55 protein-coding genes and 5 pseudogenes (2 of these 60 only partly in view) are annotated in these 56,632 nt (G+C 56.5%); 31 read left to right on the plus strand and 29 right to left on the minus strand.

Annotated elements, in window-relative coordinates; genetic code table 11:
• From JNB88_RS13500 to JNB88_RS13510, 3 genes are all read left to right on the plus strand, one after another.
• Positions 1-16, plus strand: partial view of an RNA polymerase sigma factor gene (locus JNB88_RS13500; RefSeq protein WP_220355891.1) — the 3' portion only. The gene continues 689 nt to the left of window position 1, outside the view; 16 of the gene's 705 nt are visible here — the last part of the coding sequence; its start codon lies off the left edge, out of view; it ends in the stop codon at positions 14-16.
• A gap of 71 nt (positions 17-87) precedes the next feature.
• Positions 88-609 (plus strand): DUF4142 domain-containing protein, encoded by a 522-nt coding sequence (locus JNB88_RS13505; protein ID WP_220355892.1) that lies wholly within the window; start codon positions 88-90, stop codon positions 607-609.
• A complete protein-coding gene (locus JNB88_RS13510; RefSeq protein WP_220355893.1) occupies positions 606-938 on the plus strand; it encodes a cupredoxin domain-containing protein in 333 nt (110 codons plus the stop codon). The genes JNB88_RS13505 and JNB88_RS13510 overlap by 4 nt, the downstream gene beginning before the upstream one ends.
• 52 nt (positions 939-990) lie before the next feature.
• Here JNB88_RS13510 and JNB88_RS13515 read toward each other — a convergent pair whose 3' ends face one another.
• Positions 991-1,671 carry an iron-containing redox enzyme family protein gene (locus tag JNB88_RS13515; RefSeq protein WP_220355894.1) on the minus strand — a complete coding sequence of 227 codons (681 nt, stop codon included), beginning with the start codon at positions 1,669-1,671 and terminating at the stop codon, positions 991-993.
• Positions 1,672-2,200: 529 nt separating this feature from the next.
• On the opposite strand from JNB88_RS13515, the gene JNB88_RS13520 reads away from it, so the two are divergent.
• The 5 genes from JNB88_RS13520 (at position 2,201) to JNB88_RS13540 (ending at position 8,174) form a co-directional block, all read left to right on the plus strand.
• A complete protein-coding gene (locus JNB88_RS13520) occupies positions 2,201-3,346 on the plus strand; it encodes a YcaO-like family protein (RefSeq protein ID WP_338110990.1) in 1,146 nt (381 codons plus the stop codon).
• A complete protein-coding gene (locus JNB88_RS13525; RefSeq protein WP_223217183.1) occupies positions 3,319-4,536 on the plus strand; it encodes a TfuA-like protein in 1,218 nt (405 codons plus the stop codon). Before JNB88_RS13520 ends, JNB88_RS13525 begins: the two co-directional genes overlap by 28 nt.
• Positions 4,521-7,172, plus strand: a complete 2,652-nt coding sequence (locus JNB88_RS13530) for an ATP-binding protein (protein WP_220355895.1) — start codon at positions 4,521-4,523, stop codon at positions 7,170-7,172. The genes JNB88_RS13525 and JNB88_RS13530 overlap by 16 nt, the downstream gene beginning before the upstream one ends.
• A gap of 340 nt (positions 7,173-7,512) precedes the next feature.
• Positions 7,513-7,767 (plus strand): hypothetical protein, encoded by a 255-nt coding sequence (locus tag JNB88_RS13535; protein ID WP_220355896.1) that lies wholly within the window; start codon positions 7,513-7,515, stop codon positions 7,765-7,767.
• A 113-nt stretch (positions 7,768-7,880) separates the two neighbouring features.
• Entirely contained in the window at positions 7,881-8,174 is a 294-nt protein-coding gene (locus tag JNB88_RS13540; protein ID WP_222858019.1) for a hypothetical protein, read from the plus strand.
• A gap of 528 nt (positions 8,175-8,702) precedes the next feature.
• On the opposite strand, the gene JNB88_RS13545 is transcribed toward JNB88_RS13540, so the two are convergent.
• The 5 genes and pseudogenes from JNB88_RS13545 to JNB88_RS13565 all read right to left on the minus strand — a co-directional run bounded on the left by JNB88_RS13545 (position 8,703) and on the right by JNB88_RS13565 (position 13,617).
• Positions 8,703-9,428 carry an ABC transporter permease gene (locus JNB88_RS13545; protein WP_220356081.1) on the minus strand — a complete coding sequence of 242 codons (726 nt, stop codon included), beginning with the start codon at positions 9,426-9,428 and terminating at the stop codon, positions 8,703-8,705.
• A 45-nt stretch (positions 9,429-9,473) separates the two neighbouring features.
• Positions 9,474-10,250 carry an ABC transporter permease gene (locus JNB88_RS13550; protein WP_223217208.1) on the minus strand — a complete coding sequence of 259 codons (777 nt, stop codon included), beginning with the start codon at positions 10,248-10,250 and terminating at the stop codon, positions 9,474-9,476.
• A gap of 67 nt (positions 10,251-10,317) precedes the next feature.
• Positions 10,318-11,394: an ABC transporter substrate-binding protein gene (locus JNB88_RS13555; RefSeq protein ID WP_220355898.1), complete on the minus strand. Its 1,077-nt coding sequence runs from the start codon at positions 11,392-11,394 to the stop codon at positions 10,318-10,320.
• A 22-nt stretch (positions 11,395-11,416) separates the two neighbouring features.
• Positions 11,417-12,252, minus strand: a pseudogene (locus JNB88_RS13560) (ABC transporter ATP-binding protein).
• A 9-nt stretch (positions 12,253-12,261) separates the two neighbouring features.
• Positions 12,262-13,617 (minus strand): LLM class flavin-dependent oxidoreductase, encoded by a 1,356-nt coding sequence (locus JNB88_RS13565; protein WP_220355899.1) that lies wholly within the window; start codon positions 13,615-13,617, stop codon positions 12,262-12,264.
• A gap of 336 nt (positions 13,618-13,953) precedes the next feature.
• Between JNB88_RS13565 and JNB88_RS13570 the strand changes: the two genes are divergently transcribed.
• Positions 13,954-15,024, plus strand: a complete 1,071-nt coding sequence (locus JNB88_RS13570) for an LLM class flavin-dependent oxidoreductase (RefSeq protein ID WP_220355900.1) — start codon at positions 13,954-13,956, stop codon at positions 15,022-15,024.
• Positions 15,025-15,048: 24 nt separating this feature from the next.
• On the opposite strand, the gene JNB88_RS13575 is transcribed toward JNB88_RS13570, so the two are convergent.
• The 5 genes from JNB88_RS13575 to JNB88_RS13595 all read right to left on the minus strand — a co-directional run bounded on the left by JNB88_RS13575 (position 15,049) and on the right by JNB88_RS13595 (position 20,337).
• Entirely contained in the window at positions 15,049-16,068 is a 1,020-nt protein-coding gene (locus JNB88_RS13575; protein ID WP_220355901.1) for a sulfate/molybdate ABC transporter ATP-binding protein, read from the minus strand.
• Positions 16,065-16,949 (minus strand): sulfate ABC transporter permease subunit CysW, encoded by an 885-nt coding sequence (gene cysW / locus JNB88_RS13580; protein WP_220355902.1) that lies wholly within the window; start codon positions 16,947-16,949, stop codon positions 16,065-16,067. Before cysW ends, JNB88_RS13575 begins: the two co-directional genes overlap by 4 nt.
• Positions 16,950-16,951: 2 nt before the next feature.
• Positions 16,952-17,773, minus strand: a complete 822-nt coding sequence (cysT, locus tag JNB88_RS13585) for a sulfate ABC transporter permease subunit CysT (protein WP_220355903.1) — start codon at positions 17,771-17,773, stop codon at positions 16,952-16,954.
• An 81-nt stretch (positions 17,774-17,854) separates the two neighbouring features.
• Positions 17,855-18,841, minus strand: coding sequence for a sulfate ABC transporter substrate-binding protein (locus JNB88_RS13590; protein ID WP_220355904.1), 987 nt, complete (start codon positions 18,839-18,841; stop codon positions 17,855-17,857).
• A gap of 164 nt (positions 18,842-19,005) precedes the next feature.
• Positions 19,006-20,337, minus strand: a complete 1,332-nt coding sequence (locus JNB88_RS13595) for an LLM class flavin-dependent oxidoreductase (RefSeq protein WP_220355905.1) — start codon at positions 20,335-20,337, stop codon at positions 19,006-19,008.
• Positions 20,338-20,616: 279 nt separating this feature from the next.
• Here JNB88_RS13595 and JNB88_RS13600 point away from each other — a divergent pair, with 279 nt between their 5' ends.
• From JNB88_RS13600 to JNB88_RS13615, 4 genes and pseudogenes are all read left to right on the plus strand, one after another.
• On the plus strand, positions 20,617-21,639 hold the full coding sequence (locus JNB88_RS13600) for an NADP-dependent oxidoreductase (protein ID WP_220355906.1): 1,023 nt from the start codon (positions 20,617-20,619) through the stop codon (positions 21,637-21,639).
• A 214-nt stretch (positions 21,640-21,853) separates the two neighbouring features.
• Positions 21,854-22,678 (plus strand): annotated as a pseudogene (locus tag JNB88_RS13605) (aminotransferase class V-fold PLP-dependent enzyme); the annotation flags it as partial.
• Positions 22,679-22,745: 67 nt separating this feature from the next.
• Positions 22,746-23,518, plus strand: a pseudogene (locus JNB88_RS13610) (IS5 family transposase).
• A 294-nt stretch (positions 23,519-23,812) separates the two neighbouring features.
• The gene (locus JNB88_RS13615; protein ID WP_220355907.1) at positions 23,813-26,068 is read left to right on the plus strand and encodes a CDC48 family AAA ATPase; all 2,256 of its coding nucleotides are present in this window, start codon (positions 23,813-23,815) and stop codon (positions 26,066-26,068) included.
• A 952-nt stretch (positions 26,069-27,020) separates the two neighbouring features.
• Here the strand turns inward: JNB88_RS13615 and JNB88_RS13620 are convergent.
• From JNB88_RS13620 to JNB88_RS34385, 4 genes and pseudogenes are all read right to left on the minus strand, one after another.
• Entirely contained in the window at positions 27,021-27,230 is a 210-nt protein-coding gene (locus JNB88_RS13620; RefSeq protein WP_220355908.1) for a cold-shock protein, read from the minus strand.
• A 61-nt stretch (positions 27,231-27,291) separates the two neighbouring features.
• The gene (locus JNB88_RS13625) at positions 27,292-27,480 is read right to left on the minus strand and encodes a hypothetical protein (protein WP_220355909.1); all 189 of its coding nucleotides are present in this window, start codon (positions 27,478-27,480) and stop codon (positions 27,292-27,294) included.
• Positions 27,481-27,736: 256 nt separating this feature from the next.
• Positions 27,737-27,948: pseudogene (locus JNB88_RS33580) on the minus strand (PfkB family carbohydrate kinase); the annotation flags it as partial.
• On the minus strand, positions 27,881-28,180 hold the full coding sequence (locus tag JNB88_RS34385; protein ID WP_338110997.1) for a hypothetical protein: 300 nt from the start codon (positions 28,178-28,180) through the stop codon (positions 27,881-27,883). The pseudogene JNB88_RS33580 and the gene JNB88_RS34385, both read right to left, overlap by 68 nt.
• A gap of 197 nt (positions 28,181-28,377) precedes the next feature.
• Here JNB88_RS34385 and JNB88_RS13635 point away from each other — a divergent pair, with 197 nt between their 5' ends.
• Positions 28,378-28,839 (plus strand): hypothetical protein, encoded by a 462-nt coding sequence (locus tag JNB88_RS13635; RefSeq protein WP_220355910.1) that lies wholly within the window; start codon positions 28,378-28,380, stop codon positions 28,837-28,839.
• 404 nt (positions 28,840-29,243) lie between these two features.
• On the opposite strand, the gene JNB88_RS13640 is transcribed toward JNB88_RS13635, so the two are convergent.
• Together JNB88_RS13640 and JNB88_RS13645 are read right to left on the minus strand one after the other, a co-directional pair.
• On the minus strand, positions 29,244-29,603 hold the full coding sequence (locus tag JNB88_RS13640) for a RidA family protein (protein ID WP_220355911.1): 360 nt from the start codon (positions 29,601-29,603) through the stop codon (positions 29,244-29,246).
• A 107-nt stretch (positions 29,604-29,710) separates the two neighbouring features.
• The gene (locus JNB88_RS13645) at positions 29,711-30,571 is read right to left on the minus strand and encodes a LysR substrate-binding domain-containing protein (protein ID WP_220355912.1); all 861 of its coding nucleotides are present in this window, start codon (positions 30,569-30,571) and stop codon (positions 29,711-29,713) included.
• A gap of 274 nt (positions 30,572-30,845) precedes the next feature.
• Here JNB88_RS13645 and speB point away from each other — a divergent pair, with 274 nt between their 5' ends.
• The 7 genes from speB to JNB88_RS33585 all read left to right on the plus strand — a co-directional run bounded on the left by speB (position 30,846) and on the right by JNB88_RS33585 (position 37,015).
• Complete coding sequence (gene speB / locus JNB88_RS13650; RefSeq protein WP_220355913.1) at positions 30,846-31,907, plus strand: agmatinase; 1,062 nt, start codon at positions 30,846-30,848, stop codon at positions 31,905-31,907.
• Between the two features lie 101 nt (positions 31,908-32,008).
• Positions 32,009-32,749 carry a transporter substrate-binding domain-containing protein gene (locus JNB88_RS13655; RefSeq protein WP_420832189.1) on the plus strand — a complete coding sequence of 247 codons (741 nt, stop codon included), beginning with the start codon at positions 32,009-32,011 and terminating at the stop codon, positions 32,747-32,749.
• 36 nt (positions 32,750-32,785) lie between these two features.
• The gene (locus JNB88_RS13660; protein WP_220355915.1) at positions 32,786-33,454 is read left to right on the plus strand and encodes an amino acid ABC transporter permease; all 669 of its coding nucleotides are present in this window, start codon (positions 32,786-32,788) and stop codon (positions 33,452-33,454) included.
• Complete coding sequence (locus tag JNB88_RS13665; RefSeq protein WP_037136186.1) at positions 33,451-34,098, plus strand: amino acid ABC transporter permease; 648 nt, start codon at positions 33,451-33,453, stop codon at positions 34,096-34,098. The genes JNB88_RS13660 and JNB88_RS13665 overlap by 4 nt, the downstream gene beginning before the upstream one ends.
• 422 nt (positions 34,099-34,520) lie before the next feature.
• Positions 34,521-36,167: a phosphoethanolamine transferase gene (locus tag JNB88_RS13670; RefSeq protein WP_420832187.1), complete on the plus strand. Its 1,647-nt coding sequence runs from the start codon at positions 34,521-34,523 to the stop codon at positions 36,165-36,167.
• 47 nt (positions 36,168-36,214) lie between these two features.
• Positions 36,215-36,568 (plus strand): response regulator, encoded by a 354-nt coding sequence (locus JNB88_RS13675; protein ID WP_220355917.1) that lies wholly within the window; start codon positions 36,215-36,217, stop codon positions 36,566-36,568.
• A 42-nt stretch (positions 36,569-36,610) separates the two neighbouring features.
• The gene (locus tag JNB88_RS33585; RefSeq protein ID WP_223217185.1) at positions 36,611-37,015 is read left to right on the plus strand and encodes a class I SAM-dependent methyltransferase; all 405 of its coding nucleotides are present in this window, start codon (positions 36,611-36,613) and stop codon (positions 37,013-37,015) included.
• A gap of 141 nt (positions 37,016-37,156) precedes the next feature.
• Here the strand turns inward: JNB88_RS33585 and JNB88_RS13685 are convergent, their stop codons facing one another.
• The 3 genes from JNB88_RS13685 to poxB all read right to left on the minus strand — a co-directional run bounded on the left by JNB88_RS13685 (position 37,157) and on the right by poxB (position 39,801).
• Positions 37,157-37,501, minus strand: coding sequence for a DUF982 domain-containing protein (locus tag JNB88_RS13685; RefSeq protein WP_220355918.1), 345 nt, complete (start codon positions 37,499-37,501; stop codon positions 37,157-37,159).
• Between the two features lie 49 nt (positions 37,502-37,550).
• Positions 37,551-37,769, minus strand: a complete 219-nt coding sequence (locus tag JNB88_RS13690; RefSeq protein ID WP_037136193.1) for a hypothetical protein — start codon at positions 37,767-37,769, stop codon at positions 37,551-37,553.
• 304 nt (positions 37,770-38,073) lie between these two features.
• Entirely contained in the window at positions 38,074-39,801 is a 1,728-nt protein-coding gene (gene poxB / locus JNB88_RS13695; RefSeq protein WP_220355919.1) for a ubiquinone-dependent pyruvate dehydrogenase, read from the minus strand.
• 356 nt (positions 39,802-40,157) lie between these two features.
• Between poxB and JNB88_RS13700 the strand changes: the two genes are divergently transcribed.
• The 4 genes and pseudogenes from JNB88_RS13700 (at position 40,158) to JNB88_RS13715 (ending at position 43,900) form a co-directional block, all read left to right on the plus strand.
• Positions 40,158-40,412: a type II toxin-antitoxin system prevent-host-death family antitoxin gene (locus JNB88_RS13700; RefSeq protein ID WP_220355920.1), complete on the plus strand. Its 255-nt coding sequence runs from the start codon at positions 40,158-40,160 to the stop codon at positions 40,410-40,412.
• Positions 40,409-40,831, plus strand: coding sequence for a type II toxin-antitoxin system VapC family toxin (locus JNB88_RS13705; protein ID WP_220355921.1), 423 nt, complete (start codon positions 40,409-40,411; stop codon positions 40,829-40,831). The genes JNB88_RS13700 and JNB88_RS13705 overlap by 4 nt, the downstream gene beginning before the upstream one ends.
• A gap of 434 nt (positions 40,832-41,265) precedes the next feature.
• Positions 41,266-42,503: pseudogene (gene serA / locus JNB88_RS13710) on the plus strand (phosphoglycerate dehydrogenase).
• Positions 42,504-42,829: 326 nt separating this feature from the next.
• Complete coding sequence (locus tag JNB88_RS13715; protein ID WP_220355922.1) at positions 42,830-43,900, plus strand: class I SAM-dependent methyltransferase; 1,071 nt, start codon at positions 42,830-42,832, stop codon at positions 43,898-43,900.
• A 96-nt stretch (positions 43,901-43,996) separates the two neighbouring features.
• Here the strand turns inward: JNB88_RS13715 and JNB88_RS34395 are convergent, their stop codons facing one another.
• Both JNB88_RS34395 and JNB88_RS13725 read right to left on the minus strand, forming a co-directional pair.
• Positions 43,997-44,581, minus strand: a complete 585-nt coding sequence (locus JNB88_RS34395) for a DUF982 domain-containing protein (RefSeq protein WP_338110992.1) — start codon at positions 44,579-44,581, stop codon at positions 43,997-43,999.
• Complete coding sequence (locus tag JNB88_RS13725) at positions 44,463-45,440, minus strand: zinc-dependent alcohol dehydrogenase family protein (protein WP_220355924.1); 978 nt, start codon at positions 45,438-45,440, stop codon at positions 44,463-44,465. Before JNB88_RS13725 ends, JNB88_RS34395 begins: the two co-directional genes overlap by 119 nt.
• A gap of 94 nt (positions 45,441-45,534) precedes the next feature.
• Here JNB88_RS13725 and JNB88_RS13730 point away from each other — a divergent pair, with 94 nt between their 5' ends.
• On the plus strand, positions 45,535-46,416 hold the full coding sequence (locus JNB88_RS13730) for a LysR family transcriptional regulator (RefSeq protein ID WP_220355925.1): 882 nt from the start codon (positions 45,535-45,537) through the stop codon (positions 46,414-46,416).
• Positions 46,417-46,695: 279 nt separating this feature from the next.
• Positions 46,696-48,228: a cyclic nucleotide-binding domain-containing protein gene (locus JNB88_RS13735; protein WP_220355926.1), complete on the plus strand. Its 1,533-nt coding sequence runs from the start codon at positions 46,696-46,698 to the stop codon at positions 48,226-48,228.
• A gap of 115 nt (positions 48,229-48,343) precedes the next feature.
• Here JNB88_RS13735 and JNB88_RS13740 read toward each other — a convergent pair whose 3' ends face one another.
• Positions 48,344-48,745: a YybH family protein gene (locus tag JNB88_RS13740; RefSeq protein WP_220355927.1), complete on the minus strand. Its 402-nt coding sequence runs from the start codon at positions 48,743-48,745 to the stop codon at positions 48,344-48,346.
• 362 nt (positions 48,746-49,107) lie between these two features.
• A complete protein-coding gene (locus JNB88_RS13745; protein WP_220355928.1) occupies positions 49,108-49,935 on the minus strand; it encodes an SDR family NAD(P)-dependent oxidoreductase in 828 nt (275 codons plus the stop codon).
• A 98-nt stretch (positions 49,936-50,033) separates the two neighbouring features.
• Between JNB88_RS13745 and JNB88_RS13750 the strand changes: the two genes are divergently transcribed.
• From JNB88_RS13750 to JNB88_RS33595, 3 genes are all read left to right on the plus strand, one after another.
• Positions 50,034-50,966, plus strand: a complete 933-nt coding sequence (locus JNB88_RS13750; RefSeq protein ID WP_220355929.1) for a LysR family transcriptional regulator — start codon at positions 50,034-50,036, stop codon at positions 50,964-50,966.
• 895 nt (positions 50,967-51,861) lie between these two features.
• Positions 51,862-52,185, plus strand: coding sequence for an ATPase inhibitor subunit zeta (locus JNB88_RS13755; RefSeq protein ID WP_223217186.1), 324 nt, complete (start codon positions 51,862-51,864; stop codon positions 52,183-52,185).
• A 419-nt stretch (positions 52,186-52,604) separates the two neighbouring features.
• The gene (locus JNB88_RS33595) at positions 52,605-52,748 is read left to right on the plus strand and encodes a hypothetical protein (protein ID WP_223217187.1); all 144 of its coding nucleotides are present in this window, start codon (positions 52,605-52,607) and stop codon (positions 52,746-52,748) included.
• A gap of 161 nt (positions 52,749-52,909) precedes the next feature.
• Here JNB88_RS33595 and JNB88_RS13765 read toward each other — a convergent pair whose 3' ends face one another.
• Positions 52,910-53,473 (minus strand): DUF308 domain-containing protein, encoded by a 564-nt coding sequence (locus JNB88_RS13765; RefSeq protein ID WP_220355931.1) that lies wholly within the window; start codon positions 53,471-53,473, stop codon positions 52,910-52,912.
• A gap of 117 nt (positions 53,474-53,590) precedes the next feature.
• Between JNB88_RS13765 and JNB88_RS13770 the strand changes: the two genes are divergently transcribed.
• Entirely contained in the window at positions 53,591-54,187 is a 597-nt protein-coding gene (locus JNB88_RS13770; protein ID WP_220355932.1) for a TetR/AcrR family transcriptional regulator, read from the plus strand.
• Between the two features lie 167 nt (positions 54,188-54,354).
• Here the strand turns inward: JNB88_RS13770 and JNB88_RS34600 are convergent, their stop codons facing one another.
• From JNB88_RS34600 to JNB88_RS13790, 4 genes are all read right to left on the minus strand, one after another.
• Positions 54,355-54,720, minus strand: a complete 366-nt coding sequence (locus JNB88_RS34600; RefSeq protein ID WP_220355933.1) for a BA14K family protein — start codon at positions 54,718-54,720, stop codon at positions 54,355-54,357.
• Between the two features lie 382 nt (positions 54,721-55,102).
• Positions 55,103-55,426 carry a hypothetical protein gene (locus tag JNB88_RS13780; RefSeq protein WP_220355934.1) on the minus strand — a complete coding sequence of 108 codons (324 nt, stop codon included), beginning with the start codon at positions 55,424-55,426 and terminating at the stop codon, positions 55,103-55,105.
• 39 nt (positions 55,427-55,465) lie between these two features.
• Entirely contained in the window at positions 55,466-55,963 is a 498-nt protein-coding gene (locus JNB88_RS34605; protein WP_420832188.1) for a helix-turn-helix domain-containing protein, read from the minus strand.
• 416 nt (positions 55,964-56,379) lie between these two features.
• Positions 56,380-56,632, minus strand: partial view of an alpha/beta fold hydrolase gene (locus tag JNB88_RS13790; RefSeq protein WP_220355936.1) — the 3' portion only. The gene runs 731 nt beyond the window's last position; only the last 253 of its 984 coding nucleotides appear in the window; its start codon lies beyond the right edge, outside the window — the gene reads right to left on this strand; it ends in the stop codon at positions 56,380-56,382.

Raw genomic sequence — 56,632 nt, forward strand, 5'->3', positions numbered from 1 at the left:
GCGGGAACCTCTCTGATCGGGCGGCATCTAATGCTGCGTTCATTGAAGAGGCGCCGACAATCTCGCCGCGCCAAAAAGGAGATCCCGATGAAAAGCTTTGTTTCCTGTGTCGCTGCCGCCTGCCTGCTTTTCGCAGCTGGCCAGTCCTCGGCCGCCGACAAGCCGACTGACCCGCAGGTCGCCCACATCGCCTATACAGCCGGCGCGATTGATGTGGACGCTGCCAAGCTGGCGCTTTCGAAAACGAAGAACAAGGATGTGGCGTCGTTCGCCAAATCGATGGAAAAGGACCATGAGGCGGTGAATGAAAAGGCTCTCGCCCTCGTCAAGACGCTGAACGTCTCACCAGAAGACAATCCAACAAGCCAGGCCCTCACCAAGGCCGCCAAGGAGAAACAAGCCGAACTCAGCAAGCTCGACGGGCCTGCATTCGACAAGGCTTACATCGACAATGAGGTTGCCTATCATAAGCAGGTCAACGGTGCTCTTCAGACATTGCTTATTCCATCAGCCGAGAACAAGGAACTTAAAGGCCTGCTCGAAACAGGCTTGAAGCTGTTCCAGGGTCATCAGCAGCACGCCGAGCACGTCGCGATGGAACTGAAATGATCTCGGACCCGATTGATCGGCGGAGGTTCCTTCTGACGGGAATAGCCCTCGTCGCGGGCGGGTCGCTCGCGCGAGGGCATAACGGCACGATACATGTCACCATCGAAAATCTCGCCTTCGCTCCAGCCACCGTTGAGGCGCAGATTGGCGAGACCATCGAGTGGACGAACAAAGATCCGTTTGACCATACAGCCACCGTAAAGGGTGGCTGGGAGGCCACTATTCCCGCCGGTCACACGGCGTCACATCTCGTCACAGTCGAGGACACGGTGGAATATTACTGTCGCTTTCACCCTAACATGCGTGGTCACATCAAGGCCGTCCCCTAATAAGGCATCCCCAATGGACAGACCTGGCGGCGACGTTTCATGAAAGGCAGTTTTACGTCAAAGGTCTCAAGGATCTCACGCAGGCTGCAAGCGTTTCGCAGCTATGAATGACACTGAGACCAACCATCTCAAGATGCCTCTGGTCGAGGGGCAGCATGTCGAAGGTGTCGTCAATTTCAGCACTGTGGGTCGGATCCAAATCCCCGTGAACTCTCAAGGTTCGGAAGGCCGATTCTGGCAACCCCGACCGGTCACGCAGCTCATCGATTTTGCTATCTGCAGGGGGAAAGGCCTCGAGAACGGCAATGTACCCCAGAAGCATCAACGGGTGATGATGCCGGATCCAATAGTACTGGCTACCCACAAGCCTGGCCACGTCGGCCGGCGGAATGACAGAGAGTACGCGGTCGGGACGAAACCCGGCGCTCGCCAGATCTTCCAGTCCCCAAACATCGTGATTCATTTCTTCGGAGATGTGATGCCTGTAGTATTGCGCAAGCGGAGCAGCCAACCTGTCGGTCGCCGCCAGATCATCGCACCTTTCTGCTGCGAACTCCATCAATGGAACAGAGGCGCGCATAATCTGGTGCAACAACACGAGAAATGCTGCCGTGACTTCCCGTTCTGGCTTCAGTTGCCAGAGTTCTTTGAACGCTGCATCAAGCGTTGGAAGGCAAAGTTCAATTCGCCCTCGCACCAAACCACTGTTAGCTCTGTTTTGAATATTATCCATAGCAGCTCCGTTCGCCGAGCTTCATATCGACGTGGCAAGGTAGACTTAGTTCCAATCGTTCTCAAGCTGTAAAGTACATAAAACCGTCGATCAGATTATGGTCGTTTTTTTGGTGACGATTAAACTGGACAAAATGAGATGTTGGCTCTTACTATCAATATTGCTCAGCGCATTCGTATTGTCGCGTTTGAACTTTTAGGCAGGGATAGAAGAGTTTAGGTCGGCATCCGAGGAGGGTAACATGCCAGACTTCCAGACGAACTTTAACCAGCTAAAGAAATCAAATGTCATTCCGGATATCGAGGAATCTTTTCTTCCAACTCCGGTACGCGATGCTATCGCAAACCTTAGCGACGATGAAATCAAAGTTCTGACGAATATAAGTCAACGAACCGGATCGCACATTTACCTTAACAAGGACCACTCTGTTATTTGTGGCTTCTGAGGCAGGATTGTGGTGGCGCTCAGCCGCCTCGAACGGTGGCCCTTGTACCGGCGCGATCAACACAGGAGCGACGATCACCAAGGGGTGGTTGACGGCCTATTCGGCAATCTGATCCTGGACCAGATTCCGGTCACGCGGGTCGCGGATATCACCGCGCTCGACGTGTTGGGTATTCCCGTTTTTACGTCGGTGACGCCGATGGCAAAGGACCTGACGACCCATTTGGGTAAAGGAATGGACAAGCAAACGGCTCACATCGGCGCCGTCATGGAAGCGTTGGAGAGGGTTTCTGCAGAGGTATTGGACCGCGAACCACAGAAATTTACTTACTCTGATTTGATTTCCGCCGGCACCGAGGTCGCCGATCCCTGGTGTTTTGATCTTCCTGAGACGACCTGTTATCGGCCGGACTGCCCTTTTGATTGGGTAGAAGGCTGGGATCTGATCGCCAATCGCCCGATCTGGATCCTCGCCGATCTGGCGCGGTCGCCAGCGGTGGAACACGTTCTCGATCAGGTTGATACCAACGGCCTTGCGGCAGGGTTCACCTACGGCCAGGCCCTTCGAAGCGGACTTCTGGAGACTATCGAGCGCGATGCTGTCAGCCAGTATCTGTTTTATCGCCGCTTTGAACTTGAACCAGTCAACCGCTCCCTTGCGCGCAGGATTGACCTCACTTCGCTGCCGCCCGGTCCCAGGCTGCTCGTGGATAGGGCTGCAGCTGCGGGTCTTGAAGTTACGCTGGAAGATTTGACGACCGACCTCCAGATCCCGGTCATCTCTTGCAGGCTGCTTGACCATGCATTCCCGTCGGCGTCCGGCCCAATGCAATTCGTTACGGAGGGATGGGGTGTTGACTTGAAGGCAGCGGCTGCAGCAACGCATGCGATCCTTGAGGCCTTCCAGTCCCGGCTAGGCTTCATTCAGGGGTCACGCGATTCCTACAATCAGGTTCCGCTGCTGTCCGGTGGGCAACGAGATAACTCCGATGAACTGTTAACGCTCTGTGACTTTTCAGAGGTTCCCGAGATGGCGCTGTCGGACCGGGAGGCAGAGATTGAATTCATCATAGAGCGGCTTCAGGCCGTCGGCGTTCAACAGGCCATTGTCATAGATCTGACCCGCAAGTCGTTCGGCGTACCCGTCGTGAGAGTAAGAGTGCCTGGCCTGTCAGTCTTCGCAATAGATTCCCGGCGAGTGGGATGGCGAAGCGCAAGGCATCTGGTGTGACCATGGACGCGAGCAAGATGCCACCTGTTGTTTTCCTCGGTCCGAGCGCACCTGCCTCGGACATTCTGGCAATTTTGCCAGACGCAATCATACGTCCTCCGGCACAACGTGGTGATCTCTATGCCTACCGCATCCTGAAGCATACGCACTTTCTGATCCTCGACGGAGCATTCGGTGGCGTCCTTGCCATTTCGCCACGAGAGGTTGTCGACGTCGTCTCGGACGGAGCCGTTCTGATTGGTGCTTCCAGCATGGGCGCCTTGAGGGCGGCTGACTGCTCGCCGGCAGGCATGCGCGGCGTTGGCCTCATATATCGACTTTTCCGGACACGTCTGATTTCCAGCGAAGATGAAGTCGCCGTCCAATACCATGGCGAACGGCCATTCCCCCCGCTTACAGAGCCGTTGGTCAATGTGCGTATTGCGGCACGCAGGGCAAATCGACTGGGCTTAATTGCGACGACCGACGCAGAAAAAATCACCGCGGCAGCTCAACTGCTGCATTTTACGCAACGCAGCTGGTCGCGTGTGGTCAAGGAAGCAGGTAGCCATGTGTCTCCAGAAGCTTTCAGCTTCCTTCGCAACGTGGACGTAAAGCGAACTGATGCGGTCCTTGCCGCCAATTACGTCGCGGCGATGGGCAAATCAGTCTCCTCTCGCACGCCATCGCGCGCAACCTATCTGTTTGGCCTCCTGGGCGACGGAAGGGAGCGGCGCGGTGACAGTCTGTCATATGGCGCAAGACGAGAGCAGATAGAAGCGACGTTCGTCGAGTGGTTATGGCTGTCCGGTAGAGCAAGAAAATTCCTGCGCGAGGAGACCGACGGGTCACTTGAGAGATTGTCGACAACACCCTCCACGACCTGGAACGCTGTTGACGCAGCAGGCGAGTTGGAGGCAGAGTTGATGAGGTTCGACATATTCGAAAGGGCTGTTTCGAAAGCCAAGCGCTGCCAGCTCCGCCCCGATCCAAGCGACTTTAATGAGGCTGAGGCACAGTTGGCAGGTGCCCATGGCTTTGGCTCGTGGAGGGAACTGCTCGCTAGCGAAGTCCGCAGTGAAAGCCTCTCCATACGATTAGATGATCTTCGCAATCAGGTTGCGGCCGTCAGATGCTTGCGAAGGACATTTCTGTTTCCATCGGGCGGGGTAAATCGATCGCAGGAGGGCTTAAGATGGCATTCCGCTTAGAGGAAGCAAGCCAGTCATCGAACGACAATGTCTGCATGCTGTTTACCGACATCGAAGGCTCGACCAAGCTGGTCGATAGTTACCCTGATGTCTACGACCAGATGCTGCTCCGACACAACCAGTTGCTTCGAAACGCAATACACTCTCACGGTGGCGAGGAAATCAACGTTGTTGGCGACTCGGTCTTCGCTCTCTTTCCAGCCTCTACACCGGCTGTTCAGGCCGCAATTGACGCTCAATTTGCGTTGGTGAAGGAGGATTGGATTGAAGGGTGCAAGCCGTTGGTTCGGATGGGTCTGCACGCGGGATCCGTGAGGAGGCACGATACGACAGTCACCGGAATCGAGGTCCACCGCGCGGCACGAATTGCATCCGTGGCCCATGGCGGTCAGATCGTCATTTCCAACTCGGTTCGCGATGAAATCTCCCCGCGACTTAGCCAGGATGAAGTTGCGATACGCGATCTCGGATTTCACCGACTGAAGGACCTTCGATACCCCGAGGCCCTCTTTGATCTTGTGGTACCCGGTTTGCGAAATGACTTTGCACCAATCTCCTCGATCGGAGTTAACAGAACAAATCTTCCACTTGAAGTCATCCGCCTCTACGGTCGAGAGCTCCAATTGAACGAGCTCCGGCGCACCATCGAGAAAAAAGGAAACCGACTTATCACGTTGACGGGACCGGGTGGCGTCGGAAAGACAAGCTTGGCGATCCACGCTGCCAGATCCACTCTCGCCGCTTTTTCACGGGGGGTGTTTTTCGTCCAGCTCAACGCAACCCATATTCCAGACCTTATCGGGTCTGAGATCTGCAAGGCAGTCGGGATCCATGAGGTCCCCGGGATTTCGGCAATAGATGCGGTATGCAATGCGCTTGGCGACGCGGAAGTGCTCCTCATCCTCGATACTTTCGAGCATCTCATCGAGGGCGCGTCGGTCATCAATACCCTCCTCACAAGGTGCCCAGCCGTCACTGTGATGGTTACCAGTCGCGAGCCTCTCAAGCTTCGCTTTGAGACGGAGTATTTCGTCGCCCCACTTCCCACCCCCGGCAATGAGACAGAGATCGACGAACTTCGAGAAAACCCGTCCGTACAGCTCTTTGGAGACTTCATCCGGCGTCAACGTCCTGAGTTTGAATTCGATGACGTCACGACGGAGTTGATCTCACGGATATGCCGGAGGCTGGACGGGCTGCCCCTGGCGCTCGAGCTAGCCGCCTCGCACGTAGGGCTCCTCAGCCTTCCGGAGCTGGAGAAACGCCTCAAGACGAGAGCACAGGACCTGCAGCACAAGGCCCGGGATGTGGATCCCAGGCACCGCAGTATTCGCCTGGTTGTCGGGTGGAGTGATCACCTTCTGACGGAAAGTCAGCGTCGCGTCTTTTACGTCTCGGCTATCTTTAACGACGGTTTCGATCTTGAAGCTATCGCGTCCCTTTTTGACCGAGAACACGACGTTGTGGATGAGCTCGAAGCGCTCCTGGATAAGAGCTTGTTGTTCAAGACAACGGCGCTTGGCCATGCCCGCCTCAACATGATGGATACGGTGCGCGACTTTGCTCTCGAAAAGCTGAAAAAGTCGGGCGAGTACGAGGAAATGTGCAGCCGACACGCCGCTCACTTTACCGCTTTGGCGCGGTCCGCGGCACCAAATGTGACACGGTTCAATCAACGCGACGTCGTTGAGCACATGATGCAGGAGGTCGGCAACGTTCGCGTCGCGATGGACTGGCAAATGAAGCAGCCGAGCGCCGAAGGCTCTGCAGAGTTAATTGACGCACTCACATGGCTTTGGATCTCGCGAGGGCAATTTGCAGAAGCTCTCACCTGGTCGGAGAAGGCGCTGGCGCATGCGCGCCCGCTTGAAAAGCACGCGTTGGCAAGGATCCTAAACTCGGCCGCGTTGATCCGGTATATGGGCGGCGATCCGATAACCTCGCTCCAGTACGGCGCGGAGAGCCACCAACTTTACTCCGAAATGGAGGATAGAGAAGGAACAGCACGCGCAGGGATAATTGCCGGGATCGCCATGGCCACGGTGGAGGATCCCGAGGCTGGAGGAATGCTTATAGGAGAATCCCTTGAGCTATCCAGATCGATTGGCGACGATTATGGGACGGCGCTTTCTCTCATTGCAATTGGCGAGGGAACTCGCATAGGAGGCGACGAGGCTGGTGCTGAGGTTCACTATCACGAGGCCCTCGCGCTCCTCGAAAGCCTTGGCGACACTTACTGGCCCGGTCATCTGCTGCAGAACCTGGCGCACTTCAGATTGCATAGGGGGGAATGGAAGGAAGCTGCGAAACTCGCAGGCGACGCCTTGGCAGTCGGTGAGCGATATGACTATCCAATGGTAATAAACTTGGCGACAGCTGCGGTAAGCGGCGTGCTTGCAGCCAGGGAGGATTGGCTCGGTGCGACCGCGCTGGTTGGTGCCGTCAAGGCGCGCCTGGCTCGCCTTGGTGTCCAGTTTGAGCCCACCGACGACGCGGATTTTGAGAAGATCCAAACCGCAATTCGGGCGGCTCTCGGCGATGAACAATTCGCATTGGAGATTGAAAAGGCGGCTTCCTGCCCATGGGAGGAAGTCCTTTCAACATGTCGCGCTGTCGTCCAAACTGCAACGGCTTAGCAGATCCACGCGCGATGCGCTGAGGTGACAAATCGTGTGGCGACGCATTTGTCCACTTCATTATCCTCTTAAGGTTCTAGCCGTAACGATGGCGTTATCGACGTCCCGTTCGATCCAACAGATTCAAAGTTCCGGCAAGGCGACACATCTGGTGGCGAAGAGAAAACTGGTTTCGCGGTAAATGTCTGCGATTAGGAAGCAACTGCCACCAGACTCTGAGTTACCCAAACGCACAGGATCGTCGCAATCCCATGGCACTCGTCGTCCGGCAATATCGATTTCAGCTTGACATTTTGCGCAAATTACGTATTTTGCGTATTCAATTAAAGGAGACAAGCACATGGCACATGCACTTCAAGTTCCCGCCAGCGCTTTTTCCCGCCAATTTGGAAAAATTCGCGACCAGGTTTACGAAGCTGGTGTGATCGAGGTCACTTCGCACGACCGCGTGGTAGGGGCCTACATTAGCCCAAAGGAACTCGAACACTTCAATAGACTGAAAAGTCGAGAAGTCCAAGTTCTTCATGCGGGCGAGATTGGAGATGACCTTTTGGCTGAGATCGAAAACGCACAGTATGGCGTGATCTCTAGGTGAAGCTCCCCGACCCTGTTCCCGGTCTTGTGATCCGTTTTGGCTACACTTGGTATCAAGATCACTTCAGGAAAGATCGACCTTGCGCAATTGTGCTCGCTTCAAACGAGTCAGGTATGGTCACAGTGGTTCCTATCACCCATTCGTTTCCTGAAATCGGGGACGAAGACGCGTCTATTCTAATTCCAGAGGACATCTGTATGGCCATGGGATTGGACGAAGAAGCCAACTACGTCCGAGTATCTGAGGTCAATCGATTCGAATGGCCCTCGGACCGGCTGGCGCCCCTTCCTCACGACAACGCCCGTTGCGACTACGGGATGGTTCCAAAGGACTTCTTTCTTGAGATACGCAAGAAGCTCGCGGATGTAGTCCGGGCAAATAAAATGAAGTCCGTTAAAGTAGATTAACCCGCATTATGCGGAATTAGGCAGCAACTACGAGCTGGTGGCAGTTGCTTTCCAAATCCGCAAGTGCCTACACCAATTCGCTGTCTTTCGACATCACGAAAGGGAGAAGGTAATCGTCTTGGTGTGGGTCAACGAAGATGACACTAAGCGGGCTTTATAATGAAGGAGGAACAGTAGCTTACCCCAGTGACAACACTCACGGTGACCGCTGGAGACTGGGTCACCTTTTTAGCTGTTCTCAGGAATCCAGCCTGGCGGCACGATCAGGCTTGTGTTGTTGCCCTGCGGACGGGTGCAACTGACGGCGGAGCAGCCCACTGATTGCTGGCGGGATTTGCAGGTCTTGCTTGCGCACAAACCAAACGGATTCCCGCTGTCAATCGACGAGATCAAAGGGGCTACGGGCCAGGGCCGGCGTTCACGTGACATTGAGTGGAAGCGAGCGAAAGTACAGATAGGGCTCGTTACCAACGTGCCGTTGAACTACAACTCACTTTACCCCGCTGCGAGAAAATCACGGCAACCACCTCATTCACGCCAGCGGAGCAATCTGGCCTCAACGCTTCCTGCGAGCCTATTTAGCAAGAACCCGACCAGGCCGAGAATGATCACGCCGACCATGACAAGCGCCATGTCGAAGCGCTCGCGGCCGGCAATGACGAGGCCGCCAATGCCTGGACCAACGGCGAGAAAATATTCCGCACCAACCGTCGCAAGCCAGGAGTAGATAAGACCGAGGTGAACGCCAGTCGCAATCGACGGCAGGGCGGATGGGAGGTAGATCTTTATGATCCGCTGCCATGGCCGGAAGCGCAATGCGCGACCGACTTCGATCAAGTCTTTTGGGGCGTCCTTGATACCGTCATAGGTATTGAGCGTGATCGGAATGAACGCGGCCAGCGCCACGAACACAACCTTGGCCTGCTCACCAAAGCCGAACCACACGGAGATCAACGGGATCCAGGCAAGAAGCGAGATCTGTTTCAAGCCGTTGAATGTCGGCATAGCGAGCCGATCCATAACTCCGCTCACGGACAGCAGCGTGCCGGCTGCAATACCGAGAACGGAACCAATGAGAAAGCCTGCCACATTTCGCAACAGGCTGGCCGCCAACTGTCGGACAAGCGCGTTGTCGATGATCTCCCGCTTCGCCGTCAGAACGACCTCCTCGATCGGCGGCAGAAATCGGATATCGACGAGTCCGAGCCGACTGGAGACCTCCCAAGCGATGAGCAGCAAGACCGGCAAGGTCATGCCGCGACGAAGGCGAACAAGCTGCGAGGATGGTGATGACAAGGTCTACTCCTCTTCCTTCTTCTTCCAGCGCTGGATCAGCACCTCGGCGGCGTTCAGACCCTTGTCCATGCCAAAGCCAATGACGCCGATCACGATCATCGCGATGATGACAGTATCTAGCCAGAACATCTGTCGGCCCCAGACGAGCAAGTACCCAAGGCCTTCGGAGGAAGCGAGAAGTTCTACACCAACAAGCGACGTCCACGCGTGAGTGAGACCGTAGCGTACCCCAGTGAAGATCGAGGGCACCGCACTTGGCAGAATGACGAGCCGCAGGGTCTGCCATCTGCTGAAGCGGAGCGCCCTGCTGACTTCGAGGTATTTCACCGGGACGTTACGTATGCCGGAAAAGGTGTTGAGTGTTACGGGAACCAGAGCGCCCTTGGCGATAATAATGATCTTCAGCGTTTCCTCGATCCCGACGAGGAGCATGAGCAACGGGATCCAGCCGAGGGTCGGTATCTGTGCAAAGGCGAGGAAGAGCGGTTTGACATAATCCTCGACCCTATTTGACAGGCCCATAGCGACACCAACCATCATGCCGAGCGTGGCACCGATGGCAAAGCCGAAGACAACGCGGCGCAGGCTGACGCCCGCATGATAGAACAACTCGCCCGTCGACATCATGTCTCGCCCGGTGTCGAGAACATAAGCTGGCGACGGAAGGATTTGCTGCGGAAGCCATCCCTGCGTTGAAGCGACCCACCAAAGCGCCATGAGAAAAATGGGAAGAAGCAGCGCATCCCCCTTTGCCACCCACTCAAGGACACTGCTTCGCATTGCTGTAAGGCGTGACCGCGCGCCGAGTTCGACACTGATTGCCATGGCTGCTCTTCCCTTGAGACCGTCAGGAGGCGACAGGCTTGCCGTCTGCACCGTATCCCTGCCAGAAGTTCTTCAGGCCGAGGCGCTCGATTGCACTGTTGAGGTATGTTGGATCAAACCATCCCTCCAGGTCTACATCGCGCCGGATCAGCCCGAATTCCTTACTCTTGATGGCTTGTTCCTTGTACTGCGAGACGAGCAGGTCATCGATCAGCGGTGAGTTGCGATAAGCTAGCGCGTCGCCCTTGAAATATTCCTCGAGGATCGGAATGGCCGTGCCGGACTTGTGCCAAAGCTCGAACAGGTCAGCCCTATTGGGCTCATCCGATGACCACTTGGCGGCTTTGACGAAGGCATCCACCACCCGCTGTGTAATCTCAGGATGTGCATCGATGAAGGCCTGGCGGCCGATGATGCCGGCGTTACGACCAAAGCGCGGATCATCCCCCTTCGTCGTGTAGATAACGTCTGCCGCCCCCTTGGCTGCCAGATTGATCAGCTGTGTGTCGCCGAAAGCGGCGTCGATGTCCTTGCTGGTCAGTGCAGCAACGGTACCAGCGCTATCAAGGTTGACAACTTGAACGTCTCTCTCCTTCAGACCATGTGCCTCGAGAACCTTGATTGCCGCTAGATGACCGTTCGTCCCGCGTTGAAGCGCGATCTTTCGTCCCTTCAGATCCTCGATCGACTTGATCCCCGAATCCTTGGCGACAGCGAGATAAAGCGGCTTACGAGCACCGCTCGCCAACAGGTACTTGGTCTTCAGACCCGTCGCCCGGCCGATCAATGACGGCAAGTCGCCCTGGTAGGCGAAGTCGAGCTGGTCGTTTGCGAAACCCTCATTCACGGCTGGGCCTGCACCCTTGAAGAAGGTCCATTCGATCTTGATGTTGGGATCGCTGGCGAACTCCTTCTCGAGAAATTCGCCTGCCCGTGCGGTCGCAGCAGACGTCCCTTCCGAATAGGGACGGTTGTCAACGCCAATCGCCGCGTAGCCGACATGGATGACCAAGGGCTCTTCAGCCTTCGCAGGAAAGGATCCGGCTGCGACGAGAAGCGCCAGGCCGGCGGCCAGGCGGGTGATGATACCAGGTATCATGGGAATTCTCCGTTTATGAAAACTAATGCGCAATCGCGACTGCAGGCTGCGGGCGATCCCACTCAGGCGACTGGAGCGATGCAACGGACGACGGCTGTGTCTGCTCGCCCGTCCCGTGAAGGCTCTTAAGGACACGGTCGCGGATGTTGACGATCTCGCTCGAGGTACGCCGGCGAGGACGCGAAAGTTTGACGGGCACTATCTCCCGGATCCGACCCGGGCGCGGCGACATCACCACAACGCGGTCACCGAGGTAGACGGCCTCCTCGACATCGTGGGTGACGAGCACCATCGTCACATGCTCCTTGGCCCAGATTTCCTGCAATTCGTCCTGCAGTCGGCCTTTGTGATCGCATCGAGTGCGCCAAAAGGTTCATCGAGCAGGAGAACATTGGGACGGCTGACGAGACCACGGGCAATGCCAGCGCGCTGTGCCATGCCGCCTGAAAGCTGATGCGGATAGACACCACCAAATCCACCAAGGCCAACAAGCTCAAGATGCTCGCGAACGAGCTCCGTCTTGCGTGCCTTTGGCAACCTGCTGTTCAAAAGGCCGAGAGCAACGTTCTGCTCCACGGTTAGCCACGGAAACAGGCGCGGCTCCTGAAAGACGATGCCGCGCTCGAGACTGGGCTGTGCGACCGTGTCTCCTGCATGGCGGATCGTACCTGAGCTCGCAACATCGAGCCCGGCAAGCAGCCGCAGCAGGGTCGACTTGCCGCAGCCGCTGGCGCCGACAATGGTAACGAACTCACCCTTGGCGACATCAAGGCTGACGTCGTCCAGCGCTGTCAGCGTATCGGCTTCAATCTTGAAGTTACGAGTGACGTGGTCGACCTGAAGATGCGATAAAGTCATTTCCAACTCCTATTCTGCAGCAAGCTGCCGGGTGGCAGGATGCTGCGGGATCCCAAGGCCGAGGTTTTCGCGGAGCGTGCGTCCCTCGTATTCGCTGCGGAAAAGCTTCCGTCGGCGCAACTCGGGAATGACGAGATCGACGAAGTCGCGAAGGCCTAGCGGAAGATGCGGCGGCATCACATTGAAGCCGTCGGCGGCCCCGCCAGTAAACCAATGCTGCATTTCGTCCACGACCTGGGCTGGGGTTCCAACGATCTGGCGGTGTCCACGCGCTCCGGCAATACGAAGGTAGAGCTGACGAATGGTCAGGTTCTCGCGCCTGGCCAGATCGACAAGCAACCGTTGGCGGCTCTTGCTCGCATTGGTCTCAGGCACGTCGGGGATCGGCCCATCGAGCGGGTATTGCGAAAGATCGGCACCCCCCGCCATGCCGTTCAACAGCGAGAGCCCGACCACAGGGTGGATGAGTTCCTGGATTTGCTCGAATTTTTCTTCTGCTTCCGCAAGCGTCCTGCCAACCACCGGGAATATCCCGGGCATGATCTTCAGCGCGTCGCCGTTGCGGCCATATTTTGCAAGCCTGCCCTTCAAGTCGGCGTAGAAGGTGCGCGCATCGTCGAATGTCTGGTGGGCCGTGAACACCACTTCAGCTGTGCGGGCGGCAAGTTCCTTACCAGGTTCCGACGAACCTGCCTGGACGAGCACCGGGTGTCCCTGCGGGGCGCGAGCAACATTCAGTGGTCCGCGAACCTTAAAGAATTTTCCTGCGTGATTGAGGATGTGCTGCTTGTCAGGGTCATAGAAGATGCCGCTTTCCTTATCTCGAGGAAACGCATCCTCTTCCCAAGTATCCCAAAGCCCCAGTACGACATTGGCGAACTCTTCGGCCCGCTCGTAGCGCTCGGAATGTGCGAAATGTTCGTCTCGCCCGAAGTTATGGGCTTCGTGTTCGCTCGACGAGGTCACAAGGTTCCACCCTGCCCGGCCGCCGCTGATATGATCGAGGGAGGCGAACTTCCGGGCGATATGATAGGGTTCGTTGTAGGAGGTCGACGCAGTCGCAACGAATCCGATGTGTTTCGTCACCGCAGCAAGGGCAGAGAGCAGCGTGATGGGCTCAAACTGTGCGACGTATCGCGTTGCCGTCCGACTAAGAGCCTCAGTATCCGTGCCTCGCGTGCCGACGCCATCCGCGAGGAAGATCAAATCAAACTTTGCCGCCTCGGCAAGCCGCGCCAATTCGACATAGTGCTCGAAGTTGGAGCCAGCATCTGCCTGGGCTTCGGGATGGCGCCATGCAGCGACGTGATGGCCCGTCGGGTAAAGAAAGGCGCCGAGCTTCAGCTGTCTGGCAATGGTGCCCATATCGATCAGTCTCCCAGTGAAGGAGCGATTAGGCTAATCGAAACAGTTATTATCTATAGAAATTATATTCTATTTCGACCTGTTTCTGGAAACTATTGTGGTTGGAAAGCCGACGCTCCAGCGGGCAATGTTCTGACAGCCGGTCTTGCCCGCGCGGAGAAGAAGGAGACAGAGAGGACGCAATCGGCCGCCGCGGAAACGTGGGCACCGTCCAGTCGCTTGAAGGACGCCATGTGCTTAACAAGGTCGCTCGGCCGCTCGGCTTCGCGCTGAAATAGATCAAACCCCGCGCAGCATTCCACATCCTAAGAATCCATTGATACGCAGGCAGTTAGCATGAGCACCCCTTCCGAATTCCTCTGGTACATTCCCAATGATATCAAGGCAGGCCATCGTGGCGACACAGGTGACGAAAATCACAACAGCCTCGAGAGCCTGACGGAACAGGCAAGAGCGTTGGAGGATCATGGCTGGAAAGGCGCATTGATTGGCACCGGCTGGGGACGACCCGATACCTTCACGATCGCCGCGGCGCTTGCTGCACGCACGAAAACCTTCGAGCCTCTTGTTGCGATAAGGCCGGGCTACTGGCGCCCTGCCAACTTTGCCTCGGCCGCAGCGACCTTGGATGATCTCACGGGCGGGCGTGTCCGCATCAACATCGTTTCCGGTCAGGATAACCTTGCCGCCTATGGCGACAGCGAAGGTGACCAGGCTCACCGTTATGCCCGCACCAAGGAATTCATGCGTCTGGTCCGGCGGCTTTGGACCGAAGAGGACGTCACCTTTTCCGGCGCCCATTTCAAGGTCGCGGCTTCCACGGTGCAGCCGAGGATCAATGGAAAGGGAGAGCGAGGCCATCCGAAGGTTTATTTTGGAGGCGCCTCCGAGGCTGCTGCGCAAGTCGCCGCCACGGAAGCTGACGTACAGCTCTTCTGGGGCGAGCCCCTCGACGGTGTAGAAGAGCGTATTGAGCATCTGAAGGCCCTGAGCTCGAAGCTCGATCGAGACCTCCCTCCACTGGAGTTCGGTTTACGGATCACCACCCTGGTACGGGAGACGACTGAACAGGCATGGGCCGACGCCGAAGCAAAAGTTGAAGCCATGGCCAAGGGTCAAGCCGGCAAATGGCAGGATCACCATCGTACCGTCGCTGTCGGACAGCAACGCCTGTTCAACCTGAATGAACGCGGCGACGTTCTGGATGACAACCTCTATACAGCACCCGGCAGGTATGGCGGCGGCGGCGCCGGAACCACCTGGCTTGTTGGGTCGGCAGAAGACGTGGCCCGATCGCTGAAGAAGTACGAGGCGCTTGGGATCACGCATTTCGTGCTCTCCGATACGCCCTACCTGGCCGAAATCAGACGGCAGGGCGATACGTTGCTCCCGCTTCTGCAGCGCTAGAGTTCTCTCGAAAAAGGCTTCAGTTCAGGACAAGAAAACTTTCGCCCGGCGCACGGTCACGTAGCCGCTGTCGCCTGCGCGGGCCTCGCGTTCCGGTTCGACATCCAGCTCCAGCGCCTCGCCCGTCTGCGCAGTGGCCATAAGCCGTCGGCCACCCGGACGATCAAGCACGCGACTGACCGTTGCCGCAATCCCAGGTCCGCTCGCGGACCAATCAAGATCGCCGGGGCGGGCATGGATCTCGGCCTTTCCGTCGGCCAGGCCGGGGGCGGCGATCGTGGCGCCACCGGTATGTGCTTCGCCGTTCACGACAGTCGCCGACAACACGTTGGTGTCACCGAGAAACTTCATGACAAAGGCCGACTTTGGATTGCGGCAGACGTCCTCAGGCGTCCCCTGTTGGACGATCTGGCCGTCCTTCAAGATCACCACACGGTCGGCGAGATCGAGCGCCTCCTCCTGATCATGGGTTACGAAAAGCGTTGTAATCCCGAGCTCCGAATGGATCTCCCGCAACCAACGCCTCAGCTCGCGGCGGACATTGGCATCGAGTGCACCGAAGGGCTCGTCGAGAAGCAATACTTTTGGATCGACTGCAAGCGCCCGTGCAAGGGCCACTCGCTGCCGCTGACCGCCTGATATCTGTGCTGGAAACCGCTGACCGAGCCCTTCAAGTCGAACGAGCCTGAGGAGTTCTTCGACACGTGCATCGATTGCCGCCTTGTCGCGTTTGACCCGCGACACCTTCATGCCAAAGGCAATGTTTTCGGCGACGGTCATATGCGGAAACAATGCATAGTGCTGAAACACGAAGCCAACGCCACGATCACGTACGGGGATGTCCGTGGCGTCCTGGTCACCAAAAAAGATGTGTCCATCGTCGGCATACTCGAGGCCGGCCACCATCCGTAAAATCGTCGTCTTTCCAGAACCGGAAGGGCCAAGTAGTGCAACGAGCTCACCGCTTTCAATATCAAGCGACACATCCCTGACGGCGCGAAAGGTCTCAAAGGTTTTGACTACGTGGTCGAGGTGGATTCTCATGCGGTTTTTCCTGCGGGATCGACGGGTGACGGCGCGCGGACCCGGCCCGCGCCCCGACGTTCTAGTGCCGCTTTGGCGATGATGGTAAAGACGGCAATGAGCGCCAGAATAGAAGCGGACGCGAAGGCCCCGGCCGCCTGATAATCATGATAGAGCAGCTCGATGTGCAGCGGCAGTGTGTTGGTCTCGCCGCGAATATTGCCCGAGACGACGGAAACCGCGCCAAACTCGCCCATCACACGCGCATTGCACAGAACGACGCCGTAAAGCAGCGCCCACTTGACGTTGGGCAAGGTCACCGAAAAGAAAGTACGCCAACCGGAAGCCCCGAGCGACGTTGCCGCTTCTTCAAGATCCCGGCCCTGAGACTGCATCAACGGTATGAGTTCGCGGGCGACAAAGGGCGCGGTCACGAACATTGATGCAAGGATAATGCCGGGTACGGCAAACAGGATCTTGATGTTCCATGCATCGAGTGTGGGACCAAAAATCCCTTGAAGTCCGTAGACAAAGAGATAGGCGACACCAGCGACGATTGGAGAGACTGAGAACGGTATCTCGATCACAACGAGCAGGAGGCGCTTGCCCCGAAAATCGAACTTGGTCAGCGTCCATGCAGCCGCTATGCCGAAGGCAGTGTTGACGGGAACGGCGACCAGCGCCGTAAAAACCGTCAAACCGATCGCGCGGCGTGTATCGGGATGCATGAGTGTGTCGCGATAGACGTTCCAGCCTCGCGAAAAGGCCTCTACGCCGATGATCAGCAAAGGCGCCAGGATCAGCAGGGCTCCGAGGAGGAGCACGACGCCGATCAGGGTCCGGCGGAAAAGCGGACCATCGCCGACGCGCGGCGGCTTGCGTCGTTTCAATGCGGTGACCATGTTCAACCTCTCACGGTGTAACGCAGCGCCCGTGACTGCAGCCAGTTGGTAAAGAAGAGCATGACGAAGGCGGTCAAAAGCAATACGGAGGCGATAGCTGCAGCCGATGCATAGTCGTATTCCTCCAGGCGGATGAATATCAGCAGCGCAGTGATCTCCGTCGAAAGCGGCTGGTTGCCTGCGATGAAAATGATTGCTCCGAATTCGCCAAGGCACCGCGCAAAGGACAATGACAGCCCGGCAAGCAGAGCCGGCGCCAACAGTGGCAGGATGATCTTCTGGAAGACATGCCAGTCCGATCCCCCGAGAGACTGCGCTGCCTCCTCCAAAGCTGGATCAAGGTCTTCAAGAACAGGTTGTACAGTGCGCACGATGAACGGTAGCGACGTGAAGCACATGGCGATCATGATACCAAGCGGCGTGTAGGCAACCTTGATGCCCAAATGGGAAAAGATCGAGCCGAACCAGCCATTGCTCGCAAAGAGTGCCGTCAACGAAATGCCAGCAACAGCGGTCGGCAAAGCAAAGGGCAAATCGACCATAGCATCGACGAGACGTCTGCCAGGGAACCGATAGCGCACCAGAACCCAAGCGACTGCCAAACCGAAGAAGAGGTTGAAAATCGTCGCAACAAGAGCCGAAAGAACCGTTACGCGATAGCTTGCAAGCGCCCGCGGGGAAGAAATGATCTGCCAGTAATCGAACGGGCCTAGGCTCGCTGCTTTGAGAACAAGCGCGGCGAGCGGCAAGACCACGATAACGCCAACATAAAGCAGCGTCACGCCAAGCGACAGGCGTAATCCGGGCAGGACTTTGCGTCTCAAAGGTTCGTTCCTCTATCACGGAAAAACCCGGCGGATCGTTGCCCGCCGGGTAATATGAAGGCGATCGGTTGGCTTTGTCGCTTATCGATTGCCGTAGAGCTTGTCGAGCGTGCCGCCGGATGCAAAGTGTTCCTTCTGGATCTTTGTCCAGCCACCGAAAGTCTCGTCGACACTGACAAGGCGGATCGGTGGAAACTCGCTCTTGAACTCGCCAGCGACTTTCTCATTGTTCACGCGATTACCAAACTGGGCAGCAATACGCTGACCCTCCTCAGAGTAGAGGAAGTCCAGGTAGGACTTTGCGAGTTCTTCGCTGCCATGCTTCTTGGCAACTTTGTCGACGACCGCGACGGGGAATTCCGCCAGGAGGCTAACCGACGGAATGACACTTTCGACCTTGTCTGCACCATACTGCTTGACGATGCCGCGGGTTTCGGCTTCGAAGGTGATCAGAACATCGCCGGTTTCCCGCTCGACAAAAGTGGTCGTCGAGGCCCGGCCTCCGGTGTCAAAAACCGGCACGTTGTCGAAGATCTTCTTGATGTAGCCCTCAATCTTTTCCTGGTCACCCTTGTAAGCCTCTTTTGCCCAGGCATAGGCGGCCAGATAGGTGTAACGAGCATTTCCCGACGTCTTCGGGTTCGGGAAAACGGCATGAACGTCATCGCGAGCGAGATCGCCCCAGTCCTTGACGTTTTTCGGGTTTCCGGCCCGCACGAGGAAGGACGGGAAAGAATAAAAAGGAGAGGCGTTGTTCGGGAATTTCTTGGTCCAGTCTTCGGCGACAAAGCCGTTCTTGGCCAGGAAATCGATGTCGGTGGATTGGTTAAAGGTTACAACGTCAGCTTCAAGCCCCTCCACAATCGAGCGCGCCTGCTTCGACGTGCCGGCGTGCGACTGGTCTATCGTCACGCCTGGGTGTTGCTTGATGAAAGCCTCGTTTTCGGCAGCAAAAAGCTCACGCGAAACGTCGTACGAGGCGTTCAACAGTTTCGTAGCCTGCTGTGCCAGGGCTGGGGTCACGAAAAGCGCCGCGAGCGCGGTCCCAAGGATGAAGAGGCGGTTCATGCAAGTCTCCGGTTACCGATGATGCATGGAACCTACCGGCACATCGAAGCCGTCGCGAGGAACCGCTCGCCCTTGCACGGCCTCCTGGTAGAATTTTTGACTTCTTTTCGCCATAGTTCGTAAAGTTTCGCCCTGTCGCCAGAGGTCACCGGCAGTACTGAGCATCACTTTGAGGGAAAGAATTTGTTTTCTGGGCGCGCAAGCCCGAGATGGTCGCGCAGAGTCGTGCCCTCGTACTCTTTCCTGAAAAGACCGCGACGCTGGAGTTCGGGCACAAGGCGACCAACCACGTCATCAAGACCACTCGGCAAATATGGGAAGACGATGTTGAAGCCATCAGAGCCGTCCTGGCTGACCCACGCTTCCATCTCGTCGGCGATCGTTCCCACTGTCCCGACAAACGACAGACCAGCATAGCCGCCATAACGCTGCGCTAGCTGCCGAACACTTAGGCCCTCCTCTTCCGCAAGCTTGAGGACCTGAGCACGCCCCGTCTTGCTCGCATTTGTTTCGGGTATCGGAGGAAGCGGAGCGTCGGGATCAAAACCGGATGCATCATGGCCAAGCGCGATGGAAAGAGATGCAATGGCGCTATCGTAGTGCACGAGGCTATCAAGCATCAGGCGCTTCTGGCGCGCTTCCTCCACGGTATCGCCAATAACTATAAAGGCTGCTGGCAGGATCTTCAGGGTGTCGCGCCCACGCCCGACAGCTTCGAGGCGTCCCTTGATATCGGCATAGAGTGCCTTTCCTGCACTAAGATCTCGGGGCGAGCAGAAAACGACCTCAGCGGTTTCTGCGGCAAGCTGCCTGCCCGGCTCGGACTGGCCAGCCTGCACGATCACCGGCCAACCCTGCGGCGGGCGGGCGATGTTGAGAGGTCCGCGCACACTCAGTTCCCGCCCCTTGTGGTTGAGGACGTGCATCCTGTCGGGATCGAAGAAGATGCCGCTATCAACATCACGAATGAAGGCGTCATCAGCAAAACTGTCCCAGAGGCCGGTAACCACATCAAAGAATTCCCGCGCACGACTATAGCGCTCTTCGTGCTCCACCATGTCGTCGAAGCCGAAATTCAGGGCCGCGTCAGGGTTTGCCGTCGTCACGATGTTCCAGCCAGCCCGGCCACCGCTGATGTGATCGAGCGAGGCGAATCGACGGGCAATATGATAGGGCTGATCAAAGGTCGTCGACGCGGTGGCAACGAGACCGATCCGCTCCGTCACGGCAGCAAGCGCCGAAAGCAACGTGAATGGTTCGAATGATGTCACAGTGTGGCTGCGACGCAAAGCCTCGACCGGCATGTTGAGCACGGCAAGGTGATCAGCCATGAAAAAAGCATCAAACTTTGCCGCCTCGAGTTTCTGCGCGAACGATTTCAGGTGCGCAAAATTGAAATTGGCATCCGCGTACGCCCCGGGATAGCGCCAGGCTCCGGTATGAAGGCTTACGGGTCGCATGAAGGCGCCGAGATGCAATTTCCTGGTATCGCTCATATTGTGTATTCCAGTAATCTTGGAAACGGATTCATTCTGGCCGAGGTGATATCTTTTAGCCTTCGGCCAGGTGCTTCATCGTAGAGTGGCAAGGAGGAAATGCTGAGAAATAATCTACTAATTTGGTTTGTGTGGTAGAACGCCTGTCCGCGCTGACCCGATACCACATCCGTGAAATGTCGCTCCACCACGGCATCCACATGACCTTGGGCTGAGGTCGTCGGCCAGAAAGACTATCACCGATCTAAGCAACGGGCGTTACTCGACAAGGAGCACACGATGACTGAAAACTTTACAAGCACGAGGGTAACCTTGGCTTCCCGCCCTATCGGCAAGCCGACCGAAGCAAATTTTCAGATCGATCGGAAACCGGTGCGCGAGATTGCCGACGGCGAGGTCTTGCTACAAATTTTGTTCCTTTCGCTCGACCCTTACATGCGTGGGCGCATGGATGACGCCAAGTCGTATGCTGCTCCTGTCGGCATCGGCGACGTCATGGAAGGCGGAACGGTCGCCAGGGTCTTGGAAAGCCGCAACAGAAGCTATGCGCCCGGTGACATCGTATTGTCTCATTCCGGCTGGCAGAGCCACGCGGTGGCAAATGGCAACGACTTGAGGAAACTTGACCCCGAGAAAGCGCCCATCTCCACCGCTCTTGGCGTTCTCGGCATGCCGGGCTTTACCGCCTACGCCGGTCTTCGCAATATTGGCAAGCCACAGGCGGGAGAGACCGTGGTGGTTGCAGCAGCGAGCGGAGCGGTCGGATCCGTGGTTGGCCAGATCGCCAGGATCCATGGCGCTCGTGCGGTCGGGATTGCAGGCGGCAAGGAAAAATGCGCTTTCGTACTCGACGAGCTCGGTTTTGACGCCGTCATCGACCACACGGACGCCAATTTCGCACACGCCCTTTCCGCTAGCTGCCCCGATGGCATTGATGTCTATTTCGAGAATGTGGGCGGTCCGATCTGGGATGCGGTGTTTCCCCTGCTGAACGATTTCGCGCGGGTCCCCGTTTGCGGGCTGATTGCGCATTATAACGGCGAGGATGCGCAACAGCCGGATCGGTTGACGAATGTCATGCGAACAATCCTGCGCAAAAGTCTGACAATCCGGGGCTTCATCCAACGCGAATTCGCAGACCAACGCCCAGACTTCTACCGTGATGCATCGCAGTGGATTACCGCAGGCAAACTGAAATACCGCGAAGATATTGTCGACGGGCTCGAGAACGCACCAAGTGCATTCATTGGCCTCCTGCAGGGACGGAACTTTGGCAAATTGATTATTCGCGTTAGCAGCTAGACCAACTTGGTGGCCGGATCACGGGGGCTTGGCGCCATACCAGCGGATACCGATGGGTTGAGATGAGAACGCGTCAGCAAATACCCTCGCCTTCGCCATCTCTCAATTGCGCCGGATGCGAGCAAAAGCCTGAAGCCGACCGGGCAGGGAGAGCTAGCCCCTGAACAGGTTCGGTGCTAGCCCATCCGTAAATGGATCGAACCACGAGGGCGAGATGGCAATCGACGTTGAAAAGGTAAGAGGCGACACCCCTGGGGTTGCACATCGTGTCCACTTCAACAACGCTGGCGCGGGATTGATGCCGCGGCAGGTGCTCGACGCCGTAGTTGGCCATCTCACCCTTGAGGCGGAGATAGGCGGGTATGAAGCAGCGGGCGAAGCCGCCGTGGAACTTGATGGCGTATACGACAGCGTGGCACGCCTACTGGGCTCGCAGCGCGACGAAATCGCGCTGACAGAAAACGCGACTGTTGCCTGGCAACTGGCATTTTACTCCCTCGGCTTTCGACCGGGCGACCGCATCCTCACCGCACGGGCAGAATATGCTGCGAACTACGTGGCGTTCCTTCAGGTGGCCAAACGGACTGGTGCGGTTATCGAGGTCATCCCGGACGATCGAGATGGCGTGCTTGATCCCGATGCACTTGAACGGATGATCGACCACCGCGTGAAGCTCATTGCGATCACTTGGGTGCCGACCAACGGCGGCCTTTGCAATCCGGCTGCGGCCGTTGGGAAAATCGCTCGCAGCCGCGGGATTACATACTTGCTCGACGCTTGTCAGGCAGTCGGACAGATGCCGACCCTTGTTCAAGAATTGGGTTGTGATTTCCTCACTGCGACGGGCCGTAAATTCCTGCGGGGTCCACGGGGGACTGGCTTCCTCTATGTACGCCGCGAACTCGTTCACAGCTTGGAGCCACCTGTCATAGATCATTTTGCGGCCCCCTGGGTTTCCCGCGATCGTTTCGAATTGCGACCGGACGCACGTCGCTTCGAAACCTGGGAGAACAATTATGCCGCGCGTCTCGGACTAGGTCGCGTCCCCATAAAAGGGTTTCGCTTTAGTCACGATGATGATTCAATGTCCTTGGAAGGAGATTGATATGCGCCGTCATGAACTTAGCGATGAAGAGTGGGCGATCATCGCACCACTTTTGCCGAATAAGAGCCGTGGTGTCAAACGTGTTGATGACCGCCGGGTGATCAATGGCATTTTGTGGCGTTTCAGAACTGGTTGCTCTTGGCGGGATATTCCTGAGCGCTACGGCCCTCGTACGACACTTTACAATCGATTCTCGCGCTGGCGCAAAGCTGGCGTTTGGGACCGGCTTCTTGAAGCGGTATCAAGGCGTTACGACGGCGATATAGTTATGATCGACTCGTCGTGTGTGCGCGTTCACCAGCATGGTGCCAACGCAAAAAAAGGGGCTCTACCGATCCTTGCATGGGACGTTCGCGCGGCGGCCTGACGACCAAAATCCATGCCATGGTCGATGCGGATGGCCGACCGTTACGAATGGAGCTGACAGCGGGCCAGGCTGCGGATGCTCCGGTCGCTGAGAAGCTGATTTCTGACATCGAACCAGGCACGACGCTACTTGCAGATAAAGCTTATGACACCGACGCGATCCGAGCGTTTGTGAAAGGCCGCAAGGCTTGGGCTAACATTCCAACAAAGATAAATCGGAAGCAGAGCTTCAGCTTCAGTCGCTGGGTCTATAGGCAGCGAAATCAAGTGGAGAGGTTCTTCAATCGTATCAAACACATGCGGGGCTTGGCCACGCGCTACGACCGCCGCCCTGACAATTACCTTGCTGCACTGAAACTCGTTGCGACAAGAATTTGGATCAATTCAGTTTGCGAGTCCACGTCCTAGTCTCGCCGTTGAGAAGTGAACGACCCCAAATACTCGCTGATCGTGGAATGCGTAGCTGAAGTTTGCCCCCGGCTCTCAAACATCAAGACAGCATGGTCAGTCAATCAAGACTATACCCAAGTATGATTGGGCTCCCCGCTTTGCTGGGCTATCTACTCTAATGACTCTTCGCCTGCATGGAGAAATGAATGAGGCAGCGGGCGAAAACTGTGCGACGCCGAGTGGCCGAGGCTTGCCTTCTCCATTCGACTTCTATGTTTCGAACAAGCTTTTCTAGATTGGGACGGAGAGGGCATGTCTGCATCTGATGATGAAGTTTTGACGCTGCAGGTCGCGAACATGCGTCCCCAGGACGCTGGTGCCAGTATCGCGCGTCTATCGGCCGCTGCAATGCAAAAGCTTGGCATCCGAGAAGGCGAGCTTGTCGAGCTTATTGGGAAACGCCACACAGGCGCAATCGCAATGCGCCCCTATTCCGACGACGAGGGACTGAACATCATTCGTCTTGACGGGCTTCAGCGTGTGAACGCCGGGGCCTCGAGTGGTGACCACATCGAGGTGCGCAAAGCGGAGGCTCGCCCTGCGAGCAGGGTAGTTCTTGCGCCAGCCCAAAAGAACCTTGTTCTTCAGGGGTCGGGCGACGCTCTCCAGCGGACCTTTCTGCACCGGCCAATGATGGCTGGTGATGTCGTATCGACCTCTGTCCAGCAGAGGGTACAAGACCCGCGCCTCCTTAACCTTCCTGCATATGGCCTTCAGGAAATCAGGCTGGTTGTCGTTTCCACGCAGCCTCGGGGCATTGTTCAGATGAACGAGCAGACGGTCGTGGAATTGCGTCCACAGTTTGAGGAGCCCAAAGAGGCGCGTCGGGCTGACGTTACCTATGACGACATCGGGGGCCTTGGATCCTCCGTCGAGCAAGTCCGCGAGATGGTCGAACTGCCATTGCGCCATCCCGAACTCTTCCAGCGTCTTGGCATCGATCCGCCAAAGGGTGTCTTGCTTTACGGCCCACCCGGAACAGGCAAGACGCTGCTCGCGCGAGCCGTTGCAAACGAGACGGAAGCAAACTTCTATCATATCGCTGGCCCCGAAATCATGGGCAGCCGGTACGGCGAATCCGAGGAGCGCCTAAGGCAGGTCTTTCAGGAAGCCTCTCAAAATGCTCCTTCCATCATCTTCATCGACGAAATCGATTCTATTGCACCTAAACGGGAGCAGGTCACGGGCGAGGTTGAGCGCCGGATAGTCGCGCAATTGCTCACGCTGATGGACGGCCTGGAGCCCCGCCAGAACATCGTAGTGATCGGTGCGACCAATCGAAGGGATGCCATCGATGAGGCACTTCGTCGCCCGGGGCGCTTCGACCGCGAGATTGTCATCGGCGTTCCAGATCAGAATGGCCGGCGGGAAGTGTTGGCCATTCATACGCGCGGCATGCCACTCGCCGAAGATACGGATCTCGACGAGATTGCACGAACCACCTACGGGTTCGTTGGGGCCGATTTGGGAGCTCTCGTGCGCGAAGCAGCAATGGACGCCTTGCGGCGCGTGTTACCCGACGTCAACCTGAAGGTAGGGATTCCAAGCGAGGTCCTGGAAAAGCTGACAGTATCGCAGGACGACTTCATGACGGCGATGAAACGTATCCAGCCGTCCGCCCTGCGCGAGATCATGATACAAGCCCCAAATGTCCGATGGGAGGACGTTGGTGGCCTGGACGACGCTCAGATGAGGCTGCGCGAAGGGGTGGAACTTCCATTGAGATCACCCCAGGCGTTCAAACGCATGGGAATTCGGCCGGCGAAAGGGTTTCTCTTGTTTGGACCTCCGGGGACGGGCAAAACACTGCTGGCAAAAGCGGTGGCCCGCGAAGCCGAGGCAAACTTCGTCGCGACAAAGTCCTCTGATCTCCTTTCCAAGTGGTATGGCGAGTCCGAGCAACAAGTGTCACGCCTGTTCGAACGGGCAAGGCAGGTTGCGCCAACGGTCATCTTCATCGACGAGATTGACTCACTGGCACCCGCAAGAGGTGGTGGACTTGGAGAACCTGCCGTAACAGAACGCGTCGTCAATACGCTGCTCGCTGAAATGGACGGCCTGGAAGACATGCAAGGTGTGGTCGTGATGGCGGCCACGAATAGACCGAACCTTCTCGATCCCGCGCTTCTACGGCCGGGCCGCTTCGATGAACTGGTCTACGTTCCGGTCCCGGATGTGAAGGCGCGGCTCAAAATTCTAGGCATTCACACGAAGAAGATGCCGCTTTCCAGTGACGTTGATCTCGATGACCTGGCAGAGAAGACTGTTCGCTTCACCGGTGCAGATCTCGAGGACCTTACCCGTCGTGCTGGATTGATAGCACTTAGGCGATCCATCGAAGCGTCCACCGTTGACCAACAAGACTTCGACAAGGCGCTACAGGAAGTCCGCCCGTCGGTCACCCCCGAAATGGAGCGGGAGTATGAAGAGATGCTAAGGACCTTGAGGCAAGAAAGCCCGCAGCGGCGACAAATAGGCTTCACGCCCTTGCGTCAGTCGAGTGAATAGCGTGTCGGCTTAAGAAGGCGCCTCCGCGTCGCCTTCTGGTGCCATCGTCTGCACCCTGACGACCTCGTTCTTCGTTAATAGGAAAAAGTGAGCATCATCAAGACGATGTGCGATATCGCCGTCCTGCGTCATGTAGTCGACTTTCTTGGCGAATGCAGAGAGGCCTCCTACGCGCGTTTGTTCGATGACAACGCACCTAGCCCCGCTCTCGCTGGCACATCGAAAGAGGCGCCCGTTCTGGTATTGTAGCATCGGTAATCTCCGTATTCCGAAGCATAATCGGCCTTGCCGCGGAAACATCAACCCACATGAAAGTATAGCCCGTTTGGGCTAAGGCGCCTGAGATTGCTTCGGTTCAGCACAGACGGCTGCTGACAGTGGCACCGCTAGCAGAGCAAATCGCTCTACGTCCCCGCGCTGCATCGGCAGGGATCGGCATAGTACCGACCAGCCGCCATCTTAGCACTTTCTAAATCATCGTCGAATAGGGTGTGGCATGCGCGGGCTGCTTTTCCTTATTGGTCTACTCAGTGGGCTCTGGGCGGTCGATGAGATCGCCAACCAAGGCCAATACGGCCGCGTGGTGCTACGAGAAACCACGGCCCAGGCCGACTACTTCCGACAGCGAGTTAACTATTGGGTAGAGGGCACACTACGCCGCTGACGTCACTTGGGATCTGGCAGCCTGTCCGTTCACATTGCGGGACCTTGTAACCGTCGTGCGGAAACCGATGGACGCGGTCTCCAACTCCAGGAGCCAGCCATTACATTCCTGGGAACATTTCGTTCACCATCGTTTGGTATCGATTGGCCGTCACGGGGATGAGACACCGCGACTGACACTGCAGGGGCCGTCTTTGTTGTGAGTGGCGGCCCCTTGCAACAATCACGACCAAATCAGCCGCCCGTTATCGGTCAAACTGAATGGCACGCACGTATCAACGCTTACTGATCAACTCAGTACAAGATCCGTGGCTTTCGACTTGCCCGTTTTTCGATCTTCCATGAGTTCGAATTGAACCTTCTGCCCGTCTTGAAGCCCTGCAAGGCCGGACTTCTGCAGTGCAGAGACATGCACGAACACATCGGTTTGCCCGTCATCCGGTTTGATGAATCCGAAGCCCTTTTCCTCGTTGAACCACTTTACGACGCCGCTTGGCATGTACCAATCCCCTTGTTTTTTATATGACTTGCTATCTGAGGCGCGGGGATGAAAACACACTTTAATCGCTTAGGCGAGGCGATATTTCGGTCCCCCCAGTGTCGGCTTCCAAAGGAACTTCGGTGCCTGGAATGGAGGCGGTCGTGATGTTGCGATCCACTAGGTGCCTGCCGAAGGGGTTGAAGGCGACGAGCAGCGCCAATACGGCAGCTGCCAACCATACACTGATGAGGGCGTGTCCGATCTTCATTGGTTTCCAAAGGCTGGCTTGGCTGGATTTTCACCCACTATGACGGCAAGCCATCAACAAATGATGAAGTCGCGCTGCCGAAAGTTGTTTCAAGGGCCGCATGTTCAAAAAAGCACGCTCCTGTCAGCTTAGCAGTATCATCAGCCAATCGCTTCCAGATCAGCTTGACTAACCTGAATGAGAGCTTTGGGGACGCAAGGGCGATCTCTCAAGCTTAGCCTCGACAGAACCTCTCACGAAACTGCAGCATTCGCGCTGGGACGACCGCGATCATGTTTTCTCCGTCGGATGACACTAAAATGACCGCAGTCCCTTGTCGGATGGCCGATACGCGCCTCGTCCCTGAGAGGTCGACGCCATCGGCTTCAAGTATCCCCAATGCGCGCTTGCCGCTAATTGATCATCTCCGACAGCACCGACCATACGCACCACGCTTCCCGCACGGCGGGGGGCCCACGCCTGGTTCGCTCATGTCGAAACCGCACAACTCCTTGCGAAGGACTGGGGCCTGGAGCTTGAATTCGTCCAGATAAACGACAAGGATACGGCGAAGGCATTCGAGCCGAAGATCACCACCCGCGTCCTCAATCTGGCCATTGGCGTGCGTAAAGACGAGCCTCAGCTGCTTGCAAAGCTGGATGAATGGATCAAGGCGACCCTCAAGAACGGAAAGCTGAACGACATCTACCAGAAGTATCATGCTCGCCGCTTCCCAAGGAGATCGTCGAAGGACAATAGTTGTCGCTATGAAGGATCCGCAGACGAAGGCTGCGGCTCTTTGGGATTGGCGGGCAGGAGGCTGGAGGGACGACACACCAACCGCAAACCGGCATTACACCGCGTTTAAGGTGTCCGTCAGCATTAGCGCTCAAACTAGACATCGATCCTTGGAGAGCTATGATTCAAGGACTTGACGAACGAACCGTTTTTTCGGGAGGTGCTCTCTTGGGCTCATCGATTGTTCCGCCGCCCCTCGAACGCATTCCTCATGCGAAATTAAACGAAGTATCCCGTAAGCTCCGCCCACGGGATGCCAGCCTCCGCGCGAAGAGTGAGATCGACCAACTGCTCGACTGGCTCGGAAAAGTCAATTTTGGGCTAGAAGGCATGATCGTGCGGCTCTCGGCCGACGGCATAGCGGTCGGCGGTGGTGACTGGCCCCTCGAACCGAGTCTCTCGAACCATCATTCCATCTGCTTTGAAGGCAACTGCCCAGCAGCTTTGTTCGCTGGGGTCATCGAATCCAATCGCACATCGTTTGAAGAATTGCTCGCTTGTTACCTCATGGGTGGTAGCGGACACCTGGACCAGGAGGCTATCGCAGCTACTCGCCGAATTGCGCTCGTCACGGCTATTTGAGAGTACGGCCGTGATAGCGCCGGAACTTCGCACGTATCGCGACTGTGCCTCAATGCCCAATGCTACTCGCTGCCCGAGCTACCTGGGTCTCACATGGCAGGCCGGGAAAAAACAACAGGACCTCGTTGGAGCATCCTAGCGATCGGTAGCTCCGCTATCGGCCTGAAAAAGCATACTAAGAGGTGGGCAGCACTTGATACCTTTACGGGCTGGTCGGCGTTTTTTCGGGGCATTTCGCTGGATGGCCTTCTGCGTAGCCTGGTCACTGAGTTAAACGAGCACGACGCTACGGTATCGGACCTGCTAGATCGCTTCCTCGACTGGGGATCCGAACTCGTGCAGGAGTCGACGCTAAATCGGCTTGGCCCGACTCGGATTTACTGGCAAGCGTACCGTCAACGCCTCTACGACAAGGCAAACTCTTTGGGTTTCCGCCAGGCGATCACGTCGACCCGGAGGTCGCAGAGCGGCGGTAGATTTTGATCTTCAAATGTAATTCGGCGAGGCGTGGAGCCTGGCGCGACCCACCGTTCCCAAACCGCGTTCATTTCGGCAAAAGACCTTAGATCGCGGAGCCAAACATTGGCTTGGATCAGTTCTGACCTGTCCGTACCCGCCTCTATGAGCAGGGCATCAATGCGATCAAGAACATCGGCTGCCTGTGCACGAATGCTGCACCCGGCAGCGACACTGGCAACCTGACCGACGATATGGACTGTTTGAAGTGACGATTCCTCGCCGACGGGCGCGTGCTCGATAGCCATCGGCCAGTTTCCTTATTCAATTGGCGCGCAGGTTACTGCCAACGCCAAATTGCAGTCGCTGGGCAAATTGAACAGGTCGTTTTATTTTTCGCGGTTATAACGGGACGTTATGGACGATCCGCCATCGCGGTGTGTCGTGACACAAACTCGACAAGATAGCGAACGCCTTCGGACGTCTCCGACTGGGCATAGAATCCAATCTCGATCCGCACAGCGCCAGGAAGATCGGCGGCCTTGTCGAGCGCACGACAGCCCTCCGGGATCGTGGCTTCAAGCATCGGACCGACACCAATCCCAACCCTGACTGCCGTAGCCATGGCAACCAATGTGGAGGCAACGCAAGCCGTCTTCCATTTAATGTTTCTCTGCGACAGCGTTGCTATGGTGCGGACATTCCAGGGGCAGCTCTCATCAAACATGATCAGTGGGAGCGGTCTGCTTGCATCGACTACGAAATCGGATCTGACGACCCAAGTGAGATACTCGGTCCAGATCAGGATGGGTTTTCGATTGAGGACGGTAATGTCGCAAACAACGATATCGAGTTTCCCCTCTTCGAACATCTCTGCCAGACGCCGATTTGGCTCAACTATTATATCGATATCCACCTTGGGGTTCTGCGCTCTGAAGTCACGAAGGATATCTATCAGACGACTGGCGGCGAAATCCTCGACGACCCCCAACCGGATGCGTCCTTGCAGTACCTTTCCAGTAAGCCGACGGCCGACCTCGTCGCTAAGCACCACGATCTCCCGGGCGTAGGCGACCATAATCTGGCCGTGGGCAGTGAGCTCTAGCCCTTTGGAGGACCGGGAAAAGAGCGTAACACCAACAAGCTCCTCAAGCTTGCGGATCTGCATGCTCACTGCTGCTTGTGTTCGGTGCAATTTGGCTGCTGCCCCGTTGACCGTTCCAATTTCGGCAACCGTCAGGAACGCCCGCAACAGGTATGAATCGAGATCAAGCATTTGACGGCGTCTTCGTTTGCGTTAGGCCGCGTCGCGACTGGCGCGACGGCAGGAAAAGTCGACATTGGACGATCTCTTGTTTGGGCGCAACGGCCAGTGACGTAGAGTAGATCGCCCGTGCCTATAAGAATTTTTGAATGAACCTGTCGTTGAACGGCGACTTTTCCGCATCAAGGGTATCAGCAACCGTTATATCCCCTCACGCAATATCACGGTTGTAAAGGTCTCCCGCCGAGCCAATCATCGTGCCTCGGATCATAACCGGGAGCCCACCGTGACGATTGACCAGGATTTTCTCGAGGACCTTCGCCTCCGTTTCGGCAACGCGGCCGGAGGTGAGATGCACGATCCACATTTCCGGGAAGTGGCCTCAAGCGTGTCCAAGGATGGCGACAGCCGCAAATGGCCATTTGCGGACCCGGCGACATTCCTTGGCGCCACCTTCATCGAGAATGGCATCCGGCCAGAGGTGCTTGGGGTACTCGATGTGGCACTGATCGGCGTGCCCATGGACCTTGGCGTCACCAATCGCGCCGGCTCACGGTTGGGGCCGAGGGCCGTTCGGGCGATCGAGCGTGTTGGACCCTATGAGCATGTTCTCCGCGTTGCGCCGATGGGAAAGCTCAAGGTCGCCGACGTGGGTGACGTTCCGATGAAAAGCCGCTTCGATCTTGCCGGATGCCATGCGGACATCGAGGCTACCTACCGCATGATCGCCGGAACCGGGGTGATCCCTTTGTCGGTAGGTGGAGACCATTCCATCTCCGGGGCCATCCTCAAGGGATTTGCGAGCCATACACCTGTTGGCATGATTCATATCGATGCCCATTGCGACACGGCCGGGCCGTACGAGGGCTCCAAATTCCACCACGGGGCTCCGTTCCGAGAGGCCGTTCTCGCCGGAGTGCTCGACCCCAAGAGGACGATCCAGATTGGCATTCGAGGAGGAGCTGAGTATCTCTGGGAGTTCTCCTTCGCTTCGGGCATGACGGTTATTCATGCCGAGGAAGTCGCTGAAATGGGCATAAGAGCGGTGATCACACGAGCCCTCGAGGTGGTTGGTTCCGGTCCAACGTACCTTAGTTTTGACGTCGACAGTCTGGATCCCGCATTTGCCCCGGGGACCGGAACTCCAGAGGTGGGCGGACTTCTTCCAAGAGAAGTTCTCGCCATGTTGCGCGGTTTCAAGGGCGTGAACCTCGTCGGCGGGGACGTGGTAGAGGTTGCACCTCAATATGACGCAACGACCAATACCGCCCAGATTGCCGCCCAGGTCCTGTTCGAACTGCTTTGCCTTGCAATGTTCAGTCCGTCATCGCGCGGGCAGGGCACCTGACGGGGTCGAAATAGCGCTTTATACTTAGAACCAGAAGAAGGGAACACAAGATGAATATCAGCAGAATAGCAAGAACCATCGCCGCTGCCACGGCATTCGCTATGGTCGGGCTGTCGGCACACGCCGACGACCTTACCGACATCAAGGCGGCCGGCCAAATCAGCGTCGGCATTTTCGCAGATTTCCCTCCGTTCTCGTCGGCAAGCGCCGACATGAGCCTTAAAGGATATGACGTGGACGTCGCCCAAAGCATCGCCGATAGTCTTGGCGTAAAGCTCAACCTCGTGAGCGTCACCGGACAGAACCGGATCGCCTATCTGAACGACAAGCGCGTCGATATTCTGATGAGCGTAGGCTACTCCAAGGAACGTGCCGAGGTCATCGATTTCGCTGCTGCATACGCACCGTACTACATCGCAGTCATAGGGCCGGCAGCGGTCGCAATTAAAGGTAAGGATGACCTCGCCGACAAGACGATTGCCGTCAACCGCGGCACGCTCGAGGATACATCCTTGACGGCTGCGGCACCGGCATCGGCAACTATCCAACGCTTTGAGAACTACAATTCCGTCATTCAGGCCTTCATCTCCGGCCAGACGCAGCTAATGGTCGTCGGAAATGATGTTGGAGCACAGGTTCTGGCACGCCAAGACGCACTAAAACCCGAGCAAAAGTTCCAGCTGCTTACGTCGCCTTCGCATATTGCTCTTCGCAAGAGCGAGGATGGCCTCAAGAACGCCGTCAATGACGTTGTTACCAAGATGATCGCCGATGGGAAACTCGACGCGACCTCGAAGGCCTGGTTGAAGACCCCACTCAATCCTGAAAATCTCAAGGATTGATTGCCATGAACGCTCCCCGCCGTGAAAGGAGTGGCGATGACCTATAGCCTTGGCTTCGACTGGCTCTGGGGCGGTGCGGGAGCGCTTGCTTATGGTGCGGGTATGACGCTTTTGCTGATTACCTGCACCACCGTCTTCGGGACGGTACTAAGTGTTTTGGGTGCGGCGGCGCGAAGAAGTCGGTTCGGATGGTTGCGCCGTGCTGTAGGCATCTACGTTGAGGTGATCCGCAACACACCGTTTCTCGTCCAGCTGTTCTTCATCTTCTTCGGGCTCCCGACCATCGGGATCCATCTCAATCCTGTGACCGCAGCGATACTCGCCATGACCCTCAACATGGCCGCCTACACAACCGAGGTTGTTGGCGCTGGGCTAGATGCCATCCCAAAAGGACAAAGCGAGGCGGCACTGGCGCTGGGGCTGAAACCGAGACACGTGTTTTTCAAGGTTGTCCTACCACAGGCGCTCAAGATTATCTTCCCGGCCCTGACGAGCCAGATCGTCATCATGATGCTGGAATCCGCCGTGGTGTCACAGATTTCCGTCCGAGAGCTCGCGCAAGAGGCGGACCTTCTGCAGGCCCGCACATTCCGTTCATTCGAGACATATCTTGTCGTGACCATGATCTACCTCGCCATGTCGGCGGGCCTTAGGCGTTTGCTGATCGCTGGTGGACGAAGGTACCTTGGAGCCGGGATATCATGATCGAGTTCACATTCTGGGACATACTGCGGAATCTCGCCTTCGCGACGCGTTGGACAGTTCTCTTGTCGATCGCGGCCTTCGTTGGCGGGGCTTCTGTCGGCATCGCAATCCTCTTTGCGCGGATATCGCAATCCTTTTGGCCACGGCGTCTCGCGTCGGGGTACATAGCGCTCTTTCAGGGAACGCCTCTCCTCATGCAGCTTTTCCTGATGTTCTTCGGCTTGCCCATGTTGGGGTTCCGAATTGAGCCTTGGACGGCAGCCGTGTGCGGGTTGACGCTTTATGCGAGTGCCTATCTGGCCGAGATATGGCGCAGCGGCGTCGAGGCACTTCCACGCGGCCAATGGGACGCGGGGGCGAGTCTCGGTCTGCACCGACTTCAGGAGCTAAGACTTATCATCCTACCGCAGGCGTTCCGGATAACGCGCGCTCCGACCGTCGGATTTTTGGTGCAGCTGATCAAGAGTACAGCCTTGACGTCAATTCTTGGCTTTGAGGAGCTGATGAGGACGGCAAACGCGATCAACAACGCAACTTTCGAACCCTTCAAAGTCTACGGGCTAGTCGCTGCCATTTTCTTCCTGCTCTGCTATCCGCTCACCGAATACGCGCGCAAGCTTGAAAGAGAGGCACCGATCCGCTGAGCTCCGTCGCAAGACGGCCTTTACTGAACGCCCGGTTGGGCTAGTTAATGTGGACTGTCGCAACCAGCTCGAAACCCCGTCAAAGTGTTAGCAGCCACTCTTTGAGCTCGCGTTCGAAGAGCACGGCTCGGGCACGGTCTAAGCTCAGCCCTGAGATGAATAGCTCGATCGACGCTTCGGAGTGTCCCTTGCGATTGCCCTGCAGCCTGAAATCGACGTAGCCCACGTCTGCCCAACGCAGCCAAAATCATCCCTCCGTCCGGTCCACGAGCGCAACGTCGGGGACACTCTTTGGATTGGACTGAGAAACGGCGGCCCGTGGGGAGCGCGTGCAATTTCCCCATCGAACAAGAGTGCTTGGCAGAACCGGTTTCAGGTGTCTGTCAGTAAACCTCTTCAGAAGGCGTGCTCGCGTCGGAGAGGTGAAATTGAGAAAAGCACCGGCAAATGTGAGCTTCCTGCGACCAAAAATCGGTAGCATATCGCTCTGCATACTTATAAGCTCTTACATCCTTGTCTTCTGCAACAACACGTTTTGGCAGAAAGCGACGGACTATCTTGGAAGCGGTACCCGTCCGCTGTGGGCACTGTATCTTGGCATGCTGTCTCTTTCCGTGGCCGTTGTCACACCGTTTTCGACCAAGTACCTGATCAAGCCTTTTCTCATTTTCCTCGTTGTTGTCGCAGCGGTAACCTCACACTTCACTGACAGCTTCGGCGTCGTTCTGGACAGCGACATGATCCGCAATGCGATGGAGACAACGCCTGCGGAGGCCCAGCATTTGATCACGCCCGAGTTCATTGTGCACGTTGCAATCTTTGGGGTCGTACCATCGTTGATCATTGCCTGGACAAAGGTCGATCACCGCCCGTTCATGCGAAAGGTTTTCTGCAACCTCCTGGCAATCCTCACGTCACTCGCGATCTTCAGTATCTGTGGCGTGACCTACTCGCGGGAGTACACCGCGGCCGTCCGAGAACGGAGAGACATTACAAAGAGCTTTAATCCTGTAACACCCATCGTCAGCACCGCTCGCTACTTCCTGAACGCTAACAAGGAGGCCTCGATCGTTGTTCAACCTGTTGGAGCCGACGCCAAGGTCGCGCCGGCTGAACCGCCGATCAACAAGCCAAGGGTCACCGTAATTGTTGCAGGTGAGACCGCGCGCGCGGAGAACTTCTCGCTCGGTGGATATCAACGTGAAACCAATCCACGCCTCAGGGCCGAGAACGTCATCTATTTCCCTAACACCACGAGTTGCGGCACAGCGACAGCGACGTCAATTCCCTGCATGTTCTCGCGATTTACACGCTCGGACTTTAGCCATTCAAAGGCTGCGGCCAACGAAACGCTCGTAGACGTGCTGGCACATGCCGGAATTGACGTTGCATGGTTCGACAACAACACGGGCAGCAAGGGCGTTGCCGATCGGATTAATTATGTAGACCTCGCGAACTCAAAGGATCCACGCTTTTGCGAGCAGGGCGAATGCCTGGATGAGGTACTCCTGGCCAAGCTGGACAACTGGCTCGACCACGTCAAGGGCGACAGTGTCATCGTGCTTCATCAACTGGGCAGCCACGGTCCCGCCTACTACCTTCGATACCCCGAACATCGCGGGAAGTTTTTTCCTGATTGCCGAACCTCGGAGCTTGGCAAATGCTCGTCAGTTGAAATCGTGAACGCCTATGACAATTCGATCCTCTACACCGACTACTTCATCGCGACCGTCATCGACCACCTTAAGGCTCGCTCGGGCAAGATGGCGGCGGGCTTGATATACATGTCAGATCACGGGGAGTCCCTCGGCGAGAAGGGGCTATATCTGCATGGAACGCCATACATGTTTGCTCCCACACAGCAAACACACGTGCCGTTCTTGACCTGGTTTGATGAAGACTTCGCCAAATCGATGGATCTAGACACAGCCTGCCTTCGAAAAGAGGCAACAGTTCCAACGTCTCATGACAACCTCTTTCATAGCGTGCTCGGGATGATGAATGTGACAACGTCGGTCTACGAGAAAAGACTCGACGTATTCGCGGGGTGCAGAAGCAGGAACTCGTAACCGTCGTGCCCACACGACGACAATACAACAGATAGGAACGCGATCCGGTGAATGTGCTTGTCATCGAGGACAACATCCACATTGGGGACGCGGTGTCGGCCCATGTTGTGGCGAGTGGCCACTGCGTTGACTGGTGCGTCAACATCGAGGAAGCGACGTGTCGGCTGATTGCAAGAAATTATGATCTGGTGCTTCTGGACCTGCGCCTGCCAGACGGCAATGGCTTGTCACTGCTGCGGGAGATGCGACAAGGTAGTAACAAGACCCCCGTGATCATCATCACTGCCCAGGACCAATACAGCGATCGGCTGGCGGGCATGAACGGAGGAGCAGATGATTTCCTCGTCAAGCCTTTCGACCTTGGCGAGCTGTCGTCAAGGATGAAACTGATCAAGCCGTGACGCTAGCTAGTGATTGGCGGCACGCGTTCATTTGGAGCGGATATGACCGAACAGTCTAGCCGTCTTGTCCTGCATACGAATACGCGTGACGAGGTGTTTGCTGTCGAACATGATGTAGTTGCAGACTTCTCATTCAATTCCACCGTCGCGAACGTCTTCGATGACATGGTCAGTCGCTCGGTCCCATTCTACGGCGAGATGCAGCGAATGGTCTGTGAACTGGCCCGCGATTTTGCTCAGCCGCAGTCAAATCTCTACGACATCGGGTGTTCGACAGCCAGGTTCGGGGGCGAGGAATTCGTGGCGTTCCTACCGTCAAGCGCTATTGTGCGGAAGGGATTGTCTGCGAACTTGGCGGGTGGAGCCAAAGTGCGTTCGATTTGGACGTCTGCAAGTACCGGCAAGATCTGCATGTCCGCCTCCCAAGAGTGCTGCGTTGCAGCATAATTCCAAATTGGCCCTACGGCAACGCGAGGCTACGGGCTGGCGACTGGACACCTGTTAACCCTTCTAAACCTTCTCCCTCAAGAGCTCCTGCCTGCTAATAGCGCCAAGCAAGAGAGGATGGATAGCTGAACAGAGAGGCGATTACCTCAAGTGGTTTTCATCCAGTTCATTTTGTTCGGGGAGGGGTTGAATCATTCCGGTTTCTTGAGGTTGCGTCTTCATCCCGTAAACCAACGATATCACTGGGATGCTGGCCTCATGCGCCGCTCGGATCAGTGCGTCCCGAGCCATATGCTCGGAAACCTTTCCCTGCATTGCTTCCAGGCACAGTTTCACCGCCTCCATGTATTCCTCGCCGTCGTCAGAGGGCCAGGTGAGAACCAAAGCCTCCGCCATCTCTCTGAGCGAGCCAACAAACTTGTACTTTTCTCGACCACCAAGCACGAGGGTTAGAGGGTCGAAGTGGTGACTTTTGCGCCAATTCATCGGAACCAATCTCACATATTTTATGGATAGTTACGAATGCATTTCCTCTCTAGGCGGCCTCGCAATCCGAGACCAATACACTTGCTTCCCTAGCGTTGGTGTTTGTAACCACCATCAGAAGAAGGCTGAGGGCCACCGCGGGCGGGATCACCTCTCTCTCCTCCACCCATGCTTGGTGGGTTGCCAGATCAACGCCGAATAGTTCAACGATTTCTGCGGCATTCAAACGCGTGACGGCAACCGCAGCCTTATATTCTGAGGCTTTCATGCACTGTCCAGTCAAAGATTTGTTTGCGAAGGCCAAACACTAGGCCGATCCGACAAGTCATGTATCACAATAACGACATTTTACGTCTTGAAAGCGACTGTCACGCGCTATTCACGGATCCGGAGCCAAGCGGGGAGGGCCAAGCACCGACAGCCTTCCGGGACGGAAAAAAAGCGTTCCCCTAAAGCCTTGCGCCGCAATTCAAAGAGGCGGCATGATGCTCGCGGCCGATTTAATTTAGGCCGCGTAGCATCGAAGTCCCGCGAATTGCAGGCGTGCTGAACTAAGGCGGTGTATCCGCCCGCTACCGAGAGAGGAAGTTCGAGACCGTGAGGTCGATCAGTTCGTCGCCACGTCCATTCATCACGGCTCGGATAGCCCACAAACCGAACCCTTTCGCTTGGGCCGCCTCGATCTTCGGTGGCATCGCAAGTTCCTGGGTGTTTGTCACAACATCAAGCAGGGCAGGGCCGGGGTGGGCAAGAATATCTCCGACTGCGGCTTCCAGGTCCAACGGATCTTCAACGCGAATTCCGTGGACGCCAGCCGCGCGGGCAACTGCGGCAAAGTCCGGGTTCTTAAGATCTGTACCAGCTTCAAGAAAGCCCGCAGCTTTCATTTCCATGGCGACGAAACCGAGCGTTGAGTTGTTGAATATCACGACCTTAACCGGCAGGTTCTGCTGAACTAGCGTCAGGAAGTCCCCCATCAGCATCGCGAAGCCGCCATCCCCGGACATGCTGATGATCTGACGGTCCCTGTAGGTGGCCTGAGCGCCGATAGCTTGGGGCAGGGCATTGGCCATCGATCCATGTACCAGCGAGCCGATCAGCCGCCGCTTGCCGTTCATCCTCAGATACCGGGCGGCCCAGATGGTTGGTGTTCCTACGTCAAAAGTGAAGACAGCGTCATCAGAGGCCTGCTCACTGAGGAGACGAGCGACATACTGCGGATGGATCTTGCCGCCGCGCTTGCCGGTGGCAAGATCATCCAAGCCTTCTCGCGCTGTCTTATAGGCGCCGAGGCAGTCCTTGAGGTGACCGTGGTCTGTACGCTGCTCGAGTTTGGGAAGAATTGCCGTAAGGGTCGATTTTACGTCGCCTACGATCGCGAGATCCAGTGGCGTTCTCCGGCCAAGGTTTTCGGCTCGTATATCAACTTGAACGATCCTGGCGTCGGTCGGATAAAATTGACGGTAGGGGAAGTCGGTGCCAAGCATGACAAGTGTGTCGCATTCGAGCATCGCTTTATAACCGGACGAGAAGCCGATAAGGCCGGTCATTCCGACATCGAATGGATTGTCCCATTCGATAAACTCCTTGCCCCCCAGAGCGTGGACGATGGGTGCTTTGACCTTGTCGGCAAGGGCGATCACTTCTTTGTGCGCGCCCTCGCAGCCCCGACCACAGAGGAGCGTGATCTTTGAACCGCCATCGAGCAACGTTACCATTTCGTCGATCTGATCTTCTGGCGCCACTATGCTCGGTCGAGGCAAGGTGAGCGCGACCGACTTCGAAATCTTTCCAGTGAAATCGCTGAGTGCCACATCGCCAGGAATAACCACGACCGCCACCCCACGCTTGCCGATCGCAGCTCTGATCGCCGACTCTATAACTGCCGGCAACTGCTCGGGTCGGCTGACCAGTTCGCAATAATGGCTGCACTCCCGGAAGAGCTGATCAGGATGGGTCTCCTGAAAATAGCCCCGACCAATTTCGGCCGATGGAATTTGCGCTGCAATCGCAAGGACTGGCACACGTGAGCGGTGACAGTCGAACAAGCCGTTGATCAGGTGAAGATTGCCTGGGCCGCAGCTTCCAGCGCAAACAGCAAGCTTCCCAGTAAGGTGGGCTTCTGCACCTGCCGCGAACGCAGCTGTCTCTTCATGCCGCGTATGGATCCATTCGATATCGCCGCGTCTACGTAGGGATTCAGTCAGGCCGTTCAGGCTGTCGCCAACGACGCCGTAGATCCGCTCAACGCCTGCGGACTGGAGGACCTCGGTGAGCACGTCAGCGACCTTGGATTTCATGGAGCGTCTCCTGTCAGCGTCGGATTTGTGGGGTTGTTACGAAAACTAGGCTGTCTCGATGCGATCTCAATTGGCAACGCCAGTCCGCGGTGGCGAACCGCGATCATAGGTAGAAATGGAGTCGGTTCGGCGACTTGAAAATGCGTCACAGGTTGGCCTCCATCCAGTTGGCTTATGGTGCACTATGTATCGGCTAAGTTGGCGTGCGAAATTGTACGCAAGTATAGGTCGCCGATACACGCGATTGGCCCAGAGCCTTGCCGGCCGTTCGTTTGCCTTCAAGCGGCTATCTTGGATATCGCTCTACTGACAATAGGTCCCTTATATGTAGGTATGTTCCTACATGGGGTTATTCTATGAGCATCACAACCTTGTCTAGCCGGGAGCTGAACCACGACGTGAGCCGGGCAAAGAAGGCTGCCAAAAGAGGACCTGTGGTTATCACAGATCGCGGGAAGCCGTCCCACGTGTTGATCACCTACAGCGAATTCGAGCGCCTGACCGGCAAGCGCCGCAATGTCGTCGACGCACTTTCGATGCCTGGTTTATCGACTATCGAATTGGATCCACCTAGGGCCGAAATTGCACCTCGCGAAGTCGATTTGTCTTGAAGTACCTGCTGGATACAAACGTCGTCTCCGAGTTGCGCAAAGTTGGAGACGGTAAAGCAGACGCCAATGTAACGAAGTGGATCGGTGCACGAGATTCCAATGACTTCTTCATTTCCGCAATTACAATCCTGGAGATTGAGCATGGGATATTAGCCATCCAGCGTCGTGACGCCTCCCAGGGATCTCGATTGCGTGGATGGATGGATAGTCGTGTTCGCCCTGAATTCGCCGAGCGAGTTCTTTCGATTGACGACGCTATAGCGACGCGTTGTGCCCACCTACATGTTCCAGACCGGCGCAACGAGGCTGATGCTTTGATCGCGGCTACCGCGCTGGTCCACGGTTTAACTGTAGTCACCCGTAATGTTCAGGATTTCGATGGAACCGGCGGGATCGTAATCGACCCGTGGCAAGCCTGACTCGGGCGCATGTCGTTTGGGCTTTCTCAGTTCAACGCCGATTGCGCATCAGGCCTATGGCTGCCTTAGCGGTGTGGTCGACTGAGCCGTCCTGATCGATGACCTTTCAAAGCGAGCACTTTTCGCCGCCGAGCGAAGCACGGCTTCATCAGAGGCGAAGAGCTCGCAAGGCGAGTTGGAGAAGCGGCTTTGAAAAGGGTAACCGAAGATCAGTCCTGGCCTAGCAAACCTTGTCAGCTGTTTCCTTTCTGGCTTTTCGGCGGAAAACGAGTGATCGGGAGTTTTGCCAGCATTTAACGTTCTTCTCAGAGAAGCCGCGAATAATTGAATTTGAGCTTGCACTGTTTGTCGGATGGTCGCAAAGCCGTCGTAGAGCGCCGCACCGGTCTCGAAGCGATCTTGGCCACCTTCAATCGAAAATCGAAAGTCTCATCATGACCCGCCAGCTTTCCCTCTCTCGCGACCGGATTTCCGTGCTTCTGCTCGAAGGCATCAGCCAGAGCGCCGTGGACTACTTTGCGGCATGTGGATACACCAACCTCCTCCATCTGCCGAAAGCGCTCGATGACAAGGATCTCAAAAGCCATATCGCCGATGCGCATATCATCGGCATTCGCTCCCGAACGCAGCTGACAGAGGATATTATCGAATCCGCTAAGAAGCTGATTGCTGTCGGCTGTTTCTCCGTCGGCACAAACCAGGTCGATTTGGTGCGGCGCGCCGCCGTGGGATACCTGTGTTCAACGCACCCTATTCGAACACGCGCTCGGTGGCCGAACTGGTGATTGGTGAGATCATCATGCTGACCCGGCAGATTTTCCCACGCTCCGCGTCCGCGCATCAGGGCGGATGGGATAAGTCTGCTGCCGGCAGCCGCGAAGTGCGCGGCAAAACGCTTGGCATCGTCGGCTACGGCAATATCGGCTCGCAGCTGAGTGCTCTTGCGGAAAGCATGGGGATGGTGGTGCGCTATTTCGATCTTTCCGATCGCCTGCGCCGCGGCAATTCAGAATCGATGGCTTCGCTCGGCGAGCTTCTGGAGATTTCCGATTATGTGACGATGCACGTCCCAGAAACGGCATCGACCCACAATATGATCGCCGAACCGGAATTGCGCCGGATGAAGAAGGGCGCCATCTTCATCAACAATTCCCGTGGGACTGTGGTCGATCTCGAAGCGCTTGCCAAGGTGCTGAAGGAAGGACATCTGGCCGGAGCTGCCGTCGACGTGTTCCCGAAGGAACCGGCATCGAACAAGGATCGTTTCGAAACGCCGCTTCAAGGGTTGAGCAACGTCATTTTGACACCGCATATCGGCGGATCTACCGAGGAAGCCCAGGAGCGCATCGGTGGGGAAGTCTCACGCAAGCTGGTCGAGTATTCCGACATCGGGTCGACAATGGGCGCCGTCAATTTTCCCCAGGTTCAACTGCCCGAGCGTCCGACCGGCACGCGTTTTATTCATGTCCATGAAAACCGTCCCGGGATGCTCATCAAGCTCAACGAGATTTTCTCGTCGCGCGGCCTAAACATCGTTGCCGAATTCCTCCAGACTCATGGCGATACGGGCTATGTAGTCATCGAGGTCGAGGATCTCTCTGGTACGGCCGACGACATCCTTCAGGCGCTCCGCGAGGTTCCGGGAACGATCAGGACGCGATTGCTGTACTGAAGCTCGCGCATCCGAAGGCGGTGGACGGATGAAGTTCGCCGACGCGGGCATGGCATTGCCGCCCAGGCGCCGTTGGCTATCATCACGTCAGTTCCATAATAACTCTTACGCCACTTCTTCGTTAGCCGGCTACTGATATCAACATATGGTACAGTGCCACCCGTGGCGCGCCCGCTTCGATAAGCAAGCTTCCAGAAGATTGAGAGCAAGCTGGCTGACAGAATTTGCCGCGTCCGATATAATCTCAACTGTACGAGCGTTCACGGGCGCGTTGTCCGCGCCCAGCCTTTTTGCCCGCCAAAAGACGGGCCGTTGGGAGGGATGACATGGAACAGCTTGACGAAGCAAAGCTTCATTCGTTCGTCGAAAAAATGCTTGGCGATCTTGGTGGTGCCTATAGCGTACCCACCGTTCGGGTCGGCTTTAGACTGGGATTATTCAACACGCTTCACAGGGTCGGCCCGGTATCCGCCGCTGGTCTTGCGGCGGCGGCTGGCGGGTTAACCGAAAGGTATGTCAAGGAATGGGCACTGGCGCAGGCCGCCAACGGATATATCGACTACGACAGTGGCGCCCAACTGTTCAGTTTGTCACCTGAACAGGAGATGGTGTTCGTCAATCAAGACAGTCCAGTGTACCTGGAAGGTGCTTTCGATCTGGCAGCTGCGATGATTGAGGGCGAAGCAAAGGTCGAAGACGCCTTCCGCAAGGGAGGTGGCGTGCGATGGGGGGATTCCGCCGGGTGTCTGTTCTGTGCGGTAGGCGCATTCTTCCGCCCAGGTTACGTGAACAATATCGTACAATCCTGGTTGCCCGCTCTCCAAGGCGTCGAGAACAAGCTTGCGAGGGGTGCTAAGGTTGCAGATGTTGGATGCGGCGTCGGCTTTTCGACAATTCTGATGGCTGAGGCATATCCGAACGCCAGCTTCGTAGGCTACGATTTTCACGAGCCGTCGATCGAAGAAGCAAACAATCATGCCCGGAGCCATGGGGTGGCCGACCGTGTTAAATTTATCGCGGCCGCAGCCAAGGAAATCAAGGAAACTGAATTTGACCTCGTTACCAGCTATGATTGCCTTCACGACATGGGTGATCCGCGTGGCTGCGCAGATCACATGCGTCGTATACTCAAAGCTGATGGCACGTGGATGATCGTGGAGCCCATCGCGGGCGACCGTCCCGAAGACAATATGAACCCGGTTGGACGCCTCTACTATAATGCATCGACGATGATCTGCGTGCCAACCTCACTTGATCAGGAGGTCGGCGAAGGTTTGGGTGCACAGGCGGGTGAAGCAAAGCTTTCGGAAGTCATCCGCTCAGGTGGGTTCGGCCAAGTCAGAAGAGCCTTTACAGGACCGTTCAACATGGTCCTGGAGGCGCGGATAGCCGCCTGACGGTCAAGGCAGATTGCCCTTCCATGGCCTAGGAGGGTTAGGGTATAGGTAGCTGGCCCCCTCCCCGCTGCTCGGCACTGCTTGGTGGCTACGGGCCTAGTGTTTCGAGTACACGACGATGTTAGCTCCTCGAGCTGCCTTGACGAAAGCTCTTCGTGCGCGCTTGGCCTTCTTGTGATCCTGTTGGGAGCGAAGGCAACACGATAGCGCCTCCTTCCACAGAGCATCGTTTGCCCGCTTCGGCCACCTGCTAGAAAGTAAAAGCTCGGTCATCTCGGCTACCGACCTGACCGTCTGACGCTCATCGTTGTCGAGGAACGAGACGGCGACCTTACGGATCGGAACAGGTGATCCCATGAACATCTTGCGCTCTCCGCCACACACGCGATTAAATTCCGGGGAACCGCATTTGGTTCCGCAGTTTCTAGAATCCGGAACTCGTCGCGCTCGTTTTCGACGACCGGCGTGCATATAGGCCGTTGGCCATAATTGTAAAGGCATGCTAGGCCGATAGGATGCTCGATGCGGTCGACCAGCAAAGACTAGGCCGCTCATTGAGGGGTCACAACGACACAACGACCTTTCCGGTATTTGCACGACTTTCAAGCAGAGAAAAAGCGTCATTGAGAGTGTCGAGGCCATATGTTCGACCGTCGACAAGCGCTCGCAACTTGCCGTCATCTACAATGCTAGCGACCTCGCGAAGGATCTCACCATGTCGCTCGCGGCCCTCCCCGGTCAACAGTGGCACCAGGGTAAATACTCCAGCGTAGGAGGCCGACTTGAACGATAGGGGTGCAAGCGCATGAGTTCCCCAACCCAGACAGCTGACGACACGACCTCGTCGAGCGACCGCCGCAAATGCCGTGTCAAGGCCCTCGCCCCCGACGGTATCATAGACCACGTCAAATCCATGTCCTGCAGTATGGACCTCCAGGTGTTCCAGGATCCCGGTTTCGACGGCAAGGGACGTGGCGCCCATGTCCGTGATGAACTCCCCCTTCGAACGATCGATCGCATAGACGTCTGCACCGATTGCACGGCCAATCTGAATGACAATCTGGCCGACGCCACCAGCGCCAATGACGAGCAGCTTTTCACCAGCCTTGACATGGGCGAGGTCGATCAGCCCTTCCCACGCGGTTATGGCAGCAAGAGGAAGCGCCGCCGCCTCGCGCATGGTTATGGACGATGGTTTTTGCGCAATGAGCCGTACATCGACAGCTGAATATTGAGCAAGTGATCCTTGATGGCCGCCCACGCCACCAGTCATCCCGTAGACTTCGTCGCCGACGGAGAACTCGGTGACACCATCACCAAGGTCTTCAACGACGCCCGTGAGGTCGATTCCGAGTATAGCAGGCAACGGCTGTTTCGCGTGCGCCGCCAAGCCTGCACGGATTTTCAAATCAAGGGGATTGAGGCCACTTGCCTTGACACGAACGAGCACCTCACCCGCCTTTGGTGTTGGGCGAGCGATCGTCTTTAAAATGGCCGGTTTTCCGGCCATCTCGACAATTGCTGCAAGCATACTATCCATGAACGTATCTCCTTTGTCGCGGAGACCTTGACCCATTCTGTTTCGTATGGACATCATAAGTCTTGTATAGTCATCATGCATTTTTGAGGGCCTCATGGAGTGGAGCGACCTGCGTCTCTTCTTGGCAATCGCAAGATGCGGCACTCTGGGCGCCGCCGCACGATCCCTTGGACTGACACAACCGACCATGGGACGGCGGCTAAAGGCGCTCGAGGCATCGCTTGGACATATTCTTTTTCAGAGGACGCCCGACGGGTTCGTGCTGACCTCGGAAGGCACACTGGTCCTCTCGCACGCAGTGCGCATTGAGCAGGAGACGATGGGGCTGGAGCGACAACTTGCGGGTGGAGAGCGCCACCTGGAAGGGCATTTGCGGATCTCATGTTCTGACTGGTTTGGCGTACATGTTCTCGCCCCGCTGCTGTCCCGATTTGCGGGAATACACCCAAGGATCTCAATCGAAATCCTGACGGAATCCAGATTGCTCGACCTGTCTCGCCTCGAAGCCGACATCGTCTTCCGAATTACGCCTTTCACAGCGGCCGATGTGGTGGCAAGGAAGCTCGTCTCGATCGAATACGCTCTTTACCAGGCTGCAATGGCAGATGACGCAAACCTGGAAAACCCCTCGGGCGTGTCGCTGATTACCATGGATGAGGCGTTCTCCGAGATGCCCGACGTCGCCTGGATGCAGCAGAAATTTCCCGGCGCTTGCATAGCGATGCGAAGCAACAATCGCGACGTCCAGGCCGAACTGTGCGCTGGCGGCGTGGGCCTAGCAGTCCTCCCGCGTCCTTTGGGCGACGCCCGTCGCGATCTCCGCGAACTTGCCATTGATGACCGACCGCCATCGCGCGCGACATGGGTGGGGTACCATCGCGACCTCAGGCAGCTTCCGCGGCTGCGCGCGTTCGTCGACTTCGTAGTGGAAGAGATCGGAACTGTAATCAGCATGCGACAGGCCGAAGCGCGTTAGTTTGCTCTCCCCCCCAACTCATTCAGTAATCATCAATACCCAAGTGCAATTCCGTCGTCCGTGCCCTCGAACTTATGAATGCGCCGGTCGATCGGCGCGAGCGCCGCGCTGTTCCCTCCAGAAATACTCGCTAGGCCGACGTCATCCAATCCGATAGGGCGAGAATGCAAATGCCAGTCCTGATGATTCTAGTGCCTTGCCTGATACGACCCTAACCACCATTTCCTGAGCTCACATCACGAGCTATAAACCAAAGCTACTCGGTCTCACGGAATTGCCATGTCGCGGGAAATTTTCTCCAACGCAATTTTTCAGTTTATCGCGCTCGTTCTTCTAAGCGCAGGCGCAAGATTGGCATTCGGAAGAAATCCGACCCGCCGGCTGATCGCAAATATGGCGTTCTTCGGTCTTCTGACGAGCATCCTTCTGTCACATGGGATCGAGCCATATTCACCGGACATCAAGGCCGAGGAACTCTCGTGGCGGATCTTTGTAGGAGCTGCAAAATCTGTCTGGTGGATTGGCGGGGCGATGGTTCTTGTCAGCTTCGTGCGGCTTTTCCTTATCCTCGAAAGAAAGCCCAGAGAGGGACGTCTGCTCCAGGACCTGATCGTAGGTGCAATCTACGTTGGAGCGGGTCTATCTGTCATTGCCTATGTATTTAGCGTTCCTGTCGGTACATTGATTGCGACGTCCGGGGTTTTCGCGATTGTTTTGGGTCTTGCGCTGCAAAGCACATTGAATGACGTCTTTTCAGGTGTGGCTTTGAACCTTGGCCGACCTTATACCGTTGGGGACTGGATTGTCCTCGATGATGGGGTTCAGGGTCGCGTAATAGAGACAAACTGGCGCTCCACCCACCTTCTCAACGGCACCAACGATGTTGTCATCGTACCGAACAGCATTCTCGCGAAACGGCGCCTTACAAACCTGACCAGTCCGGAAGAATCCCACGGCGTCGATGTTAGAGTACGCGTCCTGCCTACCAAGCCACCGTCCGCAATCGAAGAGACAATGCGCGAGGTGTTGTTGAGCAGCAATCGGATACTCAAGGTCCCCGGGCCGTCCGTGACAATAGTGGCTCTCGACGGCAACGGAGTTGAGGTCGAACTGGCGTTCAGGGTCAGTGGCGTTGGCGGGGTGTCTCCGGCGAAGAATGAGATCTACGATCTTGTGTACAGGCATTTACGAGCAAGCGGCCTCCAACTGGCGCCGCCTGTCGGTGACTCGCTGGCCGACATCAGTGCGGCCGAGGATGGCGTGCTTTCCAAGCATCCAGGGTCTGCGTGGCGGCTCGTTAACACCGTTCCGCTGTTTGCAACCTTGACTGAGGATGAGAAGGAAGCCCTCGTCGCCGGCATAAAGCGGCAAACATTTCGCAAGGGAGCGGTAATCGCTGCCCAGGACACTTCACTGACATCGCTCATGGTTGTGCGCAGTGGCGTGGCGGTTGTCGAGCGCGAAACTCAGGGGGAGCATATCGAGTTAAATCGACTCGCCCCTGGAGATATCTTTGGAGAGCGGGGAGTTCTCATGGGTGCGCTAGAGCCTGGAAATATTAAAGCGCTTACGTTTGTTGTCGCCTACGAAGTCGCCAAGGACCAGCTCGCTGCGGTTATGCGCGAGCGTCCATCGCTTGCGGACGAATTGGGTGTCCTGCTCGCTCGCCGGATCGATTCCGAAAAGCATCTATTTGGGGAAGAGATCCTTGCAGATAGCAGTCATCCCTCGACACTCACGGCCAAGATCCGGCACCTGTTCGAGATCCAACATGTAATACGTCACCATTCGGAATCGACAGCCGGGCGCTGAGTGCGCGCCCGGCGGACACCATCTCACGATGAACAAGACGACCTGGTCGCCCAACCTATCTACAAACCCGCGCGAGGTTAGGACGCGCCACTTGGCATGGCAGTCCCAGCGGCCGTTAATCCGCTTCGTCTAGCAAATCAGTCCCGTATGAATTATCCACAGTACACAGCCAGCCTCCCCCCGACGTTTTCCGGAAGACATATGTTGCACGTCTCACGTTTGATAGGTCTTGGCCGTTCTGATCGATGGTATCCAACCATGTTTCCATGATCACAAGGGCCGTGTCACCGCTCTCAATGACATTCATTTTTCCTTGTCTGACTTTTAATCCATTTTCGAAGTAGGCCGAGATCGCCTCGAACGCCTTTCTGATCTGCTGCTTGCCGCGGGCATGGAGACCAGGCCGAACAACGAGGGTGGCATCCTCTGCGTAGAACCGCATCAATCCGTCGAAGTCTTTGTTCGAGATAGCGCGATCAGCGGCAACGATTAAGGTCTTTAGGGGATGATCAGACATTTCCGCTCCAGGAATGCCTCAGGCGGAAACCAACCCGCCGTGAGGCGGTTGTTTCATAAGGAATTCAACGCGCCTGACACACCGTTCGATAGACGGCGATAAGCGAAGGCCGGGCGAATCCGCGAACATGTTCCATGGCCACCGCCTACCATGCCTGGTCTAAGTGAGCAATTGGCAAGGGCGATTCGACCATTGTCTATTGCGTTCACAAGTAGCCACTCTCTTCGCCTCTGGTCACCGGCGCAATTATGCCGCCTCTGAACCAGCTGGCGGCCAGGCCCTTTGTCAGCGAGCGTCCGTTGCTCCCTCAGCTGGCGGAGCGACGATGCCCTCACCTGAGGCTCGCAACAATCCCTCCTCCCCTATGACACCGCGAAATCCGTGCTGCGTGTCACAGCCTCCCATTCGTCGACTTCCTCGACAACCTGATCGATTTTGGTTCGCGCGCGCCGGAGTGCATCGCTCCCCAAGAGGAGATGGAGCGGAGGCCTATCGCAGGCCACGAGCGCAAGGAATGCCTGCGCGGCAAGAACCGGATCGCCTGCCTGCCGACCATCGGCCGCTTTGAAGGCCGCCTCACTCTTCCCTATTGTTTCCGCGTATACTTCACCGGCAGCATCACTCCTTCGGATTGAGTGGTCGGAGAGGAAATCCGTTCGGAATGCACCCGGTGCGACCGCCGTGACCTTGATTCCGAACGGCTCGACTTCCAGGGCGAGACCTGCAGACATTCCTTCAAGAGCCGCTTTGGCGGCTGAATACATCGCGGTCCCGACACCGGGCGCGCGGCCCGCAATGGAGGTGATGTTGATAATGTGACCACGCCCCTGCGCTCTCAAGTACGGCATGGCAGCCTTAATGATACGGAATGGTGCAAGGACGTCGACAGCAAAGAGCCGTGCGACATCTTCGTTCGCCGCCATCTCAAGTGCACCAAGCAGCCCATAGCCCGCGTTGTTGACGATAACATCAATCTGTCCCGCGATCTCAAACGCCTGACGTGTCACGGCCTCCGCAGCTTCGCCGTCGCCGAGATCGACTGACAGCACGTGCAGCCGGCCCGGGCACTCCTTTATCGGCAGGTCAGTACCGCGGATCGTGCCAATGACGGTGTCGCCCCTTGCTAGCGCTGCCTCAGCGAGCGCTTTCCCAAGGCCGCGGGAAATTCCAGTGATGAGCCAAGTGGTCATGACGTGCTCCTTCGTTTTTGACGAAGAGCACCTTGCCACGCTCGCTTCATGTATATAATCCGATGAAAAGTGAATGCCCTTGTTAGGCGGCCTTAACAATGCAAGTGACGTTGGTGGACAAACTTCCCGCAGGCAACGACTATAACCAAGTGCGTGCCTTCATCGCCGTCGCCGAATACCTGAGCTTCAGCCGCGCAGCAGAGGTGCTTGGCGTATCGCCATCGTCACTTAGCCAGATGATCCGGAGCTTTGAAGAACGAGTGGGAATGCGCCTTTTCCACCGAACGACGAGAAACGTGTCACTGACGGAGGTTGGCGAAAACTTGTTCCGACGGGTTCGTCCCGCAGCGTTCGAGTTGGGCGAAGCTTTAGCACAGACAAGAACCGCTGGTGAGCGACCAGCGGGCACTGTTCGCGTGCACACGTTCCGCTCCGCTGCGCAGAAGCATATCGAACCAATCCTCGCGAGCTTTGCCGAACGCTATCCAGACATTGTGCTCGACGTCACAATCAATGATGAGACGGTTGACATCGTCGCTGGAGGCTATGATGTCGGGCTACGGATCGGCGAGGTTATCCAACGAGATATGGTCGCTGTCCGACTGGGACCTGAGTTACGTCAGTTGGCTGTCGCCACACCGGAATATTTCCGCCGGCATGGCTGCCCCGAACATCCTCGTGATCTCGTCAACCATCGGTGTATACGCTGGCGCTGGCCCGGGCATCAGGCACCATATGCTTGGGAGTTCTTTGAAGAAGGCGCGTGGTTTAGCGTCGCCGTCAACGGCCCTCTCATCGTAAGTGAGAAGGAAACGGCTGTAGCCGCGGTTCTTAACGATATGGGCATCGGATTTGCCGTAGAGGAAATGATCCTCGATCACCTTGCCAGTGGAAGGCTGGTGAGTTGCCTCGAGGCGTGGTCCGCGCCGTTTCCTGGCTGGTTCATTTGCTACCCACAGCAGAGGCAGATGGCTCCAGCGCTTCGGGCGTTCATCGACGCCGTGCGAGCTGGCCCAGCACATCGGATATAACGCGACACAGGATCTGACACAGCGACACGAAACACGACACTACGGTCGGTACGACGATGTCGAGAGCGGCCGCTCAGATAGGCAAGCGGATCAATTACCAATAGTTGAAAAGGAAAAGGGCGCTCGCCGACCTTGTCGGTAGCGCCCCCTGGGTCAGGGCGGCTACGTTGCGGCGGAGGCCGTGTCTGACAATGACATCTGAGCGGATTCGAGTGCCGTTCGCAAGCCGGGGATGGTTCTTCGCGCAGTGCAAACACCTGCATTCGCACAGGATGCACACCGGTTTCCCACAGGCTATCCACAGGACAAAGTCTTGTGGCGGCTCATTTAATGCTCGTAGCCGCCATGATGTGGAAAAATCTGTTGGCGATAGACTGCATTCCTTCGATATCCGGGGATTCCGTTGCGGGAACTACATAGGTATGTTGAGCGGTCTTCCTTGAGAGCAGGCGGCGGACCTCGGAAGATGCGGCGGAGGGCTTCACGTTGCCCCCGCCGCTCGTACGTTTCTATGCGTCCACATATCCTGCAGTGCCCCGACGCAGCCTTGCCCCCATCAACCCGCATGCCAGGCCAGGAACGTCGACATCGCCAAAGTACTCGAACGTCGCTATTCAGTTTCAGCATCGATCTCCGGAAGAGAGGGGTAGGCCTACAACTCCGTACCGAATTCTGACCGACTTTTGTGATATTTTCGCCGATGGCTGCAACGAACATCAGCAGTCATGGCTAAGAAGTGGGAACCGATCAGGGCCAAATCGGCTGGGTTGGCGGGGGGGGCGGACTGCAGGTAGCACTTCGTCCACAATCGGGGGGGTACCGAGCCAAGGAGTAGAAATGTCAAGCTTCAGGTAGCGGAACTCGTGTTTTGGCGCCGTAAGTCAGGGAGGTTTCGATGGCGAACATGCGTATCGATGCAATGAGAATGGCCATGCGCAACAAACTGGTCGGAATGTGGGCTGCAAGGAAGCTCACACTTTCCGAGGAGGATGCCAAGTGTTATTCCGACGATCTTGCCAGGACGGCGTTTGACGTTAAACAGAATGATATCCTCGCTAAAGTTCGATCCGATTTCAGTGCAGCGGGTGTGGTTCAGACAGATGAGGAAATTCTGGCAGTCATGAACCGATGTTGGCTGGACGCTGGTGGGCGTTCAGGTCAATCGTCGAACAGCAGCGATGCGGCGTTGGTGCACATAGCCCGCACCCTCATGAAGTAATAGGTGTTGAATGAGCCTAGCGCTGCGGCCAACTCACGCAACCGCTTTTCTAGCCGCTACCTGGGTGGCAAAGGTGAACATTCGCGATCAAATCGAGTTCAAACCTGGGGCTACTACAACAGCGCCATCCCGATCGTGTTCAGTGTCGTCAACCTTGACGCAATGGCGGAAACAATTCTGGAAATACAGTACCATGAGTGGCAAAGCATATGTCGCCGTGTATCGAGTTACAGTGATCCAAGGAGGTCCAATTGCTATCGGCTGAACAAAAAAACGAGTTTCTCCAACTTTTCGACGCACGGCATCCTCCGAGTACAGGGGATGCAGACGCATACCTTGAGGTCGAGAGCTTCCGGATGTTCGCCGCCCTGGCGAACGGGGACTTGCTCGCAAGACTCGCGCTTTCCAGTAAGGAGACGATGGATCTGGCAGTAAATCCTGTCTGCGCAGCACGTCTTGCTGCGACAATCCTCGATCTCGTTCGCAAGTCAGGTGACTACGTTGTCGACCTCGCACTCTATGACGCACAAAGCGGCGAACAGTTGGCCAGACTTCGTCCTTAGTGCCTCGGCCCACTCGGCGTCTTGCCAGGCTATCTGACCTGCGGCCGGGGAGCCAATGTCAGAGCCTGGCATATGACAGGACGCGGACGGTCCTTGAGGAAGAAAAGCAAAATTGTGCCTAGCCTTCCTCATGGGAGCACATGCGACCGAACCTTACCCAGTCAAATCGCGGACCTTGCTTTACGACGAGAAGAGATCGTCAACCAGATTGCGGAAATCAGGAAGTAAAAGGCGCCAAAGCCAGCATACGGGGCGACGTCGAGAATCGATGGGGGCGTGGTACCGAGCGATTGGGTAATCATAAACCCGCCAGCCAGGCAAGACTGGCCCCCGCTCAGGATCATTGCCCACTGCGCACCATAGCCGCGCCACCGACGGATTCCGGTTGTCAGTTGAAGTGCACCGGATAGAATGGCCCAGACACCAAAGACGGCCAAGATAGCATATGTGCTCTTGGTCGCGGCCAAGACTACCGCGAGCGTCGTAACGGTACTGACGAAGATGTTGAGCGTTTGAGAGCTGTTTTCTTTAAAGCCGCCATTTGAACGGGCATCGACGTAATTGGCGACAGCATCCCATGCTGGATAGATGACAAGCAGTGCCGATACCAAGGTCGGGCTGCCGGTGAAGAGAACGGCGGCCGCTACCCACAAGATTGAGAAGGCTGCACGCACAGAGTAGTAGGATCGCAGCCAGTCTGACTGCGAGAGTGTTTGATTAGTCACAGTTGGCTCCATTTCTTATTGCCTACCTTCTAGTAGGTAGCTTTTAGCTTCATGTCAAGTTAACTGAAATCATCCACACTAGATTGACACCCTTCCTATCAGTAGATAGGCTAAATTATGGATACCGCGCCATCGACCTCGGACAAGATATTGGACATCGCGCAGTCTCTCGTTGTGAGGGGCGGCTACAATGGCTTCAGCTACGCTGATATCTCGGATGCCATTGGAATCCGCAAGGCGAGCATCCATCATCACTTTGCGACCAAGAACGAGCTGGTCGCGGTTCTCGTCGATCGATACACGCGGCACGCATCGGAAGGCCTCAAGGCCTTGGACGATAGGTTTCCAAACCCCCTCGACCGCCTGAAAGCTTATCTGAACTACTGGCAGGGATGCATCAAGGACGCATCGGCGCCGATCTGCGTCTGTGCTATGCTCGCCGGCGAGATGGCAATGTTGCCAGACGACATATCATCCAAGGTGCAAGCACACTTCGCGAGGCTAGCACAATGGCTGACTGCCGTCTTGAAGGCAGGTGTGGAACAAGGTTTGTTCCTGCTACCTAGAAAGCCCGGTGATGAGGCACAATTGTTCATGGCAGCGGTTCACGGCGCGATGCTGTCAGCGCGGGCTATGGACGATCCTAAGCTGTTTCGCGTTATCACAAAGCCACTCCTTGACCGTTTGACCGCTGACAGCGGTCGGGTTTTCTGACGGACTCGATGCTAAACCTAGTGTAGGCGGGTTTGAGGCGATCAAGCTCGCTCCCGCGCCTCCCCGGGGCGTTCAAAGCTACTTCGATGTCCCTGTTTAAGGTATTGTCCAGTCTCTGACCGGTGCACCGTTCCACTGGCTATGACGCGAAGACAGCGATACCACCATCAATAAGGTCCTACACACTGGCGACGAGGTCCGTAGTAGGGCTGGTAAGTATTGTCGAAAGCCCTGTAGGTACGATAGCGCCCATAGCACCAACTCACGTGGCTGCCACCTTCATAGGCTAGCGAAGGTGTATATTGGCGGTACCTGGTGCCGTAATATGGAGCACGGTACGGACCATATTGTGGTTGCGTCAAAACACCTCCGACGATGTCAGGGTAGACGCCGCCCCCTCCGTGACGCCACTGCACTGGTTCCATATACGGCGGCAGTTTAATCCCCGGGCTAATAGCCGGGAACGCTTGAGCTGGCGCAATGTTAAAGCCGCTTATGATGAAGCCAAACGCTACCAAGACTAGCCTAGCCATGCCTATCTCCTAAACGCCGGTTGAAAGATGCCCTACCCTCCCCGAGACCAACATCGGGGGCAGCATGACGATAACCGTTCCGCGAGGTCTCAACAATTGGTATTGCAAAGTCGGCATCGGAAGCGAATCTGAGCTCCGATATCAATCGGAACTGGCATATATCGGGACGGCGAGTTTCGGGATCAATCGCCTCGGGTGATGCATCGGGGCAACCCACAGGGCTCCAACCCGTTGACCCTGCTTTAGTATGAACGCGCCGCCGGTGGACAGGCGCTTCCGTCCAATGTAACGGGGCGACAAACGCCCGTCTGGCACAGCCGGCAGGCACGTCACAGACTTCCGTTGTTACTGTTCGTCGCGCGAGCCTTCATCGGCACACTGGTCACCGCGATTTCGGAATCCAAACTGAAAACGAGGTACTTGCAGCGATGGCCAGGAGAATTGCCGCAAACTGGTCAAGCCCCACCGCATGGAACCCTTCGACATGCCCCAGGACAAAGCTCGCGCAGGTCAAGACCACACAGGCAAGGCCGACGTAGGTAACAATGCCTTTGGGGAAAATCCTGGTCGAGAAAATGATGATCGGAATATAGAGAACTGTGATTACCGCGTCGAACGGCCCAAGGGTGCCCAGAAGAAACACCGCCGAGAGCGAGACCGGCACGGCAGCTAATACGAGGTTCTTGCGTAGTTGTTCGAATTGCATGTGAGGCCTCTCGTCGATTTCAGGGCACAGACATCTCGTCTAAAGAGCGGGACATAACACGGCAGCACTCGCCTTGACCTGCACTGAGGCCAGCCTGCCGGCTGTCCGCCAGTTTTTGGGCGTCAAGCCAAAGTGCCTCCGAAAGAGGCGGCAAAGATGCGCCTGGTCGGCCAGCCCGCAATCGAGCGCGATATCGCAAAGGGACAGATCAGTTAGACGAAGCAGTTCCTTTGCCAGCCGCATGCGGCATTTCAAAACGTACTGATAAGGCGATTGATTGAACGCCGCCTTGAAAACTGCCGCGAAGTGGCTGCTACTCAATCGAGCGATACGGGCAAGGTCATCAACGCGAATATCGCTCGCGAGATTTCCATCAATGAACTCCACCACTCTCTTGCGCTGCCATGGGGCCAAGGTCCCGCGGTTTCTTAACCGCTCCTCGGGATAGACGGAATTGTCTGGTCGGATACTCTTCTGAGCAAAGAGGACGAGACTCTGAGAGAGACGATTGGAGTCCGGATACCGCATCGATAGCATGCCCTGGTTGATCTAAGTCGGCCAAGTTTGCCGAGGCATAACCACGAGATCGATCAAACGAACGTCTTCTTCTTCTGGACCTTGGTATAGGTAATCCAAGCCCGGCTCAGCCATTCACCTACCACTTCGTTGATGGATCCTTCACCCGATTGCTGAACGAAGCTATGAACCCGGTTAGCATCCTGGTGGGCTGGATACGCAACGGGCTCTGCTATGCTGCCTACAGCATCCGTTTTGGCGCACGGTTGTGTTCCGGCAAGCAACAGATGATGCGTGAAGATCGAGCTTTGGGCTCTAGTACAATCGGACCCGCGCATCGGTGCATCCGGACTGCGCAATCACTGTGGCGATTATGGGTATTGCCAAGGAATGCGGCGCACTTAAGCGCACCGCATTTCTTCCACTGCCACTAGCTATCAACCCTTGATGAAGGCTAGCAGATCGGGATTGATGACGTCTGGATGAACGGTGAGCATCCCATGGGGATAGCCATCGTATATTTTCAGAACGCTACCCTTGATCAGCTCATGCTGGAGTAGACTGGCGTCCTTGTAGGGTACGACCTGATCGTCGCTGCCCTGCGTGACGAGTGCGGGTACGCGGATTGCCTTGAGATCCTCTGTCTGGTCGGTCTCAGAAAAAGCCTTTATGCCCTCGTATTGGGCCTGC

Origin of the sequence: Rhizobium cauense, assembly GCF_019511525.1 — a bacterium.
In the GTDB taxonomy this organism is placed as follows: domain Bacteria; phylum Pseudomonadota; class Alphaproteobacteria; order Rhizobiales; family Rhizobiaceae; genus Rhizobium; species Rhizobium cauense.

Bases quoted from the DNA above. Each gene is read 5' to 3' on its own strand.
- JNB88_RS13505 (WP_220355892.1), top strand. From the start codon at position 88: ATGAAAAGCTTTGTTTCCTGTGTCGCTGCCGCCTGCCTGCTTTTCGCA.
- JNB88_RS13510 (WP_220355893.1), top strand. From the start codon at position 606: ATGATCTCGGACCCGATTGATCGGCGGAGGTTCCTTCTGACGGGAATA.
- JNB88_RS13515 (WP_220355894.1), bottom strand. From the start codon at position 1,671: ATGGATAATATTCAAAACAGAGCTAACAGTGGTTTGGTGCGAGGGCGA.
- JNB88_RS13525 (WP_223217183.1), top strand. From the start codon at position 3,319: ATGGCGAAGCGCAAGGCATCTGGTGTGACCATGGACGCGAGCAAGATG.
- JNB88_RS13530 (WP_220355895.1), top strand. From the start codon at position 4,521: ATGGCATTCCGCTTAGAGGAAGCAAGCCAGTCATCGAACGACAATGTC.
- JNB88_RS13535 (WP_220355896.1), top strand. From the start codon at position 7,513: ATGGCACATGCACTTCAAGTTCCCGCCAGCGCTTTTTCCCGCCAATTT.
- JNB88_RS13540 (WP_222858019.1), top strand. From the start codon at position 7,881: ATGGTCACAGTGGTTCCTATCACCCATTCGTTTCCTGAAATCGGGGAC.
- JNB88_RS13545 (WP_220356081.1), bottom strand. From the start codon at position 9,428: ATGACCTTGCCGGTCTTGCTGCTCATCGCTTGGGAGGTCTCCAGTCGG.
- JNB88_RS13550 (WP_223217208.1), bottom strand. From the start codon at position 10,250: ATGCGAAGCAGTGTCCTTGAGTGGGTGGCAAAGGGGGATGCGCTGCTT.
- JNB88_RS13555 (WP_220355898.1), bottom strand. From the start codon at position 11,394: ATGATACCTGGTATCATCACCCGCCTGGCCGCCGGCCTGGCGCTTCTC.
- JNB88_RS13565 (WP_220355899.1), bottom strand. From the start codon at position 13,617: ATGGGCACCATTGCCAGACAGCTGAAGCTCGGCGCCTTTCTTTACCCG.
- JNB88_RS13570 (WP_220355900.1), top strand. From the start codon at position 13,954: ATGAGCACCCCTTCCGAATTCCTCTGGTACATTCCCAATGATATCAAG.
- JNB88_RS13575 (WP_220355901.1), bottom strand. From the start codon at position 16,068: ATGAGAATCCACCTCGACCACGTAGTCAAAACCTTTGAGACCTTTCGC.
- cysW (WP_220355902.1), bottom strand. From the start codon at position 16,949: ATGGTCACCGCATTGAAACGACGCAAGCCGCCGCGCGTCGGCGATGGT.
- JNB88_RS13590 (WP_220355904.1), bottom strand. From the start codon at position 18,841: ATGAACCGCCTCTTCATCCTTGGGACCGCGCTCGCGGCGCTTTTCGTG.
- JNB88_RS13595 (WP_220355905.1), bottom strand. From the start codon at position 20,337: ATGAGCGATACCAGGAAATTGCATCTCGGCGCCTTCATGCGACCCGTA.
- JNB88_RS13600 (WP_220355906.1), top strand. From the start codon at position 20,617: ATGACTGAAAACTTTACAAGCACGAGGGTAACCTTGGCTTCCCGCCCT.
- JNB88_RS13615 (WP_220355907.1), top strand. From the start codon at position 23,813: ATGTCTGCATCTGATGATGAAGTTTTGACGCTGCAGGTCGCGAACATG.
- JNB88_RS13620 (WP_220355908.1), bottom strand. From the start codon at position 27,230: ATGCCAAGCGGCGTCGTAAAGTGGTTCAACGAGGAAAAGGGCTTCGGA.
- JNB88_RS13625 (WP_220355909.1), bottom strand. From the start codon at position 27,480: ATGAAGATCGGACACGCCCTCATCAGTGTATGGTTGGCAGCTGCCGTA.
- JNB88_RS34385 (WP_338110997.1), bottom strand. From the start codon at position 28,180: ATGATACTTCTGGTAGATGTCGTTCAGCTTTCCGTTCTTGAGGGTCGC.
- JNB88_RS13635 (WP_220355910.1), top strand. From the start codon at position 28,378: ATGATTCAAGGACTTGACGAACGAACCGTTTTTTCGGGAGGTGCTCTC.
- JNB88_RS13640 (WP_220355911.1), bottom strand. From the start codon at position 29,603: ATGGCTATCGAGCACGCGCCCGTCGGCGAGGAATCGTCACTTCAAACA.
- JNB88_RS13645 (WP_220355912.1), bottom strand. From the start codon at position 30,571: ATGCTTGATCTCGATTCATACCTGTTGCGGGCGTTCCTGACGGTTGCC.
- JNB88_RS13655 (WP_420832189.1), top strand. From the start codon at position 32,009: ATGGTCGGGCTGTCGGCACACGCCGACGACCTTACCGACATCAAGGCG.
- JNB88_RS13660 (WP_220355915.1), top strand. From the start codon at position 32,786: ATGACCTATAGCCTTGGCTTCGACTGGCTCTGGGGCGGTGCGGGAGCG.
- JNB88_RS13665 (WP_037136186.1), top strand. From the start codon at position 33,451: ATGATCGAGTTCACATTCTGGGACATACTGCGGAATCTCGCCTTCGCG.
- JNB88_RS33585 (WP_223217185.1), top strand. From the start codon at position 36,611: ATGACCGAACAGTCTAGCCGTCTTGTCCTGCATACGAATACGCGTGAC.
- JNB88_RS13685 (WP_220355918.1), bottom strand. From the start codon at position 37,501: ATGAATTGGCGCAAAAGTCACCACTTCGACCCTCTAACCCTCGTGCTT.
- JNB88_RS13690 (WP_037136193.1), bottom strand. From the start codon at position 37,769: ATGAAAGCCTCAGAATATAAGGCTGCGGTTGCCGTCACGCGTTTGAAT.
- poxB (WP_220355919.1), bottom strand. From the start codon at position 39,801: ATGAAATCCAAGGTCGCTGACGTGCTCACCGAGGTCCTCCAGTCCGCA.
- JNB88_RS13700 (WP_220355920.1), top strand. From the start codon at position 40,158: ATGAGCATCACAACCTTGTCTAGCCGGGAGCTGAACCACGACGTGAGC.
- JNB88_RS13715 (WP_220355922.1), top strand. From the start codon at position 42,830: ATGGAACAGCTTGACGAAGCAAAGCTTCATTCGTTCGTCGAAAAAATG.
- JNB88_RS34395 (WP_338110992.1), bottom strand. From the start codon at position 44,581: ATGACGGCAAGTTGCGAGCGCTTGTCGACGGTCGAACATATGGCCTCG.
- JNB88_RS13725 (WP_220355924.1), bottom strand. From the start codon at position 45,440: ATGGATAGTATGCTTGCAGCAATTGTCGAGATGGCCGGAAAACCGGCC.
- JNB88_RS13730 (WP_220355925.1), top strand. From the start codon at position 45,535: ATGGAGTGGAGCGACCTGCGTCTCTTCTTGGCAATCGCAAGATGCGGC.
- JNB88_RS13735 (WP_220355926.1), top strand. From the start codon at position 46,696: ATGTCGCGGGAAATTTTCTCCAACGCAATTTTTCAGTTTATCGCGCTC.
- JNB88_RS13740 (WP_220355927.1), bottom strand. From the start codon at position 48,745: ATGTCTGATCATCCCCTAAAGACCTTAATCGTTGCCGCTGATCGCGCT.
- JNB88_RS13745 (WP_220355928.1), bottom strand. From the start codon at position 49,935: ATGACCACTTGGCTCATCACTGGAATTTCCCGCGGCCTTGGGAAAGCG.
- JNB88_RS13750 (WP_220355929.1), top strand. From the start codon at position 50,034: ATGCAAGTGACGTTGGTGGACAAACTTCCCGCAGGCAACGACTATAAC.
- JNB88_RS13755 (WP_223217186.1), top strand. From the start codon at position 51,862: ATGGCGAACATGCGTATCGATGCAATGAGAATGGCCATGCGCAACAAA.
- JNB88_RS33595 (WP_223217187.1), top strand. From the start codon at position 52,605: ATGGATCTGGCAGTAAATCCTGTCTGCGCAGCACGTCTTGCTGCGACA.
- JNB88_RS13770 (WP_220355932.1), top strand. From the start codon at position 53,591: ATGGATACCGCGCCATCGACCTCGGACAAGATATTGGACATCGCGCAG.
- JNB88_RS34600 (WP_220355933.1), bottom strand. From the start codon at position 54,720: ATGGCTAGGCTAGTCTTGGTAGCGTTTGGCTTCATCATAAGCGGCTTT.
- JNB88_RS13780 (WP_220355934.1), bottom strand. From the start codon at position 55,426: ATGCAATTCGAACAACTACGCAAGAACCTCGTATTAGCTGCCGTGCCG.
- JNB88_RS34605 (WP_420832188.1), bottom strand. From the start codon at position 55,963: ATGCTATCGATGCGGTATCCGGACTCCAATCGTCTCTCTCAGAGTCTC.